Annotated in this window: 57 protein-coding genes and 1 pseudogene (2 of these 58 cut by a window edge); 33 read left to right on the top strand and 25 right to left on the bottom strand. The window is 69.3% G+C overall.

The features are described from left to right. On the top strand, positions 1-1024 hold the 3' portion of the coding sequence (locus tag EPL04_RS16000; protein ID WP_134672194.1) for a GMC family oxidoreductase. Its footprint begins 608 nt before the window's first position; only the last 1024 of its 1632 coding nucleotides appear in the window; its start codon lies beyond the left edge, outside the window; it ends in the stop codon at positions 1022-1024. Here the strand turns inward: EPL04_RS16000 and EPL04_RS15995 are convergent. After that, positions 1021-1893 carry a DUF4349 domain-containing protein gene (locus tag EPL04_RS15995; RefSeq protein WP_134672193.1) on the bottom strand — a complete coding sequence of 291 codons (873 nt, stop codon included), beginning with the start codon at positions 1891-1893 and terminating at the stop codon, positions 1021-1023. The two genes, EPL04_RS16000 and EPL04_RS15995, sit on opposite strands and share 4 nt — an antisense overlap. Positions 1894-1986: 93 nt before the next feature. Next, positions 1987-2952 (bottom strand): TIGR03557 family F420-dependent LLM class oxidoreductase, encoded by a 966-nt coding sequence (locus tag EPL04_RS15990; protein ID WP_134672192.1) that lies wholly within the window; start codon positions 2950-2952, stop codon positions 1987-1989. Positions 2953-3089: 137 nt separating this feature from the next. On the opposite strand from EPL04_RS15990, the gene EPL04_RS15985 reads away from it, so the two are divergent. Beyond that, the gene (locus tag EPL04_RS15985) at positions 3090-4397 is read left to right on the top strand and encodes an acetamidase/formamidase family protein (RefSeq protein ID WP_134672191.1); all 1308 of its coding nucleotides are present in this window, start codon (positions 3090-3092) and stop codon (positions 4395-4397) included. 6 nt (positions 4398-4403) lie between these two features. Here the strand turns inward: EPL04_RS15985 and EPL04_RS15980 are convergent, their stop codons facing one another. Continuing rightward, positions 4404-4685 (bottom strand): MoaD/ThiS family protein, encoded by a 282-nt coding sequence (locus tag EPL04_RS15980; RefSeq protein ID WP_134672190.1) that lies wholly within the window; start codon positions 4683-4685, stop codon positions 4404-4406. A gap of 200 nt (positions 4686-4885) precedes the next feature. Between EPL04_RS15980 and EPL04_RS15975 the strand changes: the two genes are divergently transcribed. From EPL04_RS15975 to EPL04_RS18875, 4 genes are all read left to right on the top strand, one after another. Next, the gene (locus tag EPL04_RS15975) at positions 4886-5869 is read left to right on the top strand and encodes an NAD(P)/FAD-dependent oxidoreductase (protein ID WP_134672189.1); all 984 of its coding nucleotides are present in this window, start codon (positions 4886-4888) and stop codon (positions 5867-5869) included. 2 nt (positions 5870-5871) lie between these two features. Next, a complete protein-coding gene (locus EPL04_RS15970; protein ID WP_134672188.1) occupies positions 5872-6993 on the top strand; it encodes a FecCD family ABC transporter permease in 1122 nt (373 codons plus the stop codon). 87 nt (positions 6994-7080) lie between these two features. Continuing rightward, the gene (locus EPL04_RS15965; RefSeq protein WP_134672187.1) at positions 7081-7824 is read left to right on the top strand and encodes an FAD-binding protein; all 744 of its coding nucleotides are present in this window, start codon (positions 7081-7083) and stop codon (positions 7822-7824) included. Between the two features lie 47 nt (positions 7825-7871). After that, on the top strand, positions 7872-8039 hold the full coding sequence (locus EPL04_RS18875) for a hypothetical protein (protein ID WP_167599499.1): 168 nt from the start codon (positions 7872-7874) through the stop codon (positions 8037-8039). Between the two features lie 100 nt (positions 8040-8139). On the opposite strand, the gene dpsA is transcribed toward EPL04_RS18875, so the two are convergent. Together dpsA and EPL04_RS15955 are read right to left on the bottom strand one after the other, a co-directional pair. Next, positions 8140-8685, bottom strand: a complete 546-nt coding sequence (dpsA, locus tag EPL04_RS15960; RefSeq protein ID WP_134672186.1) for a DNA starvation/stationary phase protection protein DpsA — start codon at positions 8683-8685, stop codon at positions 8140-8142. A gap of 153 nt (positions 8686-8838) precedes the next feature. Then, positions 8839-11373 carry an efflux RND transporter permease subunit gene (locus EPL04_RS15955; protein WP_134672185.1) on the bottom strand — a complete coding sequence of 845 codons (2535 nt, stop codon included), beginning with the start codon at positions 11371-11373 and terminating at the stop codon, positions 8839-8841. A 172-nt stretch (positions 11374-11545) separates the two neighbouring features. Here EPL04_RS15955 and EPL04_RS15950 point away from each other — a divergent pair, with 172 nt between their 5' ends. Further along, positions 11546-12316 carry an SIMPL domain-containing protein gene (locus EPL04_RS15950; RefSeq protein WP_134672184.1) on the top strand — a complete coding sequence of 257 codons (771 nt, stop codon included), beginning with the start codon at positions 11546-11548 and terminating at the stop codon, positions 12314-12316. 21 nt (positions 12317-12337) lie between these two features. Here EPL04_RS15950 and EPL04_RS15945 read toward each other — a convergent pair whose 3' ends face one another. Next, a complete protein-coding gene (locus EPL04_RS15945; RefSeq protein ID WP_134672183.1) occupies positions 12338-14041 on the bottom strand; it encodes an NADH-quinone oxidoreductase subunit D in 1704 nt (567 codons plus the stop codon). 238 nt (positions 14042-14279) lie between these two features. Between EPL04_RS15945 and EPL04_RS15940 the strand changes: the two genes are divergently transcribed. The 6 genes from EPL04_RS15940 to tpiA all read left to right on the top strand — a co-directional run bounded on the left by EPL04_RS15940 (position 14280) and on the right by tpiA (position 18772). Next, a complete protein-coding gene (locus tag EPL04_RS15940) occupies positions 14280-15008 on the top strand; it encodes a hypothetical protein (protein WP_134672182.1) in 729 nt (242 codons plus the stop codon). Positions 15009-15099: 91 nt separating this feature from the next. Further along, positions 15100-16173: a histidinol-phosphate transaminase gene (gene hisC, locus EPL04_RS15935; RefSeq protein WP_134672181.1), complete on the top strand. Its 1074-nt coding sequence runs from the start codon at positions 15100-15102 to the stop codon at positions 16171-16173. After that, positions 16170-16676, top strand: coding sequence for an adenylate kinase family protein (locus tag EPL04_RS15930; protein WP_134672180.1), 507 nt, complete (start codon positions 16170-16172; stop codon positions 16674-16676). The genes hisC and EPL04_RS15930 overlap by 4 nt, the downstream gene beginning before the upstream one ends. Continuing rightward, positions 16673-17281 (top strand): CDP-alcohol phosphatidyltransferase family protein, encoded by a 609-nt coding sequence (locus tag EPL04_RS15925; RefSeq protein WP_134672179.1) that lies wholly within the window; start codon positions 16673-16675, stop codon positions 17279-17281. Before EPL04_RS15930 ends, EPL04_RS15925 begins: the two co-directional genes overlap by 4 nt. Before the next feature lie 72 nt (positions 17282-17353). Beyond that, entirely contained in the window at positions 17354-17878 is a 525-nt protein-coding gene (locus EPL04_RS15920; RefSeq protein WP_134672178.1) for a multiprotein bridging factor aMBF1, read from the top strand. 249 nt (positions 17879-18127) lie between these two features. Continuing rightward, a complete protein-coding gene (gene tpiA / locus EPL04_RS15915) occupies positions 18128-18772 on the top strand; it encodes a triose-phosphate isomerase (protein ID WP_134672177.1) in 645 nt (214 codons plus the stop codon). Between the two features lie 164 nt (positions 18773-18936). Here the strand turns inward: tpiA and EPL04_RS15910 are convergent, their stop codons facing one another. Beyond that, positions 18937-20064: a phosphotransacetylase family protein gene (locus EPL04_RS15910; RefSeq protein WP_134672176.1), complete on the bottom strand. Its 1128-nt coding sequence runs from the start codon at positions 20062-20064 to the stop codon at positions 18937-18939. Then, positions 20061-22202 carry an acetate--CoA ligase alpha subunit gene (acs, locus tag EPL04_RS15905; protein ID WP_134672222.1) on the bottom strand — a complete coding sequence of 714 codons (2142 nt, stop codon included), beginning with the start codon at positions 22200-22202 and terminating at the stop codon, positions 20061-20063. Before acs ends, EPL04_RS15910 begins: the two co-directional genes overlap by 4 nt. Positions 22203-22562: 360 nt before the next feature. Here acs and EPL04_RS15900 point away from each other — a divergent pair, with 360 nt between their 5' ends. After that, positions 22563-24074: a phosphoenolpyruvate carboxykinase (ATP) gene (locus EPL04_RS15900; protein WP_134672175.1), complete on the top strand. Its 1512-nt coding sequence runs from the start codon at positions 22563-22565 to the stop codon at positions 24072-24074. A 7-nt stretch (positions 24075-24081) separates the two neighbouring features. On the opposite strand, the gene EPL04_RS15895 is transcribed toward EPL04_RS15900, so the two are convergent. Then, a complete protein-coding gene (locus EPL04_RS15895) occupies positions 24082-24303 on the bottom strand; it encodes a YgaP family membrane protein (RefSeq protein ID WP_134672174.1) in 222 nt (73 codons plus the stop codon). Positions 24304-24392: 89 nt separating this feature from the next. On the opposite strand from EPL04_RS15895, the gene EPL04_RS18870 reads away from it, so the two are divergent. After that, positions 24393-24569, top strand: a complete 177-nt coding sequence (locus EPL04_RS18870) for a hypothetical protein (RefSeq protein WP_167599498.1) — start codon at positions 24393-24395, stop codon at positions 24567-24569. Positions 24570-24603: 34 nt separating this feature from the next. On the opposite strand, the gene EPL04_RS15890 is transcribed toward EPL04_RS18870, so the two are convergent. From EPL04_RS15890 to EPL04_RS15875, 4 genes are all read right to left on the bottom strand, one after another. Then, the gene (locus EPL04_RS15890; RefSeq protein ID WP_134672173.1) at positions 24604-25011 is read right to left on the bottom strand and encodes a GIY-YIG nuclease family protein; all 408 of its coding nucleotides are present in this window, start codon (positions 25009-25011) and stop codon (positions 24604-24606) included. Between the two features lie 2 nt (positions 25012-25013). Beyond that, complete coding sequence (locus EPL04_RS15885; RefSeq protein ID WP_134672172.1) at positions 25014-25439, bottom strand: DUF4149 domain-containing protein; 426 nt, start codon at positions 25437-25439, stop codon at positions 25014-25016. Between the two features lie 49 nt (positions 25440-25488). Further along, entirely contained in the window at positions 25489-25965 is a 477-nt protein-coding gene (locus tag EPL04_RS15880; RefSeq protein WP_134672171.1) for a YbaK/EbsC family protein, read from the bottom strand. Positions 25966-26047: 82 nt separating this feature from the next. Then, entirely contained in the window at positions 26048-26863 is an 816-nt protein-coding gene (locus tag EPL04_RS15875) for an NAD-dependent epimerase/dehydratase family protein (RefSeq protein WP_134672170.1), read from the bottom strand. A gap of 97 nt (positions 26864-26960) precedes the next feature. On the opposite strand from EPL04_RS15875, the gene EPL04_RS15870 reads away from it, so the two are divergent. Then, positions 26961-28736 carry an acyl-CoA carboxylase subunit beta gene (locus EPL04_RS15870; protein WP_134672169.1) on the top strand — a complete coding sequence of 592 codons (1776 nt, stop codon included), beginning with the start codon at positions 26961-26963 and terminating at the stop codon, positions 28734-28736. A 6-nt stretch (positions 28737-28742) separates the two neighbouring features. Here EPL04_RS15870 and EPL04_RS15865 read toward each other — a convergent pair whose 3' ends face one another. After that, the gene (locus EPL04_RS15865; protein ID WP_134672168.1) at positions 28743-29174 is read right to left on the bottom strand and encodes a DoxX family membrane protein; all 432 of its coding nucleotides are present in this window, start codon (positions 29172-29174) and stop codon (positions 28743-28745) included. Between the two features lie 274 nt (positions 29175-29448). Between EPL04_RS15865 and EPL04_RS15860 the strand changes: the two genes are divergently transcribed. Both EPL04_RS15860 and EPL04_RS15855 read left to right on the top strand, forming a co-directional pair. Then, a complete protein-coding gene (locus EPL04_RS15860; RefSeq protein WP_134672167.1) occupies positions 29449-29820 on the top strand; it encodes a DUF5658 family protein in 372 nt (123 codons plus the stop codon). 60 nt (positions 29821-29880) lie between these two features. Continuing rightward, entirely contained in the window at positions 29881-30942 is a 1062-nt protein-coding gene (locus EPL04_RS15855; protein ID WP_134672166.1) for a S1 family peptidase, read from the top strand. A gap of 6 nt (positions 30943-30948) precedes the next feature. On the opposite strand, the gene EPL04_RS15850 is transcribed toward EPL04_RS15855, so the two are convergent. After that, a complete protein-coding gene (locus EPL04_RS15850) occupies positions 30949-31416 on the bottom strand; it encodes a MaoC family dehydratase (RefSeq protein ID WP_134672165.1) in 468 nt (155 codons plus the stop codon). 159 nt (positions 31417-31575) lie between these two features. Between EPL04_RS15850 and EPL04_RS15845 the strand changes: the two genes are divergently transcribed. After that, positions 31576-32790 carry an outer membrane protein assembly factor BamB family protein gene (locus tag EPL04_RS15845; protein WP_134672164.1) on the top strand — a complete coding sequence of 405 codons (1215 nt, stop codon included), beginning with the start codon at positions 31576-31578 and terminating at the stop codon, positions 32788-32790. 26 nt (positions 32791-32816) lie between these two features. Then, a complete protein-coding gene (locus tag EPL04_RS15840; protein ID WP_134672163.1) occupies positions 32817-33674 on the top strand; it encodes an HpcH/HpaI aldolase/citrate lyase family protein in 858 nt (285 codons plus the stop codon). Between the two features lie 20 nt (positions 33675-33694). On the opposite strand, the gene gdhB is transcribed toward EPL04_RS15840, so the two are convergent. Continuing rightward, positions 33695-34996, bottom strand: coding sequence for a glutamate dehydrogenase GdhB (gene gdhB, locus EPL04_RS15835; protein ID WP_134672162.1), 1302 nt, complete (start codon positions 34994-34996; stop codon positions 33695-33697). Between the two features lie 307 nt (positions 34997-35303). On the opposite strand from gdhB, the gene EPL04_RS15830 reads away from it, so the two are divergent. Together EPL04_RS15830 and EPL04_RS15825 are read left to right on the top strand one after the other, a co-directional pair. After that, positions 35304-36560, top strand: a complete 1257-nt coding sequence (locus tag EPL04_RS15830; RefSeq protein WP_134672161.1) for a Glu/Leu/Phe/Val family dehydrogenase — start codon at positions 35304-35306, stop codon at positions 36558-36560. A gap of 87 nt (positions 36561-36647) precedes the next feature. Further along, positions 36648-37235, top strand: coding sequence for an archaellin/type IV pilin N-terminal domain-containing protein (locus EPL04_RS15825; RefSeq protein ID WP_134672160.1), 588 nt, complete (start codon positions 36648-36650; stop codon positions 37233-37235). Between the two features lie 96 nt (positions 37236-37331). On the opposite strand, the gene EPL04_RS15820 is transcribed toward EPL04_RS15825, so the two are convergent. Further along, entirely contained in the window at positions 37332-38474 is a 1143-nt protein-coding gene (locus EPL04_RS15820; RefSeq protein WP_134672159.1) for an acyl-CoA dehydrogenase family protein, read from the bottom strand. Positions 38475-38612: 138 nt separating this feature from the next. Here EPL04_RS15820 and EPL04_RS15815 point away from each other — a divergent pair, with 138 nt between their 5' ends. Next, positions 38613-39554 (top strand): mechanosensitive ion channel family protein, encoded by a 942-nt coding sequence (locus tag EPL04_RS15815; RefSeq protein ID WP_134672158.1) that lies wholly within the window; start codon positions 38613-38615, stop codon positions 39552-39554. Between the two features lie 19 nt (positions 39555-39573). Here the strand turns inward: EPL04_RS15815 and EPL04_RS15810 are convergent, their stop codons facing one another. After that, positions 39574-39975, bottom strand: a complete 402-nt coding sequence (locus EPL04_RS15810; RefSeq protein WP_134672157.1) for a universal stress protein — start codon at positions 39973-39975, stop codon at positions 39574-39576. A 27-nt stretch (positions 39976-40002) separates the two neighbouring features. Beyond that, a complete protein-coding gene (locus EPL04_RS15805; RefSeq protein WP_134672156.1) occupies positions 40003-41385 on the bottom strand; it encodes a bifunctional metallophosphatase/5'-nucleotidase in 1383 nt (460 codons plus the stop codon). A 91-nt stretch (positions 41386-41476) separates the two neighbouring features. On the opposite strand from EPL04_RS15805, the gene EPL04_RS15800 reads away from it, so the two are divergent. The 3 genes from EPL04_RS15800 to EPL04_RS15790 are packed head-to-tail and all read left to right on the top strand — an operon-like array spanning position 41477 to position 42673. Continuing rightward, positions 41477-41716 (top strand): DUF5816 domain-containing protein, encoded by a 240-nt coding sequence (locus tag EPL04_RS15800; protein WP_134672155.1) that lies wholly within the window; start codon positions 41477-41479, stop codon positions 41714-41716. Between the two features lie 42 nt (positions 41717-41758). Further along, positions 41759-42292 (top strand): hypothetical protein, encoded by a 534-nt coding sequence (locus tag EPL04_RS15795; RefSeq protein WP_134672154.1) that lies wholly within the window; start codon positions 41759-41761, stop codon positions 42290-42292. Positions 42293-42349: 57 nt separating this feature from the next. Continuing rightward, a complete protein-coding gene (locus EPL04_RS15790) occupies positions 42350-42673 on the top strand; it encodes a DUF7116 family protein (RefSeq protein ID WP_134672153.1) in 324 nt (107 codons plus the stop codon). A gap of 18 nt (positions 42674-42691) precedes the next feature. Here the strand turns inward: EPL04_RS15790 and EPL04_RS15785 are convergent, their stop codons facing one another. Further along, a complete protein-coding gene (locus EPL04_RS15785; RefSeq protein ID WP_209019645.1) occupies positions 42692-43882 on the bottom strand; it encodes a pyridoxal-phosphate-dependent aminotransferase family protein in 1191 nt (396 codons plus the stop codon). A 589-nt stretch (positions 43883-44471) separates the two neighbouring features. On the opposite strand from EPL04_RS15785, the gene EPL04_RS15780 reads away from it, so the two are divergent. The 5 genes from EPL04_RS15780 (at position 44472) to EPL04_RS15760 (ending at position 47450) form a co-directional block, all read left to right on the top strand. Then, positions 44472-45434 (top strand): metal-dependent hydrolase, encoded by a 963-nt coding sequence (locus EPL04_RS15780; RefSeq protein ID WP_134672152.1) that lies wholly within the window; start codon positions 44472-44474, stop codon positions 45432-45434. A 49-nt stretch (positions 45435-45483) separates the two neighbouring features. Beyond that, positions 45484-46089 (top strand): hypothetical protein, encoded by a 606-nt coding sequence (locus EPL04_RS15775; RefSeq protein ID WP_134672151.1) that lies wholly within the window; start codon positions 45484-45486, stop codon positions 46087-46089. After that, positions 46086-46748, top strand: coding sequence for a hypothetical protein (locus EPL04_RS15770; RefSeq protein ID WP_134672150.1), 663 nt, complete (start codon positions 46086-46088; stop codon positions 46746-46748). The genes EPL04_RS15775 and EPL04_RS15770 overlap by 4 nt, the downstream gene beginning before the upstream one ends. 53 nt (positions 46749-46801) lie before the next feature. Then, the gene (locus EPL04_RS15765) at positions 46802-47002 is read left to right on the top strand and encodes a dodecin (protein WP_134672149.1); all 201 of its coding nucleotides are present in this window, start codon (positions 46802-46804) and stop codon (positions 47000-47002) included. 79 nt (positions 47003-47081) lie between these two features. Beyond that, on the top strand, positions 47082-47450 hold the full coding sequence (locus EPL04_RS15760) for a HesB/IscA family protein (RefSeq protein ID WP_134672148.1): 369 nt from the start codon (positions 47082-47084) through the stop codon (positions 47448-47450). 8 nt (positions 47451-47458) lie between these two features. On the opposite strand, the gene EPL04_RS15755 is transcribed toward EPL04_RS15760, so the two are convergent. From EPL04_RS15755 to EPL04_RS15740, 4 genes are all read right to left on the bottom strand, one after another. Further along, positions 47459-47653, bottom strand: a complete 195-nt coding sequence (locus tag EPL04_RS15755) for a hypothetical protein (protein ID WP_134672147.1) — start codon at positions 47651-47653, stop codon at positions 47459-47461. 93 nt (positions 47654-47746) lie between these two features. Beyond that, positions 47747-49027, bottom strand: a complete 1281-nt coding sequence (gene hisD, locus EPL04_RS15750; RefSeq protein ID WP_134672146.1) for a histidinol dehydrogenase — start codon at positions 49025-49027, stop codon at positions 47747-47749. A gap of 70 nt (positions 49028-49097) precedes the next feature. Further along, positions 49098-49877, bottom strand: a complete 780-nt coding sequence (locus tag EPL04_RS15745) for an SDR family NAD(P)-dependent oxidoreductase (protein ID WP_134672145.1) — start codon at positions 49875-49877, stop codon at positions 49098-49100. Between the two features lie 148 nt (positions 49878-50025). Beyond that, on the bottom strand, positions 50026-51243 hold the full coding sequence (locus tag EPL04_RS15740; RefSeq protein WP_134672144.1) for an acyl-CoA dehydrogenase family protein: 1218 nt from the start codon (positions 51241-51243) through the stop codon (positions 50026-50028). A 144-nt stretch (positions 51244-51387) separates the two neighbouring features. On the opposite strand from EPL04_RS15740, the gene EPL04_RS15735 reads away from it, so the two are divergent. Beyond that, entirely contained in the window at positions 51388-52458 is a 1071-nt protein-coding gene (locus EPL04_RS15735; protein WP_134672143.1) for a phosphotransferase family protein, read from the top strand. A 122-nt stretch (positions 52459-52580) separates the two neighbouring features. Beyond that, positions 52581-53774, top strand: a pseudogene (locus EPL04_RS15730) (3-hydroxyacyl-CoA dehydrogenase); the annotation flags it as partial. Positions 53775-53791: 17 nt separating this feature from the next. On the opposite strand, the gene EPL04_RS15725 reads toward EPL04_RS15730, so the two are convergent. Next, on the bottom strand, positions 53792-54133 hold the 3' portion of the coding sequence (locus EPL04_RS15725; protein WP_134672141.1) for an Lrp/AsnC family transcriptional regulator. 186 nt of this gene lie beyond the right edge of the window; 342 of the gene's 528 nt are visible here — the last part of the coding sequence; the start codon falls outside the window, past its right edge; its stop codon occupies positions 53792-53794.

The raw sequence follows: 54133 nt of genomic DNA, 5'->3' as shown, positions 1-54133 counted from the left end.
CGGCACCTGCAAGCCGGTGTGTCCCTCCGGCGCGAAGTACTCGGCCGACCACCACGTCGAGAGAGCCGAGTCCGAGGGGGCGCGGGTGATCGACCGCGCGCCGGTCCAGCGCCTCGAACACGACGCGGCTGGCGACCGGGTGACCGCGGCCGTCTACGCCGCGCCCGACGGTCGGACCCACCGACAGGAGGCCAGAGAGTTCGTGCTGGCGGCGGGCGGCGTCGAGACGCCGCGACTGCTCCTGCTGTCGGAGTCGTCGGCGTACCCCGACGGCCTCGCAAACTCCTCGGGCGCGGTCGGGCGGTACTTCATGGACCACCTGTTTGCGGGGATGGGCGGGACGATCGATCGGGAGACCCGCCAGAACCACGTCGGATTCATCACCAGCGAGTGCCACCAGTTCTACGACGACCCGACCCGGGGGACCGACGGACCGGCCGGCGGGGTCCCCGAGTGGTCGGGCGACGGCCCCGAGCCCGGGCCGCTCAAACTGGAGTTCCTGAACTACGCCGGGCCCTCGCCGGTCGAGACGGCGCTCGCCGGCGACGAGTGGGGCGACGACCTGCTCGACTCCCTCCGAGAGTCCTACGGCGACTCGATCGCGATGGGCGGGCTGGTCGGCCAGCGCCCTCGGAAGGAAAACCGGATCGCGCTGGACCGCTCGACCACCGACGACCACGGCAACCCCGTCCCCGAGATCCACTGGCAACTCGACGACCGCACCGAGGCGACCCTCCGGCGCGCGAACGAGATTCAGGCCGCGATCCTCGACGAGCTCGGCGTCGAGGTCTCGTGGACGGTCGGCCCAGAGGCCACCGGGCCGGCGTTCCACCACATGGGGACGACCCGGATGGGTCTCGACCCCGAGTCGAGCGTCGTGAACCCCCGGCTCCGGACCCACGACCTCCGGAACCTCGCGATCGCGTCGAGCGGCGTCTTCGTCACCAGCGGCGCGCTCAATCCGACGCTCACCATCGCGGCGCTCGCGCTGAAGGCCGCCGACCACGTCGACGAGCGCCTCTAGGCGAGTCGCCGCCAGCCCGCGACGAGCGCGACTGCCGGGAGTCCGAACGCGAGCGCGTACGGCGCGGCGTACGCCGTCCCGACAGCGAGCGCGCGCACGGCGACCCCGACCCCGTTCACCGATTCGAGGAACGCCGCGATCGGGCCGGTGTCGTACCACGCCGTCGGCTCGGTCGTCGGCGCCTCGGGGCGCTCCTCGGCCAGTTCGACGGTGATCGTCGAGTACCGGACCTGCCGTTCGAGCGCCTCGCGAGACGCCTCTGCGCGTTCGATCTCGGTCTGGACGTCCGAGAGCTCTCGCTGGACCGCGAGCACCGTCTCGGTGTCGTTAGCCGACTCGTAGAGCGTCCGGAGTCGGTCGCGCTCGGCCCGGAGGTTCTCCAATCGAGCGTCGAGATCGACTAGCCTGTCGGTCACGTCCGTCGTGTGCGTGCTCGCCGATCGGACCTCTCCCTCGGCCTTCACGCGGTCGAGGAGCGCCGAGTAGTTCTCTGCCGGCACCCGGAGAGTCAGTTCGCCGACGGTCCACCTCCGGTCGTCGCCGCGGACCCGCTCGGTGGCGTCGCCGACGAAGCCGCCGCGGCGCTCGGTCGCCGCGGTGAGGTTCGAACGGGCGGCGTCGAAGTCTCCGACGGTCAGCGACACCTCGCCGGTCCGGATCAGCGCCCGATCTCGGGACTGAGACGCGCTCCGATCGGCCGAGTCGCCCGACTCCGCGCCACCGCCGTCACCGCCCGCCGCCTGCGTCGCCTGATAGCTCGCGTTGGCCGCGCTCTCGGCCGCATCGCCGCCGCTCCCCGAACAGCCCGCGAGGACCACCAGCGAGGCGACGAGGAGCACGAGGGCCACCCGTTTTTTCGTGACTGACATGTCGCGAGACTGGACGCCCGACCGAAATAAGCGTCCGGGAGACTGAAACGGACGTTTCACCCACTGCTACGGGTCGGTCACGGGGACGGATCGCTATGCGAACTCCGGCACGACGTGGTCCTCGTAGACGTCGAAGAAGGCCTCCTGATCCGGCCCGATCTGGTGGACGTAGACGTGGTCGTACCCGGCGTCGACGAACTCTCGGACGCTGTCGACGTGGGTCTGCGGATCGGGGTCGGTGACGATGCTGTCGGCCGCCCGGACGTCGTCTTTCGAGACCAGTTCGGTCGCCTGCTCGAACAGTTCGGGGGTCTCCAGTTCGGTCGCCAACTGACCCGGCAGGAGGCTGTTGGGCCAGTACCGGTGGGCGGTCTCGACCGCCTCGTCCTCGTCGTCGGCGTAACACACCGTCAGTTGGCCGAACGCCGGCCCCTCGCCGCCCTCGTCCCGGAACGTCTCGACCACGTCCTGCGGGCCGACCGACCAGAAGCCGTCGCCGATCTCGGCGGCCTTCCGTGCGGTCCTCTCGCCGTACGCCGAGACGCAGATCGGCGGCGACTCCTCGGGCGTGGTGAACAGGCGGGCGTTCTCGACGGTGTAGTGGTCGCCGTAGTGGGTAACCGTCTCGCCCGACCAGAGTTTCCGGATCACCGCGACCGCCTCTTCGAGCATCTCCAGTCGGACGCGGTGGGTCGGCCAGTGGTCGCCGAGGACGTGCTCGTTGAGGTTCTCGCCGGTCCCGACTCCGAAGTAGAACTGCTGGCCGCCGTCCTCGAACATGTCGGCGACGGTCGCGGTCGCCTGCGCGACGATCGCGGGGTGGACCCGCACCGACGGACAGGTGACGCCGACCCCGACGTCGAGGCGCTCGGTCTCGCGGGCGACCCCGCCGAGAGTCGTCCAGACGAACGGCGCGTCGCCCTGCTCGCCGATCCAGGGGTGGAAGTGATCCGAGATCGAGACGAAGTCGAAGCCGACCGACTCGGCGCGGACGGCGTGATCGACGAGGTCGTTCGGCGGGTGTTCTTCGCTCGAAAGGGTGTATCCGAACTCGACCATAGAACGGCCACGCCCCACTGGTCAAAGAGCGCTGTGGCCCCCTCTCGCTCGATGCCATAACCGTTGGGGAAACCCCGAGAATAGTGAAATCGTGTCCACTGTTTAAGAGACTCTCGACCGAAGGAACACACGTACTCATGGCACAACACGAAATCCAGCAGGAACTGTCGGTCGATCAGTACACGCTCGGACTCGTCGGCCCGGACCAAGCGTGGGCCGGGGCGGTCGCCGACGGCGGCACCATCAGGACCCACACGCCGCCGGCGTGCTGGGGCCCGATGATCACGCCCGAGTTCAGGGGCGGCCACGAGGTCACCCGACCGGTCCGAGTCGAGAACGCCGAAGTCGGCGACGCGATCGCGCTGAAGATCCGCGACGTCGAGGTGACGAGCGTCGCGACGAGCACCGGGAGCATGGCCGAACGCGAGGACGCGTTCGGCGACGACCCCTTCGTCGATCACCGGTGTCCGGAGTGTGGCACCGAGTGGCCCGAGAGCGTGGTCGAGGGCACCGGCGAGGACGCGATCAGGTGCGCTGAGTGCGGCGCGAACGCCTCCTCGTTCGGGTTCGAGTACGGGTACACGGTCGCGTTCGACGACGACCGGACCGTCGGCCTGACCGTCGGCGAGGAGGGCGCCGACGACCTCGCGAACGACGCCGAAGGGGCGATGGCGCTACCGGATAACTCCCGCCAGCACCCGATCTTGCTCTACAAGCCCTCCGAGATCCCGGGGACGCTCGGGCACCTGCGGCCGTTCATCGGGAACGTCGGGACCACCCCGCCGATCGAGATGCCCGACTCCCACAACGCGGGGGACTTCGGGCAGTTCCTCATCGGCGCCGAGCACGACTGGGGGCTCGAAGACGAGGACGAACTCGCCGAGCGCACCGACGGCCACATGGACATCAACGCGGTCCGGGAGGGCGCGGTCCTGATCTGTCCGGTCAAAGTCGACGGCGGGGGCGTCTACGTCGGCGACCTCCACGCCAATCAGGGCGACGGGGAACTGTCGCTACACACCACCGACGTGAGCGGCCGGACGGAGATCGAGGTCGAGGTCATCAAGGACCTCGACATCGACGGCCCGGTGTTGTTGCCGAACGAGGAGGACCTGCCCCACATCAGCAAGCCCTACACCGACGAGGAGATCGAGACCGGCCGGCGACTCGCCGACCAGTACGGCGTCGACGAGGTCCGCGAGACCGGCCCGATCCAGGTGATCGGTAGCGGCGCGACGATCAACGAGGCGACCGAGAACGCCTTCGACCGGGCGGGGACGCTCCTCGACATGACCGAAGGCGAGGTCCGCGCGCGGTGTACGTTCACCGGCGGCGTCGAGGTGGGTCGGCTCCCGGGCGTCGTCCAGCTCGACATGCTGGCGCCGATGGACCGGCTCGAAGCCCGCGGGCTCGCCGAACACGTCCGGTCGCAGTACGACCTCTGAGCCGGCTCACGCCGCGGGGTCGCGGACGGTTCCGCCCTGCACGGCAGGGAACACCGTCAGGTCGGCGTCCGGCGGGCAGTCCTCGTCCGGTTCGACGCGCTCGCCGTCGACCGAGAGGCGCACGCTCGGTCTGAGGTCGCCGTCGTCGGCGTAGAGGTGGTCGGCCGCCCCGTGGTGGGCGTCGACGAACGCGGCGGCCGCCTCCGCGACGGTTCCGCCGGCGAACTCGACGCTGACCGTCTTCGCTCCGGTCACACCGCGTAGCGGACCGTACACGGTAACTCGCATGGGTCGACCCACGGGCCGCTTCCAGTAAAACCACCGACCCCAGCGCCCGTCGGTGGCGGCGGGGTCCGCGTTCGGTTGCCGAAGATCCGAAAGCACTTTACTGTTTTAGGTGAGCCTAAAGAACATGACGAGAGCAATCGACGGGTTCGAGAACGCGGGGCGTCGGACGGACGCCCACGGACCGATGGGGTGGGACGGCGATGACTGACGCCGACCGACCCGAGAGCGCGCCCGGAGCCGACCGGGACGTCGCGGTCGTCGGCGGCGGGCCCGCGGGCTGTTCGGCGGGCGTGTTCCTCGCCCGCGCGGGCCTCGACGTCGCGATCTTCGATCGCGGACGCTCCTCGCTCAAGCGCTGTGCCCACCTCGAAAACTACCCCGGGTTCCCGGCCGGGATCGACATCGAGACGCTGTACGACCTGCTTCACGACCACGCCGAGACCGCCGGCTGTGACGTCGTCGCCGATCTGGTCGAGTCGGTCGACCGCGCCGACCGCGGCGAGGGGTTCGTCGTGACCCCCCAAGAGGGCGACCCGATCGACGCCCGGCGAGTCGTCGCCGCGACCCGCTACGGCGGCGAGTACCTCCGCGGGCTCGACGACGAGGCGGCGATGTTCGAGACCCACGAGCACGCCGGTGAGCGCCACGAGAGCTTCGACGGTGCGTACGCCGACCGCGACGGCACGACGCCGGTCGACGGGCTCTACGTCGCCTCGCCCTCCGAGGCGGCCGACACCCAGACGGTGATGGCGGCGGGACGGGGCGCCCGGGTGGCCCGCCGGGTCGTCGCCGACGCGCGCATCGACGACGGGTGGTGGGAGGACGTCGCCGACGGCGTCGACTGGGTCCGCCGCGAGGCCGAACTCGACGACGAGTGGACCGACCGCGAGACGTGGGTCGAGTGGTTCGACGACTACCGCGCCGAGGACGCGCCGGTCGATCCCGGCTCCGACCGCTACGAGCGGGTCCGGGCGGCGGCCATCGACGACGCCCGATCGTCGTACGTCGGCCCGGCGGAGATCGAGTCGCGGGCCGCGGCCGGCCACGAGGCGCTCGCGCGCCACCTCGACGCGGATGCGATCGTCGACGCGGTCGACGAGACGGCGCTCCTCGCGGCGATGGACGACGAAGTGGTCCGCGAGTACGTCGACGCCGACGCCGATCGACCGGAGGTCGGCGAGTGACGATGGCGGGCGAAACGCCGGACGCGACCCCCGTTCGCGAGCGGTGGTCGTCGTGGTTCGACGGCCCGCTGTTCGCCCTCTGTGTGGCGAGCGTCGCGGTCGTCGTCGCGGGCGGACTCGTGCAGGTCAGCTACGGCGCCTTCTCGATGACCGTCGCCGAGGCCTGGCGGGCGGTGTTCAACCCCGCGGTGGTGTTCGACCGATTGGCGTGGGAGGCGTTCCTGTTTGGCGCCGAAGTGCCCGAGATGAGCAAACAGAGCCTCATCGTCTGGAACATCCGACTCCCGCGGGTGTTCGTCGCCGTCCTCGTCGGGATGAACCTCGCGGTCTCGGGCGCGATCTTTCAGGCGGTCACCCGCAACGAGCTCGCGAGTCCGTTCATCCTCGGAGTCTCCTCGGGGGCGGGACTGATGATCCTGCTGACGCTCGTCGTCTTCTCGGGGCTGGCGACGTTCCTGCCGATCATCGCGGCCCTCGGGGGCTCGATCGCCTTCCTGATCGTCTACGCCATCGCCTGGAAGAACGGGACCTCCCCGGTCCGGCTCGTTCTGGCCGGCGTGATCGTCGGGACGGTCTTTCAGAGCCTCCAGACCGCGATGTTCTTCTTCGCCGACGACATCGGCGTCGTCCAGTCGGCGATCGCGTGGACCACGGGGTCGCTGACCGGCACCGACTGGGAGCAGGTACGGATGGCGCTACCGTGGAGCGCGCTCGCCATGGCGCTCGCGTTGGTCAGCTCCCGGCAGTTGAACGTGCTGTTGCTCGGAGAGAGCACCGCCAAGTCGCTGGGGATGAACGTCGAGAAGGTCCGGTTCGGCCTCTCGGGGGTCGCGGTGCTCGCGGCGGCCGCCAGCATCGCGGTCGCGGGCATCGTCGGCTTCGTCGGTCTGATCGTTCCCCACATGGTCCGGAACATCGTCGGCACCGACTACAAGAAGCTGGTGGTGGGCTGTGTGTTCGCCGGACCGGCGCTGATGGTGGGCGCCGACGTCGGTGCGCGCCTCGGGATGAGCGTTCTCACCGGCGCGGACGTCCAGATTCCGGTCGGCATCGTGACGGGGCTGGTCGGCGGCCCGTACTTCCTCTACCTGATGCGGCGTCAGGACGAGATGGGCGAGATCTGAGGACTCGCCACGCGTCCGAACCCCGTCGGGAACGACCCGACGGAGCTATCGGTCCCGAGCGCGTCGACACGCTCGAACCACCCACCCATGACAACTGCACCCGATCAGGACGCGTACGACGTGATCGTCGTCGGCGGCGGAGTCGCCGGCCTCTCGGCCGGGACGTTCACCGCCCGGAACGGACTCGACACCCTCGTCGTCGACGCGGGCGGGTCCATCCTCCGGCGAAACGCGCACCTCGAAAACTTCCCGGGGTTTCCCGCCGGCGTCGACCCCCGTCGACTGCTCGATCTGCTGGGCGAGCAGGCCGAGCGGGCCGGCTGTGAGCGCCTGCAAGCGGACGTCGCCCGGGTCGAGTCGACCGCCGACGGGTTCGTCGTCGAAACGACCGACAGACACGGCTTTCGGGGCGAGTACGTCGTCGCCGCGACCAAAAACGAGACCGACTACCTCGCCGACGTCGACGGCGTCGGGATCGTCGACCGCGGGAAGACGTTCGTCGACACCGACGAGCGGGGCCGGACCGGCGTCGACGGCCTGTACGCGGCCGGGCGCCTCGCAGAGAAGCCCCATCAGGCGGTGGTCAGCGCCGGCCACGGTGCCGAGGTCGCGGTGACGTTGCTCGAAGACGACGACCGACCGTTCTACCACGACTGGGTCGCCCCGGAAGGGTACTTCACCGACCGGGGCCGGGACCTCCCGCCGGGTTGCGAGGAGATCGACGACGACGAACGTCGCGACCGAGACGCCGAGTCGCGCCGGGTACTGCGCGAGCGCTTCGACGGGCCACAGCCCGACGACCAAGAGACCCACCCGAGCCTCACGGAGTGAGCGGCGAACCGGACCCTTTTTGTTTTAGGCATGCCTAAAGGCGCGTAATGGCCGCTGGTACCCAGTCGCGTCGAGACGCCGACTCGGGCCCGACCCCCGACGAGGGCCCCGAAATATCCGTCTGCGAGAGCTGTCCCGGAACGACGGTGTTCCTCGAATCGGGCAACACCGATGGGTGGATCTCGACCGACACGACCGCCGCCGTCACCCGGTGAACCGGACGAACCCGCGAAAAAGCGACCGACGTCGAACGAAAAGCTCGGTCGAGCCTCGCTGGCTATTTTGGAACTCGTTCGAGACGACAGCGCCCGTCGTCTAGCGGGTCGCCGACTCGACCACGAGGGAGTCGTCTTCGAGGTAGTGTTCGATGTGGTGGGCGTGCTCCTCGATGACTTCGAGCTGTTCGCGGAGCATCTCGCCGGTCGCGTAGTCGCCGAGCCCCTCGGCGAGTTCGACGTGCTGGCGGTAGCTCTCGATGATGTCGCCCATCATTTCGAGGTCGTTCGCGAGCGACGTCCGGATGTCGTAGACGTCCTCGTCCTCGGGCTCGACGGTCGCGTGGGCCGCGAGAGTCGTCATGTTGGCGTGGGGAACCCCGCCCAGCGCCTGGAGGCGCTCGGCCACCTCGTCGGCCGCGTCCTCGACGTCCTCGTAGACCTCTTGGAGGAAGACGTGGACGTCGAGGAACTCGGCGCCCTCGACGTTCCAGTGGTGCTTGTGGAGCTGGTGGTACAGGACGTACGCGTCCGCGAGGTCGGCGTTCAGCGCTTCGACGATCTGTTCGGCCTTCTCCTCGTCGAGACGGAGCGAGTTCTCCTCGACGGTACCTGCCTCTTGTCGGACGGTTTTCTGGGTGTTCATTACAGTTCGTACTACACCGTCAAGCCCCTTATACTTTCCTAATTCGGAAAACAATCTTTCGGGTTGTCTAAAACTCGTTTTCGTTCGGAGAACCGCGCGACGGTCTCGGACGGCTCACGACCGGGCGAAGGCCCCGGCGTCCGGTCCGGTCGATCAGTCGCTCGGCGTGCCACCGGGCGAATCGGCCTCGACGAGCGAACTCGCCCCGACGCGACGGGCCCAGATCAGCAGCATGCTCGGGAACACGAACACGCTCACGACGAACGACAGCGAGAGCCCGAGCACGACGAGCATCCCGAAGGCCCGGATCTGGGGACTGACGTGAAGCAGTAGCGTCCCGAACGCGCCCCCGGAGGTGAGCGTGCTCCCGAGCAGGGCGCCGCCCGTGCCGGTGACCGCGTTCCTGAGCGCGGCGACCGGCGCGTGGCCCCGATCGAGCTCCTGCGCGAAGCGGTCGCTGACGTGGATGTTGTAGTCGACCCCGAGCCCGACGATCAGGCTCATCAGCAGGGCGGTCACGAACGTCACCGGCGTGCCAGACAGATACATCCCGCCGAGCACCAGCCCGATGACGAGTCCGATCGGGACGACCGTGAGCGCCCCGAGGGTCGCGCTCCCCTCGGTGAGCCGGTAGCTGATCGCGAGCATGATCCCGATGACCCCGAGCGCGAGCAACATCGTCCGGACGATGCCGTCGGCCATCTGGCCGAGTTCGGCGTTCGCGAACGTCGCCTGTCCGACCGGGGTCGCGGTCAGCGCCTCGCCGGCCTCGACGGTGGCCGCGATCCCGTGCATCGCCTCTGCGCGATCGTCGACCTCGAGGCCCTGCTCGACCGGCACGAGCACTCGGAGCGAACGGAACTCCCCGCCGCGCCGTTCGAGCACCTGACTCGCGCGCTCGGGGGCGGCGTCGTACAGCGCGGCGTACACTGCCTCCACGTCTCGTTCGGGCACGCCGTCGCCGTCGGTGTCGGCCGCCCGGAGCGTCTCGGCGAACTCGCGGTCGGTCGCCGCGACCGACCGCATGACCGACAGCGGCGAGACCACCGCGGCGCCCCCGCCGCGTTCGAACACCGCGTCCCGACCGTTCGCGTCTTCGACCCCGGCGGCGACCCGGTCGAGCGCCGCGGGGTCGGTCACCTCGCCCTCGACCAGTATCATGGTCATCCGGCGATTTCGGTCGGCCGACTGGTAGGCGTCCTCGACGTACTGCTGATGGCGGTAGTACGGGTCGTCGGTGGCCTCCCACGCGAGAGGCCCCGGGAGCTCGGTCTTCCACTCGGCGACGTCGCTCGACGTCTGGTAGGCCTGCCGGTCGATGTCGGTCCACGCGACCGCGCCGCCGGCGCCCGCGACGACCGCGAGCACGATCACGACCGGCGCCGCCTTCCGGGCGGCCGCGACGCCGGCGCCCAACACCGGTCGCAGGTACCGGCCCTTACCGAGCGCGGGCTTGCGCCGGTTGAAGCCGACCCGTTCGAGGAGTCCGTCGACGCTCACCTTCAGCGCGGGCACGAGCGTCGTGAACACCACGAGCGCGGAGACGACCCCGAGCGTGATCCCGACCCCGAGCTGTCTGATGACCCCCATCGGGCTGGTGATGTTCGCGAGGAAGCCGACCCCCGCGGTCACCGTCACCAGCACGAACGCGACCCCCACCGACGACAGCGCCCGTCCCATCGGGCGTCGAACGCCCTCGTCGGCGCCGCGCTGTTCGCGGTAGCGCATGAAGACGTGCAGCCCGTAATCGATGCTCAGCCCCGTGATCAACACCGGGCCGATGATCGCGGTCATCCCGGCGGGGATCGACAGCCAGCCGAGGATTCCGAACATCCACAGGACCGACACCACCACGCCGACGAAGCCCACGACCACGTCCACGAGGTCACGGTAGGCGAACCCGAGGACCGCGAGGATGAAAAGCAACGCCGCCGGGAGGATCAGCTCCGCGGTGTCGGCGTTCTGTTGGCGGTAGTAGGAGGCCGCGGCGTGATCGCCCGTGGTGAAGTAACCGGCTTCCGAGCGCTCCTGGGCGGCCTCGTACAGCGCCCGCTGAGCGTCGGCGGGCGGAGCCGGCGCCCGGTTTGTGGCGCCGTCGGCCGTCTCGAACTCGAAGACCATCCGGCGGCTCTCCGCGCTCGCGGTTCCGGGCTCGTAGCTGTCGGGCACGAGTTGGAGCGCCGCCGAGCCCTCGGCGAGCGAGTCGGCGACGAGCTGTCGGACCTCGCGGTCGCTCAGCCCGTCGAGCGCCCGGATCTGTGCGTCGAGCCCGGCACTCGGGTCGCCGGCCGCCCGCTTGCCGACGACGTTCGAGACGCCGAGGACGCCGTCGCCGGCGAGCGCGCCCGCGACCGACTCGTTGTCCCGCACCGCCCGCTGGTAGCGCAACGATGCGACCAGCGAGTCCTTCGAGAGGACGTTGCCGCCGTCGGTCCGGACGTAGACCGAGGACCTCGTGGTGTTTGCGGTCCGGTTCTCCTCGCCGCCGTAGTGGCGGCTCATGTAGTCGGCTTTCTGTGCGACCTGCGTGTCGCCGAACGCGTCGCTGTCGGTCTGGGCCGACCCCTGCATCTGGAGCTGGGTGATCCCGCCCGCGACGCCGGCGGTCAACAGCAACATCACGACGAGGACCGCGCGGTTGCGGTCGGTCACGACGTCGACGAGTCGATTCAGCGTGTCTCGTATCATCGGACACGCGGACCGACGACACGGTACTCAAAAAAGCCGGAACCACAGTTTCAGACTCAGCAACTGCGGGCCGCCCGGTTCGATCGGGGTCGAGGCGCGATCCAACCGTGAGTCAAACGCGCGTTTCACCTTACCGAGCGTATTAGGCCACAGCCGGCGTCTATCGACGTGTATGTCGACGAAACGAACCGTCATCTCGGTTTTCGCGGCCGTCCTCCTGACCGCGGGCTGTCTCGGCGCCGCCGCCCCGCTCGGCGGTGCGGACTCACCTGCCCCGAACTCGACCGCCCCGCCGACCAATCAGACCGGCGCCGACGCCACGGTCAGGGTCGGCGCGTCCGGCGAAGCGACCGCCGATCCCGACCGCGCGGTCGCGGCCGTCGGCGTCGAAGCGACCGCGGCCGACGCCGAGACCGCCCGCCAGCGGGTCGCCGAGAACGTCTCGACGCTCCGGGACGCGCTCGCGGCCGCCGGGATCGAAGACGATCAGGTGACGACCCGCCACTACGCGATCCGACAGGTCCACGAGTCGAAGCGCTCGGAGTCGACGCCCACGCGCTACGAGGCCGTCCACTCGTTCGAAGTGCGCATCTCGGACGTCGACGCGGTCGGGTCGGTCATCGAGACGGCGGTCGACAACGGCGCGACGAACGTCGGTCGCGTCGAGTTCACCCTCTCCGAGGAGACCCGCACCGAGCTCCGCGAGGAGGCGCTGGCCGCCGCGATGGACAGCGCTCGGGGCGACGCCGAGACCCTCGCGTCGAACGCGAATCTCAGCCTCGCCGGCGTCACGTCGGTCTCGACGTCCGACGTGCGCGTCCAGCCCTACCGCGCGGAGGCCGAGATGGCCGCCGACGGCGCGGCGACGAGCATCGAGTCGGGCCCCGTCTCGGTCCACGCGCAGGTGCAGGTCGCCTACGCGGCGACCGAAGCGTCCGAGTGACGACCGCGGGGCGGGGTCGGACTACCGGTCGACCGACCCGAGCACGATGTCGAGACTCCCCAGCGACGCCACCAGATCGGGGACGTACTCGCCCTCCGACATCGCCTCCAGCGCGTGGAGGTTGTTGAAACACGGGCTTCGGATCTTGAACCGGGCGGGCTGGGAGGTGCCGTCCGACCGGATGTAGATGCCCATCTCGCCCTTCGCGGCCTCGACCGCCCGGTAGATCTCGGTGTCGGGGTCTGGCTTGATCGTCCGGGGGACGTTCGACTGGATCGTCCGCTCGTCCTCGGGCCAGTCTTCGAGCAGGTCGAGACACTGCCGGATGATCTTCGCGGACTCCTCGACCTCCTGTAGTCGGACCAGCACGCGGGCGTAGTTGTCGCCGTGGGGCTCGGTCACGACGTTCCAGTCGAGCTCGTCGTAGTAGCCGTAGGGGTCGTCTCGCCGGAGGTCGTAGTCGACGCCCGATCCGCGGGCGACCGGCCCGGTACAGCCGTAGGCCTTGGCGGTCTCGGCGTCGATGACGCCGGTGTCGACCGTCCGCTTCTGGAAGATCTCGTTTCGGGTCATCATGTCGTGGTACTCCTCGACGTGCTCGGGCAGTTCGTCGAGGAAGTCCCGGACCTTGGCGAACCACTCCTCGCGCGGCTCGGGGATGTCCCAGACGACCCCGCCGAGCCGGAAGTAGTTGAACATCATCCGCTGGCCCGTGAGGTCTTCGAGGATGTTCTGGACGATCTCCCGGTCCCGGATCGCGTACATGAAGATGGCGGTGAAGTCGCCGTACACGTCGAGCGCGAACGTCCCGGCCGCGATCATGTGGCCCATGATGCGACCGAACTCCACCGCCATGGTCCGGAGGACTTGGGCGTACTCCGGGACGTCGATGTCCGCGAGGTCCTCCGCGACGCGCGCGTAGGCCCACTCGTTCGGGATGTTCGCGGTGTAGTCCCACCGGTCGGGGTAGGGCATGATCTGGTACCGGTAGTTTTTGGTCTGACACATCTGCTCTTCACACCGGTGGAGGTAACCGATGTCTGGGTCGACGTCGGCGACCTGCTCGCCGTCCAGCACCGTCTTGAGGTGGAGCACGCCGTGGGTCGCCGGGTGGTGGGGCCCGATGTTGAGAAACATCGTGTCGGAGTCCGACGACCCGTCCGATTCCTCGCCCGAGGCGGTCTCGCGCTTGGTTTCGGCGAGGGGGTTGACGTGCTCTTTCAGCGTCACCACCTGCGGCCGGTCCTGATCGTAGTCTTTGCTTAAGGGGTGGCCCTGCCACGTCTCGGGCAGGAGGATGCGCCGGAGATCGGGGTGGCCCTCGTACTCGATACCGACGAGGTCGTAGGCCTCTCGCTCGTGCCACTCGGCGGTCTTGTACACGCCCGAAGCCGATCGGTGGACCGGGCGCTCGCGACCCACCGGGACGACGACGTTGACCTCCTGAGTGGGATCGTCGTACTTCCGGAGGTGATAGATGCTCTCGTAGCGGTCTTCGTACTCTTGAGCCGTGAGACACGAGAGGTGGTCGAACCCCGCCTCTCGCTTGAGCGCCCCCAGAACGCTCTCGACGTCGTCGGGTCGGATCACGAACGACTCGGCGTTGAGGTGGGTCTCACGCCTCACTACCCGGTCGCCGAGCATCGCCTCGATGGCGTCGTAGTCGACGCGTTCGAGTCTCGGTACCTCCGCCGCGCCGGAGTCGGTCTCTGATGGGTCACTCATTGTGAATCACTGCGGCGGGACGGCCCGCGACCCGGGCGTGGTCGGTCGCGGCGTCGTTCCCACTCCCCGATAGGGCTACCCGGCTGACGCCATTAGGACTACCGTCTGTCTCCGGTCGGTTCGTCCGCGAAAAATTGTCCGGTTCCGAGTCGCGGGCTCAGTACTGCGGTTGCTCGCGGCGCTCGTCGCGTCGCCCGCCGCTCTGAGGTCCCTCTCGGTGGCGCTTTGACTCCCCGCCGTGGCGCTCGCCGGCTTGGTGGCCCTCGCTACGCATCGCGGTCTGCTGGACCGGGCTCAAACTCCCCTCGGAGCGCCCGCCGTACTGATTCTGCTCGCCGCGGCTCTGTTGGCCGTGCTGAGGCTGTTGACCGTGCTGGCCCTGCTGACTCTGTCGCTCGTGCTGGGGCTGTTGACCGCGCTGGCCGTGGACGGACTGGCCGCGTTCGCCGTGCTGGCCCGGTTGGCCGCCCTGTCGCCCGGTCTGTTGGTGCTCGCCCTGCCGGCCGGACTGCTGGCCACGCCGTCGGCCGTACCGCCGGCTCCGACCGCCGCCCTGCTGGTGCTGACCTGCCTCGCGGTGCTGGCCGCCCTGCTCGCCCACCTGCTGGCGGCCGTGTTCGTCGATATCTCGCCCGCCGCGCTGGTGCTGGCCGCCCTGCTGGCCGTGCTGGGACTGTCGCGACTGCTGGCCGCGCTGGGATTGGTGGTGCTCACCGTGCTGGGACTGCTGGCGGCGACCGCCCTGCTGTTCGTGACCGCGCTGGCGTCGTCCCCGTCCGGTCGACTCGCTTCGTCGGCTCTCCGTGCTTCGTTTTCGGCCGCCGCCGGAGTACCGGCCACCCTCGTTCTGTCGGTTCCCCCGGTCGCGACGGTTCTGTTCGCCGGTCGTTCCCCGCTGATTCTGATTCTGTCGTGCCATCGTTCGGACCTCCGTCGGGAGGGTCGCCACGATTTTGCTTATGTGTAGTGGGCGGAGGCTGACAACACGCGCCACGGGCGTCGGGTCCCGACCGTCGCAGGTGGGCACTCTTAAGACGCGGCGCACACACCTCTCGGACATGGAACCACGGGATCTCTCTTCGCACACCGTGTATCAGGCCGGACGGGGCGTCGAGGAGGTGGCCCGCGAACTCGGGCTCGACCCCGACGACCTGGTGAAACTCGCGTCGAACGAGAACCCCTTCGGCCCGAGCCCGGCCGCCGTGGAGGCGATCAAGGCGGCGGCCGAGTCGGCCAACTCCTACCCGAAGGCCTCCCACGCCGACCTGACCGAGAAGCTCGCCGACGAGTGGGGCGTCGCTCCGAGCCAGATCTGGCTCGGCAACGGCGGCGACGGGGTGCTCGATTACCTCGCGCGCGCGGCGCTCGACCCTGGCGACAGAGTGCTGGTCCCCGAGCCCGGGTTCGCCTACTACGCGATGAGCGCGCGCTTTCACCACGGCGAAGTCGCCGAGTACCGCCTCTCGAAGGCCGACGACTTCGCGCTCGACGCCGAGACGGTCCTCGGCGACTACGACGGCGAGCGCGTCGTCTACCTCACCAGCCCGCACAACCCCACAGGCGGGCGATTCTCGCTCGACGCCGTCGCGACCATCGCCGACGAGACCGACGAGGAGACGCTCGTGCTCGTCGACGAAGCTTACGGCGAGTTCGCCGACGGGCCGAGCGCGGTCGAACTCGTCGACGAACGCGACGACGTGGCGGTCCTCCGGACGTTCTCGAAGGTGTACGGGCTCGCCGGCGTCCGACTCGGGTACGGCGTCGTCCCCGAGGAGTGGGCCGACGCCTACGCCCGAGTGAACACGCCGTTCGCCGCCAGCGAGATCGCGTGTCGGGCGGGCCTCGCGGCGCTCGACGACGGCGCCCACGCCGAGAAGACCGTCGAGACCGCGGCGTGGGCCCGAGAGTACATGTCCGAGACGCTCGACGCGCCGACGTGGGAGAGCCACGGCAACTTCGTGCTCGCGGAGGTCGGGGACGCCGAGGCGGTCGCCGACCAACTCCAGCGTCGAGGCGTCATCGTCCGCGATTGCAGTAGCTTCGGGCTCCCCGAGTGCGTCCGGATCACCTGCGGCACGAAAGCCGAGACGCGGCGGGCGGTCGCCGAGTGCAACGAGGTGCTCGCGGAGTGAGCGTCGCGGTCACAGGCACCCCCGGCACCGGGAAGACCTCCGCGGTCGAGGCCCTCGACACCGACCTCGACGTGGTCCACCTCAACGAACTGATCCGCGAGGCCGACCTCTGGACCGAGCGCGACGCCGATCGCGACAGCCTCGTCGCCGACCTCGACGCGGTTCGCGAGCGCCTCGCCGGTCGCGAGGAGCTCCTCGTGGAGTCGCACCTCGCGCACAATCTGGACGTCGACCGGGTCGTCGTCCTCCGGTGTCACCCCGAGGAGCTACGACGGCGCCTCACCGAGCGGGGCGAAGCCGACGAGAAAGCCGCCGAAAACGCAGAGAGCGAGGCGCTCGACGTGATCCTCTCGGAGGCCGTGGCCGAGCACGGCATCGAGAACGTCTACGAGATCGAGACCACCGACCGGACGCCCGAGGAGGTCGCCGGGGAGATCGCGGCGGTGCTGGCGGGCGAACGCGAACCGAGCGCCGGCGAGGTCGACTACCTCGAATACCTATGACTCTCGACCAGCTCCGACCGGTCGCCGACCGACTGCTCGGGCCGTTCGTCTCGCTGTCGACCCGGCTCGGGCTGACCCCCGACGCGATCAGCGTGGTGGCGTTCGCGCTGGCGGCCGCGGCGGGCGCGACCTTCTACCGCGGCGGCGCCGAGCCGGCGTGGTACCTCCTCGGCGCGGTGCTCGTGTTCCTCAACGGCTGGCTCGACCTGCTCGACGGCGCGCTGGCCCGCGAACTCGGCACCGACTCGGTGGCGGGCGACATGCTCGATCACGTCCTCGACCGCTACGCGGATATCGTCATCATCGCCGGGCTGGCCGCCGGCGTCGACCGATACGCGCTCGGCCTCGCCGCGGTGACGGGCGTCCTGATGACCTCCTATCTCGGCACGCAGGCGCAGGCGGTCGGGCTCGATCGGGTGTACGGCGGACTGCTCGGTCGGGCCGATCGCCTCGCGCTCGTCGGCGCTACCGGCGCGCTCGCGGCGTTCGTGACCGCGACGCCCGGCGGCGTGTCGCTGGTCGGCTGGCTACTGGTCGTGTTCGCGGTCGTGGGTCACTTCACGGCGCTCCAGCGGTTCTACTACTCGTGGCGGGCGCTCGCCTGACCGGCCGAACACGCCGCCGGCGTCGCCGCCCGCAGCGTGGAATTTAAGAGCGCACGCGAACTACCTCCGGGCATGGTTCAGTGTGAGATGTGTGGTGCCGAGACGGGCTCGCCGAAGACCATCAAGGTCGAGGGGGCCGAGTTGGACGTTTGTGACAACTGCTCGGACTTCGGGACCGAGGTGAAGACCCAGCAGGACACCGGCTCCACGTCGACGAAGTACTCAACGTCCTCGTCGTCCTCGGGCGGCTCGTCGTCGTCGAGTACTTCGTCGAGTTCGTCGCGGTCGCGGCGCTCGGACATGTTCGACGACATGGACGAGATCGCCCAGGACTACGACGAGCGCGTCCGGAACGCCCGCGAGACCGCGGGCCTGAGTCAGGAGGATCTCGCCAACGACCTCAACGAGAAGGCCAGCCTCATCCGGAAGATCGAGCGCGGCGACATGCTCCCCAGCGACGAGGTCCAGGAGAAGCTCGAATCCGAACTCGACATCAGCCTCACCGCCGGCGCCTCCCCCGACGAGGACGAAGACTGGGACGGCGGCAGTTCGACCGGCGAGTACACCCTCGGCGACGTCGTGAAGCGGAAGGACTAGGCCACGAGCTTTTCTTCGGGCGCGCCGAGAGACGCGGCGCGCCCGAAGAAAAGCTCGATCAAAACCACTGCGGGCCTCCCGCTGGTCAGCCCTCGGACCGCTCGCTCACTGCGTTCGCTCGCGGAACTACTGATACTCTCTTTGTGGACTGTTGGGGTTCGCTCGTTCGGCTTTGGTTCTGCGGTCGCACCCGATCGGCTCTCTTCGTTCTCGCAACCTATTAGTCGCGGCCCGGCGGACCTTTCGGGTATGCAAATCGTCGTCAATCTCAAGGCGTACCCCTGCGACCCGGTCGAGATCGCGACCGCCGCCCGCGACGCGAGCGAGGCGGCCGGCGTCCCGATCGCCGTCGCGCCACAGGCCGCCCACATCGAACGCGTCGCCGAGACGGGCGTCGAGACGTGGGCCCAGCACGTCAGCGGCGTCGGGCACGGCAGTCACACCGGCTCGACGCTGGCGGCGGCCGCCGCCGAGGCGGGAGCGACCGCCACGCTTCTCAACCACTCCGAGCGCCGGCTGACGCTCGCGGACATCGACGACGCGCTGTCGGCGGCCGACCGCGCGGGCCTCGAGACCTGCGTCTGTGCGAACAACCCGGCCCAGATCGGCGCGGTCGCCGCGCTCGGCCCCGACGCGGTCGCGGTCGAGCCTCCCGAGCTCATCGGCTCAGGCACGCCGGTCAGTCAGGCCGACCCCGACGTGGTGACCGACGCGGTGGCGGCCGCCGAGGCGGTCGACGACTCGGTGTCGGTCTACTGCGGCGCGGGCATCTCGACCGGCGAGGACCTGGTGGCCGCGGGCGACCTCGGCGCGGAGGGCGTCTTGCTCGCCAGCGGCGTCGCGAAGGCAGACGACCCCGAGGCGGCGCTCGAAGAGCTGGTCGCGCCGCTGTAACGCTGTCGGAGGCTGTCGAGAGGGCGACCCGCCGATTGGTCGGCGTCACGAAATTTGGCAGTCGGCGCGTCGACTTCGAGCCGGCGCTCTCGGCCGTTCGATCGGCCTTCGAGCACAAGTCGGCGTTCGCGAGTCGTTAAAAGACGCTCACGGACGGGGGCGACCTACTCGTCGGTCGCGTCGGTCTCCTCGTCCGAGCCGGGGTCGCCTGCGCGCTCGGCCCCGTCGGCCTCGGCGTCGCCGAGTATCCCGGCCACGTCGGCGTGGTCGTACAGCAGATCGCGCATGATCTCGACCGTCTCGGCGTCCCGAGTGCGCCCGCTCCGGACCACGTCCTCGGCGCGTTCGACGGTCGTCAGGGTGTCCGACTGGACCAGCAGGATGGGGACGCCCTTCTCCTCGGCCTTCCCGACCACGGCGCCCGGCGGCCGGAACCCGCCGGTCAGGATCAGACACTTCACGCCCGGCGCTTCGAGCGCGACCCGCTGGAGGTCGGGGCGGTCGCCGCCGGTGATGAGCGCGGCGTCTTTCGTCCGCCGGAGATGTCGGAGCGCCGAGTCGCCCGACATCGCGCCGACGAGGAACCGCTCGACGAAGGCGTCGGCCGGCGCGTCGGTCAGCCGCTCGGCCGACAGCTCCTCGGCGAGGGCCGCGACGGTGACCCCCGCCAGCTCCTGTTCGCGCGGGACCACCCCGAGCACGGGCACGTCCCGGCCTTCGAGGAACGGCACGACCTCGGTGTCGAGGTCGTCGAAGCTCGCGTCCGGGACCGCGTTGAACAGGACGCCGAGCAGTCGGTCGCCGACGTCGTCGGCCGCCGCGAGCACGTCGTCGACGTCGCCGGCCTGTCCGTACTCCGAGAGCAACAGCACCTCGGCGTCGAGCAGGTCGGCGACCTCGGGGTCGGTCAGGCCGACGATGCCGCCCGTGGTGAGCTTTCCGCCGCCCTCGACGATCATGAGGTCTTTGTCCGCGGCGAGCGCCTCGAAGCTCTCCCGGACGCCCTCCCGGAGCTCGTCGGGGTCCTCGCGGCCGCGGATCGCCTGCTCGACGAACGTCGGCGAGTAGACGACCGGTTCGAGCTCGTGCATCTCGGCGTCCAGATCGAGCAGTTCTCGGGCCAGCATCGGGTCTTCGTCTAAGGTCTTGCCGACGTTGCTCTGGAGCCGGGTGCCCTTGGGTTTCATGTAGCCGACCGACTGGCCGCGCTCGGCCGCGAGCTTCGCGAGCGCGAGCGCGACCGCGGTCTTGCCTGTGCTGTCTTCTGTCGCGGTGACGAGTATGGTTTTCATAGCTCCTCCCTATCTACGGTGAGTCGCACGTCCACGGCGTCGACCCCGTCGGGGCCGGCGACGAGGGGGTTGACGTCCAGTTCGAGGATCGCGGGGAAGTCGGTCACGAGCTGCGAGAGCCGCTGGAGGCTCTCGACGATGGCTTCCCGGTCGGCGGGGTCGCGTCCGCGCGCGCCCCGGAGCAGGGGCGCCGACCGGATCCCGTCGACCATCTCGGTCGCCTCGCGCTCGCTGACGGGCGCGACCCGCGTCTCGGTGTCTTCGAGGATCTCGACGAAGATGCCGCCGAGCCCGAACAGCAACAGCGGGCCGAACTGCGGGTCGCGGTTCATCCCGATGATGGTCTCGGTGCCGGCGTCGAGGTCGACCATCTCCTGAACCTGAACGCCCAAGATCTCGGCGTCGGGCTGGTAGTTTCGCGCCCGGGTCACGAGGTCCTCGAAGGCGTCGTAGACGTCCTCGTTCGGGACGCCGACCCGGACGCCCCCGATGTCGGACTTGTGGAGGATGTCCGGGCTGACGATCTTCATCACGACCTCGCCGTCGATCCCCTGAGCCGCCTCGACGGCGTCCTCGGGGGTCTCGGCGATGGTGCCGTCGGGCGTCGGGATGCCGTAGGCGTCGAGCAGGTCCATGGCCTCGACGCCGAGGCGGTTGTCGCCGCGCTCGTCGGCGCGCTCCAAGATCTCGCGGGCGCGCTCGCGGTCCACGTCGAACCGCTCGGGGGCCTCGTACTCGCGGTCCCGGACGTTCCGGTACCGGACCATCGCGTCGAGGCTCCCGACCGCCCGGGCCGGGTCGAAGTAGTTAGGGATGCCGCCCTCCCGCAGGATCTCGCGGGCGGAGTCGGTGCGCTCGCCGCCCATCAGGACCGACGCGATCGGCTTGCCGTGCTCGGCCTGCAGGTCGGTGATCACCTCCGCGAGGTCGTCGAAGTCGATGACCGCGGTCGGGGCCGAGAGCACGACCGCCGACCCCACGTTGTCGTCGGCCAGCGCGAGGTCGAGCGCCTCGGCGAACCGGTCGACGTCGGCGTCGCCGATGGCGTCGATCGGGTTGTAGATGTTGGCCTCGTCGGGCATCGCGCCCGAGAGCGCATCGAGGGTCTCCTCGGAGAACGAGGCGAGCGAGAGCGCCGAGTCGCCCACCGCGTCGGTGGTCATCACGCCCGGACCGCCCGCGTTTGTCACGATCGCCACGTCGTCGGAGTCGGGCAACGGCTGGCCCGACAGGATCTGGGCGAAGTCGAACAGCTCCTGGACGTTCTCGACCCGGAGGACGCCGGCCTGTTCGAGCCCGGCCTCGTAGGCCTGCTCGCTCCCCGCGAGCGTCCCGGTGTGCGAGGAGACCGCCTGTGCGCCGGCCTCGGTCCGGCCGGACTTGACCATCACGATCGGCGTGTCCTCGGTCGCCTCGCGGGCGGCGTCGATGAACTCCGCGCCGTTCTCGACGCCCTCCAGATAGCCGAGGATGACGTCGGTGTCCGGGTCCTCGGCCCACGCCTCGACGAAGTCGGTCTCGTCGAGCACCGCCTTGTTGCCGAGCGAGACCACGTCCTTGAAGCCGATGCCCTGATCGTTGGCCCAGTCGAGGACCGCGGTGATGAACGCGCCCGATTGGCTCATGAACGAAATCGAGCCCGACAGCGCGTTCTCGGGGCCGAACGTGGCGTTCAGCCCGACCGGCGTGCTCATCACGCCGAGGCTGTTGGGCCCGACCAGATTCAGGTCGTACTCCTCGGCGACCGCGGTGAGTTCTCGCTCGCGGCTGGCGCCCTCGCTTCCGGTCTCGCCGAAGCCGGCGGTGATGACGACCACGTTTCGAACCCCGGCCTCGCCACACTGCTCGACCGCCTCGACCGCGATCGACGGCGGCACGACGACGACAGCGAGGTTCAGTTCGCCCGGTACCGACTCGATATCGGGGTAACAGTCCAGTCCCAACACGTCGTCGTAGTTCGGATTCACCGGGACCGTCTCGCCCGCGAAGTCGGCGACGAGGTTGTCGACGATGGCGCGGCCGATGGACCCCTCGCTCTCGGTCGCGCCGACGACGGCGACCCGATCGGGGTCGAACAGTCCCGACAGCCCGCCGGTCGCCCGGCCGGCGTCCGAGGCCTGCGTCTCTTCGCTATCCAGACCACCCGTGTTCTCGTCCACGTTCGACGGTTCGCCGGAGTCGCGCTTAAAAGTGGCGTCACGTTACAGCACCGCGGGAATCGACGCCGGCGGGGCGAGGCCCACCGGCGCGACCGAGCCCTCGTCGTCGCGTCGGTGATCGCGGACGTAATCGAGTCGTAACCGAACACAGGTCGACCCGGACTCGTGCTGGGCCGAGTCGTCGGGGCCGCGGGCCGACCGGCCGGCGAGCAGTCGGCGTCGCGGCCGCCGGTAACGCGAATTATTCACTCGAGACGAAATCAAGAATTCGGACGGTTCGACGGCGTGAAGCTGGTAAATGGTGCATAATTATACGTCCGCATCTGCTGGGTTCACTCGATGTCAGAATCCGGGAAGACAGCCAAACCACTGTCGACGGCGCTCCCCGACCCCGAGGACGCGGACAACGTCGAGTACGACCCGTCGCTCGACCGACTCAGAGCGCTCTCGTCGCACCTCGAAACCGAGACGGCCTTTGGCTCGCCGTCGTACGTCAGCGACGAGCGCTCGCGCAACGCCGACCGGACGAAAAACGCGGTCGACGACGACTTCGGCGCCGGCGACTACGCACACGTCGAGGCCGCCGTCGAGTACGCCCGCTCGAACGAGATGGTGTGTCTCGACCGCCGGATGGGCCGCCACCCAGACCACTCGTACGTCTGCCGGCTCTACGTCCCGGCCGAGTACGGCCGGATCGCGCTGGCGTGGGCGAAGCTGTTCGAACCCGTCGAGGGCAACCCCGAGCCGGACTTCCGGACGGTGCAGGTGCCCGACGCCGACGAGACCGCGATCCGAATCCTGCCCGAGGAGGGGCTGACCGCGGTCCGCGGGAGCGACTACACCGGCGAGGCCAAAAAGTCGTTCCTCCGGCTGTTCATGTTCTACGCGAAGAAGAAGGGCGGGCTCGGGCTCCACGCCGGGAGCAAGCGCGTCACCCTCGAACGCGACGGCGACCTCGAGGAGGTCGGCCAGCTGTTCCTCGGGTTGTCGGCCACCGGGAAGTCGACGCTGACCGCACACGGCCTCTGGCTCGATACCCCCGAGTCCGCGACCATGCTTCAGGACGACGTCTGTGCGCTGTTGCCCGACGGTACCGTCGCGGGCAGCGAGGGCAACGGGCTGTACGTCAAGACCATCGGCCTCGACGCCGACGAACAGCCCGCGATGTACGAGGCGGTGACCCACGAGTCGGCGGTGCTGGAGAACGTCGACGTGGCAGACGACGGGACCGTCGACTTCGACAGCGATCGACACACCGCGAACGGCCGGGCGGTCATCGAGCGCGACCACCTCGCGTCGGCGGGCGAGGACGTCGATCTCGACTCGGTCGATCAGATCTTCTTCATCACGCGCAACCCGACGATGCCGCCGGTCGCGAAGCTCTCGCCCGAACGGGCCGCCGCGGCGTTCATGCTCGGGGAGTCGATCCAGACCAGCGCGGGCGACCCCTCGAAGGCCGGCGAGTCGATCCGCGTGGTCGGCACCAACCCCTTCATCGTCGGGTCGAAGGGCGAGGAGGGCAACCGCTTTCGGGAGTTGGTGGCGGATCTCGACGTCGACTGCTTCGTGCTCAACACCGGCCACCTCGGCGCGAAGTCGAAAGACATCGGCGTCGCCGAGTCGGTGACGCTCCTCCGGGAGATCGCGCGGGGCACCGTCGAGTGGGAGTTCGACGACACCCTCGGGCTGACGATCCCCAGCGAGGTGCCCGGAATGGACGTCTCGGCGTTCTACGTCCCCGACCACGTCGAGGAGTTCGACCGCGAGCAAGAGCGGATGCGGACCGAGCGCCGGACCCACCTCGACACCTTCGCGGACCTCGCCGACGAGATCCGGGACGCGGTGTACTAGCCCGCGATCACTCCGCGTTTCGCGAGCAGGTGTCGATCCCGAGCAGTGCGTTCACGCCGCAGAACTGCGTGGCGGCGTTGAACAGCAGTCCGCCGCCCGCGAACGCCGCGACGACCGCGAGGGGACCGCGACCGGTGACCGACGCGACGACCGCGAGTCCGGCCAGCGCCGCGCCGGCGACGCCGCGGGCGAGGCGGTCTGTGCCGCCGACGTTTTTTCGTAGTGGCATAGACGCTACTGAGGACCGAACGCAGTTAACGGTACTCCCGGCGGAAGTGGCCCCGAAGTAATATGTGTGCAAAGAGTCAAGAATCGGCCATGTCCGAGAACGACGCCGAGTGGGTCGGCTTACTGACCACCGGGCTGGCCGTGTTCGTCGTCGCCCACCTGTTGCTCGCGGATACGATCTGGTACCTGCAGTACGGATCGTACGCGGTCGCGTTCGCACTGCTGTTGGCCGCCATGGTTCGATCCGACGCGGCCGAGACGGCGTGAGCGCAGTGACTCCGCGCTCGGACTTCGGCCGACGTTACGCCACGCGGTCGTGGGCCCGTCGGACCGCCCGCTCTAAGGCCTCCCGATCCGGGGAAAATCGGAAGTGCGAGTCACAGTCACAGTCCGACGCCCCGAGGCCCGCGATCGGCTCGGCGTCGAGCGCGCCGCTGACCGCACACTCGACGTCGGCGTCCGCGGTCCTGACGGCCTCGACGATCCGGCTCGCGGGGTGGCCCAGCAGGTAATCGACGTGCCAGTGGCGGGCGTCGCGCTCCCCGCGGGCGAGTTCGCGGTGGCGCTCGACCCGCGCGAACCCGCCCGGACCGAACGCGCTCCCGGTGTAGGCGTACCAGCCCGCCGGGAGGTCCCGGGCGCCCGCGGCGCCGAACTCGACGGTGGCCGACTCGCGGAGTTCCACCACGAGCGTGTAAGTGCCTTTCATACTCAGAGGTGCGAGAGGACGAGCGCCCCGCCGACCGCGAGCATCGTCAGGCCGTTCAGCGCGACCGACTGCTTGTGGTACTGGGCGAACGCGTCCTCGCCGGCCCGGTCCATCTTCGGCACGAGCACCCACCGGGCGTATGCGGCGTTTGCCGCGCCGATCCCGGCGAGCGCGAGCACGCCCAGCCGGTTCGAGTCGAAGCCCGCCGACAGCCCGGCGGCGACCGCCCCGAGGCCCGCGATGGCGCCGAGCGCGACGCCGAAGACGTAGTACTTGGGGAAGATGGCGTTGACCACCCGCCCGGCGTCGTCGCCGAGCACGTCGAAGACGGTGGGCGCGCCCACGAACGAGAAAAACAGCATGCTCCCGAGCCAGACGCCGAGCGCGGCGTCGACGACGACCGCGAGCGCGGTTTGTGCGAGGCTCATGCCCGGCGGTTGGGAGCCCGCCCAAATCAACCGTTTGGAACCGGCCGAGCTACTCGGCCACGTCCGCGACCGTGCCGCCCGAGAGGTCGACGAGCGTCTCGGGGTCGATCGGGAACACCGCCTCGGGCGTGCCGGCGGCGGCCCACACCGTCTCGAAGGTGGTCAGCGTCTCGTCGACGTACACCGGCACGTCGGCGTCGTGGCAGAACGGCGGCACCCCGCCGATCGACCACCCGAGGACCGACTTGATCTCGGCGGCGTCGGCCATCCCGACCGCCTCGGGGGCGACGCCCCTGTGCTCGGCGACCTTCGCCTCGCTGACCCGGTTGGCGCCGCTGGTGACGACGACGACGAGCGAGTCGTCGGCCCGCATCGCGATACTGCTGGCGATCTGGGCCACGTCGCAACCGATCGCCTCGGCGGCGTCGGCGGCGGTCTTGGTCCCCTCGGGGAACTCTTCCACGTCGGGGTCGAAGCCGTACTCCCTGCTCGCGCGCTCGGTGAACTCGCTCGCTCGCTGGTGCATGGCACAGAGTAGCGAGCCCCGGGTTCAAATAGGTCGGGCGAAACGGCAAACCGCGCGGCTCGGTCGACCGACTCCACCCGGCTCACTCCGGGGGCGCGTCCCAGTCGTCGCCCCGATCGACCGGGTCGTACCCGAGGACCTCGCGAGCGTGATCGAGGTCGACCCACCGGCGGTCCGGGTCGTTGTCGCTGACGCCGTAGAAGACGTCGAACTCCACGCGCTCGTCGGCGAGACAGCACTCGACCATGTGGGCGAAGTCCCGGCGGGACTGCCAGGTCCCCTTCAGCCGGGCGACCATCCGGTCGTACTCCGCGCTGTCGCGCTCCCACCGGCCGTCCTCGACGCCGCGCTCGGCGTCGCCGTAGGGGTGGTCGTACTCGGGGTCCCGGATGCTACAGATCCGGAGAGCGTACACCCGGAGGTCGCGGTTCTCGGCGTAGAACCGCGCGAAGTCCTCGCCGGCGGCCTTCGAGGCGCCGTACGGCGAGTCGGGCCGGACCGGGTCGGCGTGGTCGACGCTCAGTTCGAAGTCCCGCGAGTAGATCTCGGGTGCGTTGTCGACCTCGTACATCCCGACGGCGTGGATCGAGGAGGCGAACACGAAGCGGTCGACGCCGGCGTCGGCGGCGGCTTCGAGCGCGTTCTGGGTGCCGACGACGTTGTTCTCTAACACGTCGGGCCACGTCCCGTCGGTGCTGGGGTAGGCCGCGAGGTGGACCACGGCGTCCTGACCGTCGAAGGCCGGACGGATCGTGTCGTAGTCGCTCACGTCCGCGACGACCGTCTCGCGGTCGGGGTGGTCCTCGCGGTCGAGCAGCGTGAACTCGTGGTCGTCGCCGAGGGAGTCGGTGACGGCGGTGCCGACGGTGCCGTGCGCGCCGGTGAGCAAGACGTCCATACAATCTGCGGGAGCGACACGCCCTTAGTTCGGTCGGGGAAAACCTGCCCCAATCGAAAGGGAAAACTGTTTGAAATCGCTGGCCGCACTCCGAGGCATGCAAGTCCGTATCAGCGACGGGGCGACCGACGACGAGGCCGCCGCCATCGCGGCGGCGCTCGCCCGCCACGTCCGCGACGAGGTGGAAGTGTACGTCGGGGACGCAGACGCCCCCGCGGTCGTCCGCGACCGGCCGACCGCCGGATCGACCGAGCGCCCGACGGCCGGCGTCGAAGCCGACCACGCCGACGGCCTCGGCCCCACCGACCGCGAGGAGCGCCTGTGGGACGAGATCGAGGACATCGAACTGGGCGGCCCCGAGAAGTACAAAGCGCGCCTCGACGAGCAGGGCAAGCTGTTCGTCCGGGATCGGCTCGACCTCTGGTTCGGCGAGGACGGACTGCTGTTCGAGGACGGGAAGTTCGCGAACTTCGACGCGTGGCACCCCGACAGCCCCGAAGTCGAGGCCGACAACGACGACCGACTCCCGGGCGACGGCCTGCTGACCGGCGCCGCCGAGTTCGAGGGCCGACAGCTCCACTTCATGGCCAACGACTTCACGGTCAAGGCGGGGTCGATGGCCCAGAAGGGCGTCGAGAAGTTCCTCCGGATGCAACAGCGCGCGCTGAAGTCGGGCAAGCCCGTCCTCTATCTGATGGACTCCTCGGGCGGCCGCATCGACCAGCAGACCGGCTTTTTCGCCAACCGCGAGGGCATCGGGAAGTACTACTACAACCACTCGATGCTCTCGGGGCGGGTGCCCCAGATCTGCGTGCTCTACGGGCCCTGCATCGCGGGCGCGGCCTACACGCCGGTGTTCGCGGACTTCACGATCATGGTCCGGGACATGTCGGCGATGGCGATCGCCTCCCCCCGGATGGTCCAGATGGTCACCGGCGAGGACATCGAACTCGAGGAGCTGGGCGGCCCGGACGTCCACGCCCGCCAGTCGGGAAGCGCCGACCTCGTGGCCGACGACGAGGAGCACGCCCGCCAGCTCGTCGCCGACCTCGTCTCCTATCTCCCCGACAGCGCCGACGAGAAGCCGCCCCAAACCGAGGGGACGCCCCCGTCGAAGGCCCCCGAGGGAATCGACTCGATCGTGCCCCAAGAGCCCAACAAGGGCTACGACATGACCGACGTGATCGACCGGGTGATCGACGCGGGGTCGTACTTCGAACTCAAGCCCGAGTACGGCAAGGAGATCATCACCGCGTTCGCCCGGATCGACGGCCGGCCGGTCGGCATCGTCGCGAACCAGCCCGCCCAGCGGGCCGGCGCAATCTTCCCGGACGCCGCCGAGAAGGCCGCGGAGTTCATCTGGACCTGCGACGCCTACGATATTCCGCTCCTGTACCTCTGTGACACCCCCGGCTTCATGGCGGGCTCGCAGGTCGAGAAAGACGCCATCCTCGAGAAGGGCAAGAAGTTCATCTACGCCACCTCCTCGGCGACCGTCCCCAAGCAGACCGTCGTCGTCCGGAAGGCCTACGGCGCGGGCATCTACGCGATGGGCGGCCCCGCCTACGACCCCGAGAGCGTCCTCGGGCTCCCGTCGGGCGAGATCGCGATCATGGGGCCCGAAGCCGCCATCAACGCGGTCTACGCCCGGAAGCTCGCCGAGATCGACGACGAGGACGAGCGCGCCCGCAAAGAGCAAGAGCTCCGCGAGGAGTACCGCGAGGACATCGACGTCCACCGGATGGCGAGTGAGGTCGTCATCGACGAGATCGTCCCGCCGAGCACCCTGCGGACCGAACTCGTCAACCGGTTCGACTTCTACGAGGGCATCGAGAAGGACCTGCCCGACAAGAAGCACGGCACGATCCTGTAATCGGGGTCACTCGCCCCTCAGGGCGTCGGCCAACACCGCCAGCGCCAGCCCCAGCAGTCCCACGTCGCGGGCGATCACGTCGCCGAAGCGCCCGGTCGTCGCCCACACGACCGCGAGGTAGCCGATCGTGGCGGTCAGCGACGCGGCGGCCACCGACGCCGCGACGCCGGTGTACCGGTCGGCGACCAGTAGCAGGGCGAACCCGATTTCGAGCCACCCGTTGACGAGCATGAACGCGACGGGCGAGACGACCAACAGCGGTGCGAGCCAGTCGACGACGTACACCGCCCACGCCCCGGGGTTCAGTAGCTTGTGGACACCCGCCGCGAACAACATCCCGCCGAGCCCCCACCGCGCGAGCGTCGGGGACGGCGGGAGCGCCCGGGCCGCTCGGTCGGCCACCGATTCGAGCACCGACGAACCGTCGCTGGTCGACATGCGGCCGGCTACGGACCCGGCCGCCGAAAGTCCCGCGGTCGAGCGACGCCACCCCCCGGCGCGGGCTCGGGGCCCTCGAACGAGGCGCGTAACGCCGAGTTGTCCGCCGAAACCGACGCTACAGGGGGCGTCGCCCGGATCGGGGCGGCGAGCGCGACGGTCGGTTCGGCCGAGTTAATCCGGCGTGTCACCGACTAAGGAGCCTCATAACAATCCGGGAGCCCGTCCTCTTTGCGTCCGTGAGGCGGAGCGCTCGCGCCCGCACCTGATATCTATGGGCTCTGACGGACGCTACTGGCCGACGGCGACTCGGACGTACCACCGCGCGACCGACCCCTTCTCGAGGGCGAGCCGCGCCGAGCGAGCGCTCTGGGCGCTCGTGGCGGTCGGGCTCGTCGGCGATCTCGCCACGACCTACTACGGCCTCCAGCTCGGGCTGGTCGAGTCGAACCCGGTCGCCCGGGCCGCGATCGAGCGGTTCGGGTTCGCGGCGATGGGCGGGCTCAAACTGTTCGCGCTGGGCGTCGGGGTGGGCTGTCGCCGCCTGCTTCCCGACAGCCACGGCGCGCTGGTGCCGGCCGGGCTCGCGGTCCCGTGGCTGGCGGCCGCGGGTATCAACCTCTCGCTGTACGCGGCCGTGCTCTGAACCGCCGGAGGTCTCGTCGCTCGTCGAAACCGATTTAAGCTCCTTCTGTGACGTGGAACCGTGTCCACCCCTTCGCGCAGGCGGTATCTCGGCGCCGTCGCGACGGCCGGAGCGACGGCACTGTCGGGCTGTGGCGGCCTGCTCCGACGCGACGATGAGGGCGAGGAGGCCGAGCTCCGCGAACGCATCGACCGACTCGAAGCCGAAAACGACCAGCTCCGGGCCGAGCTCGACGACCGCGAGGACGAACTCGACCGGTCGGAGGCCGAGCGACGGCGGCTCGAAACCCGGCTCGACGAGGAGCGAAACGAGACCCGAACGCTCCGCGAGCGCCTCGAAGATCGGAACGCCGAGCTCGAGTCGCTCCGGACGAGGATCGACGCTCAGGAAGCCCGCATCACTCGGCTTCAGGCGACGATCTCGCTCCTCCGCGAGTCCGCGCCCGACACCCGGTTCGACGAGACCGTCCGGGAGTCGGCGCTCGGCGTGGGCGAGTCCGTCAGGGAGTCGGTGGTCTACCTCCAAGTGGCCGACGCGGGCCGACGGAGCCACGGCACCGGCTTTCTGATCGCGCCGGATCTGGTCGTGACGAACAGTCACGTCGTCGGCGATAGCGAGGACATCACCTGCTGGACGCTCGGCGGCGATACCCTCTCGGTGTCCGTTCTCGGCCGGGTCGAGAGCAACGACCCCGACGTCGCGGCCCTCCGCCTCGACGACGGCGGGGCCGACGCAGGCGAGCCCCTGTCGACCGGCGACTCCGGCTCGCTGTCGACCGACCAGCCGCTCGTGCAGGTCGGCCACCCGGGGTCGTTCGGCAACTGGGTCATCTCGCTGGGGCCGTTCGTCGAGCGGGCCCGGTTCCGGAGCGCCGACGGCGGGACCCACTCGGAGCTCAAGACGCTGGTGCCGACCATCCCCGGAAACAGCGGGTCGCCGGTGCTCACTCTCGACGGCGACGTGGTCGGGCTCACGTACGCGGGCCTGCCCAAGACGTACAAGGCGCCCGACGAAGCGCCGACGCCAGCGCCGGCGAAGGTGTACGAGGCGGTCGCACCCCAGACGTACACGCTCCACGAGACGATCGAACGCGTCCGGCGCCAGCTCGCCGAGTGGGAGTAGACCGCGCTACTGGTTTGTCTGCTTCAGCGACAGGACCGTCCGGTCGAACTCACAGACCAGCGTCTCCTCGTCGTCGTCTCGGTCCACCGTGAACGCCTCGACGTGCATCGTCACGACGCCCCGTTCGCCGTCGGAGGTCTCGCGCTTGTCGGTCACGGTCGACTGCGCCCGGATGGTATCGCCGTGGAAGACCGGGTTGGGGTGTTCGACCCCGTCGTACGAGAGGTTCGCGACGATCGTCCCGTCGGTGGTCTCGGGGATCGAGAGCCCGACCGCGAGACTCATGGTGTAGAGCCCGTTGACGAGCCGGTCGCCGAACTCCGTGTCGGCGGCGAAGTCGGCGTCGAGGTGGAGGGGCTGTTGGTTCATCGTCATATCGCAGAACCGCTGGTTGTCGCTCTCGCTCACCGTCCGGCGTTTCTCGTGTTCGATGGTCTCGCCGACCGCGAACTCCTCGTAGTACAGTCCCGTCATGACCGGGGGGTCGGCGCGCTCGGTCAAAAACCCCGCCGGTTCGACGCCGGTGGCGCGCTCGCTTCCCGAGTATGGAGCGCCTACGACGGCGGTAATCGGCCCATAACAAAGGGTACGTCGGCGGTAACTCGGGATGCAGTCCGGTAACCGAGACAATCCATGTCCGAAGACCGACGCCAGTTCGTGTGGGCGCGACCCGGAGGGGAACGTGAGCGCGCCGACTCTCCCGCCGGCCGTAACGCGGTGCCGAGGACACCGCAGGGCGACCAGCCCCCGGTCGGCGACAGCTCGGACGCACGCGGGGACCGACCCCCGCGTGTGCGTCCGGCGACGGGCGGCGCGACCGGGCGCGAAGCGGCGCGCCCGCCGAACGCGGCGTCGAGGGGCCCGACGGGCCGCCGATCGGACGATCCGCGAGTGCGGTTTCGATTCCGGGCCCGCGGCCCGGTCGGGGTCGCATCCGCCGCGGGGGACCGAAGCGTGTACCTCGGTTGCGCGGACGGCTACGCGCGTGCGCTTGCCCCGGACGGCTCGGTCCGTTGGACCGTCCGGCTCGGCGGACGCGTCTCCGCGCCGTCGGTCGCCGACGGACTCGTCTACGCGGCGGCCGCCGACGGGACGGTGGTCGCGCTCGATCCGGCGACCGGGGAGCGCCGGTGGACGTTCGCGACCGGCCGGGAACTGCGGGCCGGGCCGGTCGTCGCCGACGGGACGGTGTACGTCGCGGGCGACGGCGGTCGGGTAACGGCCCTCCACGCCGAAGACGGGACGCGGGCCGGGAGCTTCCGGAACGCGGCCCGAGCCATCTGTGCGCTCGCGGTCGACGGCGACCGCCTCTTTCTCGCGGGTCTCGACGGCGGCGCGTACGCTCACGACCGAACCGACGGCCGGGAACGCTGGCGGGTCGCGCCCGACGCGGCGGTCCACGGCGCCCCGACCGTCGAGGGCGAGACGGCCTACGTCGGCACCGTCGACGGCGGTCGAATCCGCGCCGTCTCCGCCGTCACGGGCCGAGAGCGGTGGCGATTCGACGCCGGCGCGGGCGTCTGGGCGTCACCCGCGGTCGTCGGCGACACCGTCGTCGCGGGGAGCGCCGACGGCGCCGTCTACGCGCTCGACGCTCCAGACGGCGCCGAGCGATGGCGCATCGACACCGGCGCCCGGATCTGGGCGTCGGCGGTCGTCGCGGACGGCACCGCGATCGTCGGCAACGAAGCGGGAGTCGTCTACGCGATCGACGTCGAGACCGGCGCCGTCGAGTGGCGCCATCGGCCCGGGGAGGCCGTGGTCGCGCCGGCCGCCGTCGCGGACGCGACGGTGTACGTCGCCGACCGCGGCGGGGCCGTCAGTGCGCTTTCGAAGGACGTACGTTGAAGGCCGGCCCGATCCGTTTTTTCGATATGGCTCGCAGAACGCTCCTGTTCACGCCGGGCGACCGCCCGGAGATGCTCCGCAAAGCGCCGAGCGCCGGCGCCGACGTGATCGTGTTCGACCTCGAAGACGCCGTCGCGCCGGGGCGGAAAGACGAGGCCCGCGAGGCGATACACGCGGTGCTGGCCGACCCCGAGTTCGCCCCCGACTGTGAGGTCTGCGTTCGGCTCAATCCGACCGGCATCGCGGCCGACGACGACCTCAGCGGCGTGCTCGGCGAGGGCGCGGGCGAGACGCTCGACTCGGTGATGTTGCCCAAGACCGAGTCGCCCGACGACGCCGAGACGCTCGTCCGACTCCTCGACGAGCGCGACGCCGACGTTCCGATTCTGGCGCTGGTCGAGACCGCCGCCGGCGTGCTGGCGGCCCGGGAGATCGCGGCGGTGTCTGCGGTAGACGCCCTCGCGTTCGGCGCCGAGGACCTGTCGGCCGACGTGGGCGCGACCCGAACGACCGAGGGAACGGAAGTGCTCTACGCCCGCGAGCACGTCGTCCTCGCGGCGAGCGCGGCCGGCGTCGACGCCATCGACACGATTCATACGGACATCGAGGACACCGATGGACTCGCCGAGGCGACCGAGTTCGCGATTCAGTTGGGGTACGACGGCAAGATGACGATCCACCCCGCGCAGGTGCCGGTCGTCAACGAGGCGTTCACGCCCGATCCCGATCGAATCGAGTGGGCCGAGCGCGTCCTGTCGGCCAAGCGCGAGGCCGACGCCGACGACAGGGGCGTCTTCCGGGTCGACGGCGAGATGGTCGACGCGCCGCTGGTCGCACAAGCCAAGCGAGTGCTCGCGTACGCCCGCGCCGCCGACGAGGCCTGAAACGCAGTCGATCGCCGGTCTCAGGGCCAGAGCCCGCGGACGCTCTTCGCCTCGGCGATCCGGTCGAGTGCGACGATGTAGGCGGCGTCGCGCCAGCTCACGTCGCGGGCTTCGACCTCGGCTCGAACGTCGTTCCACGCCGAGAGCATGTGGTCTTCGAGCTCCTCGTTGACGCGTTCGAGCGACCACTGGCGGCGGTTGATGTCCTGGAGCCACTCGAAGTACGACACCGTGACTCCGCCGGCGTTCGCGAGGATGTCAGGCACCACGTCGATGCCCCGCTCTTCGAGGATCGAGTCGGCGGCGAAGGTGGTCGGACCGTTGGCGCCCTCGACCACCACGTCGGCGTCGACGTCGCCGGCGTTGTCGGCGGTGATGACGTTCCCGATCGCGGCCGGGATCAGCACGTCCACGTCGAGTTCGAGGATCTTCTCGTTCGAGAGCTTCTCGGGGGCGTCGTGAGTCATGACCGCTTCGGGCTGTTCCTCGTGGGAGGGGACCGCGTGGGTGTCGAGGCCGTCGGGGTCGTAGATCGCCCCGTTGACGTCGCTGACCGCCACGACGTTCGCGCCCCAGTCGTCGAGCGCTCGGGCCGCGTTGGCTCCCACGCTCCCGAACCCCTGGACCGCCACCGTCGTCTCTTCGAGGTCCTGATCGTAGTAGTCGACGACCTCGCGGGCGATGATAGCGACGCTCCGGCCGGGAGCCTCCTCGCGGCCGTAGCTCCCGCCGATCACGGGCGGCTTGCCCGTGACCACGCCGGGGATCGTCTCGCCTTCCTGCATCGAGTAGGCGTCCATGAACCACGCCATCGTCTGGGCGTCGGTGCCCATGTCCGGCGCCGGGATGTCGCGTTTCGGGCCGATCGCGTCGCGGATCTCCTCGGCGAACCGGCGGGTGAGTCGCTCTTTTTCCTCGGTGCTCAGTTCCTTGGGGTTCACGACGATCCCGCCCTTGCCGCCGCCGAACGGCAGGTCCATCACCGCGCACTTCCAGGTCATCCACATCGACAGCCCCACGCACTCTTTCTCGCTCACATGGGGGTGGAAGCGAAGCCCGCCCTTGTACGGGCCCCGGACGTCGTCGTGCTGGGCGCGGTAGCCCGTGTACACGTCGACGCTCCCGTCGTCGCGCTTGAGCGGCACCGCGACCCGGTGGACCTTCGTCGGGTGTTTGAGTCGCTCGATCACGCCGGGATCGACGTCGAGGTGGGCCGCGGCGTGTTCGAGTTGGCGGCGCGCGGTCTCGAGCGCGGACTCGGGCGCTTCGGTCTCCTCGTCGGTCCCGTGCTGTTCCGTGGATTCGGTTTTGCCTGAAGACATGGTGTGTAGTCGCGTCGTCCGCCGACTCGCTGGGCTCGCCGCCCGGTCGGGGCGACGAGCGTGCCGGTCCGGCGCGAGTCGCGCTGGCGGCGCGTCGTGGGGCAAAGGTTTCCGTAGCCGTATAAAATATTAATGCTATAGTTACGACTTAGGGCCTTATACACACACGTATGACGGATGCAGAATCGTAATCGTATTAACCGAAACGCCCGCTCGCGACCGTCTATGGCGCCGAGGCGGCCACTGGTTTCGGAAACGGTATCAGTCCCCGTCGTGACGGAGTAGGTGACGCCAGACAGTACCACCCATGTCCGAGCAAGCAAACCCCTTCGAGAGCCTACAAGAACAGATCGACGACGCCGCCGCGTACGTCGACGCCGACGACGACGTGCTGGCGCGTCTGAAACACCCTGAACGCGTCCTCGAAACCAACCTCTCGGTCGAGATGGACGACGGTTCGGTCGAGGTGTTCAAGGCGTTCCGATCCCAGTTCAACGGCGACCGCGGCCCGTACAAGGGCGGCATCCGATACCACCCGGGCGTCTCGCGTGACGAAGTGAAGGCGCTCTCCGGGTGGATGGTCTACAAGTGCGCCATCGTCGACATCCCCTACGGCGGCGGCAAGGGCGGCATCGTCATCGACCCCAGCGAGTACAGCGAGGCCGAACTCGAACGGATCACCCGGTCGTTCGCGACGGAACTGCGGCCCCTGATCGGTGAGGACCGCGACATCCCCGCGCCCGACGTCAACACCGGCCAGCGCGAGATGAACTGGATCAAAGACACCTACGAGACGCTGGAAAACACCACCGAGCCCGGCGTCATCACCGGCAAGGCCCTCGACAGCGGCGGGAGCGAAGGCCGGGTCGAGGCCACCGGTCGGTCGACGATGCTGACCGCCCGCGAGGCGTTCGACTACCTCGACAAGGAGATCGAGGGCGCGAGCGTCGCGGTGCAGGGCTACGGGAACGCCGGCTGGATCGCCGCGAAGCTCATCGACGACCTCGGTGCGAACGTCGTCGCGGTCAGCGACTCCAGCGGCGCCGTCTACGACGAGGCGGGCTTCGATCCCCGCGACGTCAAAGACCACAAGAACGAGACCGGTAGCGTCACCGGCTACCCCGGTGCCGACGAGGAGTTCACGAACGAGGAACTGCTCACGCTCGACGTCGACCTGCTGGTCCCCGCCGCGCTGGAGAATGCCATCAACGGCGACCTCGCGGCCGACGTCGCGGCCGACGTGGTGGTCGAGGCCGCCAACGGGCCGCTCACGCCCGAGGCTGACGACGTGCTCGCCGACACCGAGACCTACGTCTTCCCCGACATCCTCGCGAACGCCGGCGGGGTCACGGTGTCGTACTTCGAGTGGGTCCAGAACCGCCAGCGGTTCTACTGGACCGAAGCGCGCGTCAACGAGGAACTCGAACGGGTCATCACCGACGCCTTCGACGAACTGGTCGCCACCTACGACGAGACCGACGCTCCGACGATGCGAACCGCCGCGTACGCCGTCGCCATCGATCGCGTGCTCGGCGCGTACGAAGAGGGCGGCAACTGGCCCTGAAGCGGCGGACCCCGCTTTCGTTCTCAGCCCTGATAACGGGATCCGGGTTTTATAGGCCATGACTGAGTGGTGAAAGCTAAGAGCATCATGTTCGACGACGTACGTTGGCCGAGCGATCGGGGTCAGGTGGGTATCGGCACGCTCATCGTGTTCATCGCGATGGTGCTGGTCGCCGCCATCGCGGCGGGCGTCCTGATCAACACTGCCGGCTTTCTCCAGACGAAGGCCGAACAGACTGGCGTGGAATCGAGCGGACAGGTGACCGATCGGGTCAAAGTCGTCAGCACGATTGGGAAGGTCGGCAACGACGACACCGTGACGCTGGTGAACCTGACGGTGATGAAAAGCTCCGGCGCGGGCGACATCAACCTCTCGACGGCCACCGTCGAGTGGCTGGGGCCGGATCAGGGCACGATACTGACGAACGGTTCGAAAGCCAACGAGACCCGGTTCAACTCCTCCGTGATCAAAGACAGACAGGACACGTACCCGGTGTTGGTCAACAAGGAGGACCGGTTCCGGATCACGATCAATCCGACGAAGCTCTCGGACGACGGGTCGGGACTCGCGGCGGGCGAGGAGTTCACCGTCAAAGTGGTCACGACCGCCGGCGCGGTGACGTACGAACACAGCGTCCCCCAGACGATGACCAATCGGGAAGCGGTCACGCTCTGACCCCGGCGAACTGACGGTTCTATTCTGTCTTGCCTTCGATCGGTGCCGTTTCCGTCAACGCCGAAACGTGACGGATGGCGGAGCGGGGCTCGGGGCTCACAGCCCGAGTTCGCGACCGATGACTAAGTGCTGGATCTCGCTGGTCCCCTCGCCGATCTCCATGAGCTTCGCGTCCCGGAGGAACCGCTGGGGTGCAAAGTCCTCGGTGTAGCCGTAGCCTCCGAGCACCTGGACGGCGTCTTCAGCCACCTCGCGGGCGGCCTCGCTGGCGTCGAGTTTCGCGAGGGCGCTCTCGTGGCTCACGCGCTCGCCCTGATCGTACGTCCAGGCGGCCTTGCGGGTCAGCAGGCGGGCCCGCTCTACCTTCCGGTCCATCGAGACCACCTTGTTTCGGATCGCGTCGAACTCCGAGATCGGGTGGCCGAACTGCTCGCGCTCGGTACTGTAGGCCTTGGCGGCCTCGAACGCCCCCTGAGCGAGCCCGGTCGAGAGCGCGGCGATCGAGATGCGACCGCCGTCGAGGGTCTTTTTGGTCTGGTCCCAGCCCTCGCCCACCTCGCCGAGAAGCCGGTCCTCGGAGAGGCGCACGTCGTCGAGCCGGATCTCGCAGGTCGGCGAGGCGTTTAACCCCATCTTGTCCCAGACGGTGGTGACCTCGAAGCCGTCGTCTTCCTCGGGGTCGACGATGAACGTCGAGATGCCGTCGTAGCCGGCCTCCGAATCGGTGACCGCCTTCACGAGCACCGAGCCGGCGACGTTGGCGTTGGTGATGAACTGCTTGGTGCCGTTGAGCACCCACTCGTCGCCGTCCCGCTCGGCGGTGGTGTCCATGTCGCTGGCGTCCGACCCCGAGCCGGGTTCGGTCAGCGCCCACGCGCCCAGATGCTCGCCCTCCGCGAGCGGCCGGAGCCACCGCTCTTTCTGGGCGTCGGTGCCGAACAGCTCGATCGGCTTGGTCGCAAGCGAGACGTGGGCGGCGTACGAGAGCCCGACGGAGCCCGAGACCCGGCCGAGCTCCTCGGCGACCAGCGAGTACATGAGCTGGTCGCCCCCGAGCCCGCCGTACTCCTCGGAGACCGGCACGCCCATCACGTCGAGGTCCGCGAGCTGATCGAAGATCTCGGCGGGAAAGCGGTGTTCGTCTTCGATCTCCTGAGCGATGGGTTCGATCTCCGCCTCGCAGAACTCCCGGACGGTGTCCCGGATCATCCGATGCTCGTCGGGAAGGCTGAAGTCCATGGGCAAAAATTGCGCGAGCGACGTATTAAAAACAGCGAAGGGTCGGGCGCCGGCGGGCCGCGACTCTGATCTCTCGGAGCGTGGGGCTCGAACGCCCGGAGTCCGAAACGTTTTGCGAGTCGCCGGAGACGACACGCCATGGCGAGCGCGCTGGAGACGGTTCGAGCCGCGATCGAGTGGCTGGCGGCCTCGGCGGTCGCCGACCTGCTGGCGGCGACGCTGATCGTGATCCTCGGGTGGTACCTCGGCCGGCTCGCGGTCCGGGTCGTCGGCCGGTCGGTCGCCCGGCGGTTCCAGCGACCGAGCCTGACCAAGACGGTGTTAGGCGCGATTCGGGGGGTCGTGATGATCGGGGCGGTGATCGCGGCCGCGCGCGTCCTGAACTTCCGGGGGACCGAGATCTTGCTGTCGGTGACCGTGTTCTCGGCGGTGCTTGGCCTCGTGCTCGCGCCGATCGTCGGGAGCGTCATCAACGGCCTGTTCATCCTCGCCGACCAGCCCTACGAGATCGGCGACATGATCGAGCTGGTCGACCGGGGCAAACAGGGGTACGTCGAGGACATCACGATCCGGTACACCAAGATCTTCACGCTGGAGAACACGTTCCTCGTGATTCCGAACGCGAACATGCGCGAGCGCGACGTCATCAACTACTCCGCGGAGGACACCCGGTCGCGGCTCTCGCTCACCCTGCTGGTGACCTACGAGAGCGACATCGAGGCGGCCCGCGCCATCATGGAGCGGGCGGCCCGCGAGACGGCCGAGGTCGTCGAGGGCGGACCGGACATCCGCGTGGGGAGCGCGCGCTACCCGTCGGCGCCGGTCACCTACATCAAAGAGTTCGCCGACCACGGGGTGTTGCTCGACCTGCGCTACTGGGTCAAAGAGCCCTACTACATGGGTCGGGTCGAGTCGAAGCTCAACGAACGCATCTGGGACGAACTCGAGGGCGCGGACGTCGAGATCGCCTACCCCCACAGCCACCTCGTGTTCGACGAGACCAGCGGCACCGCTCGGGTCGAGATCGACCGCGACGGGCCACACCGATCGGCTCGGGGGGAGTCCGACGCCTCGGACTGAGGCCGCCGGGAACCCGGCGTCAGGACTCGACGGTGAGGACCTCGGCGTCGAGTTGCTCGCGCAGAAACCGCTCGATGTCGGGGTTGGCGGTCAGCGCCCGGAACATCCGTCGCCACCGCCCGACCTGCTTGTGGCCGATAACGACCACGTCCGCCCGCTCGGCCGCGACCTCTTCGAGGATCGTCTCCTCGACGAGGAACCCCTCTCGGACCACGTAGCGCGTCCGCGAGAGGCCCTCGAACGCCGATTCGACCGCGCGCTTTAACTGGGCGCGGGTCACGTCCCGACCCCGGTGGTAGAGGTTAACATGGAGGACGGTGAGCGTGGCGTCGCGCTGGTCGGCCACGCGGATCGCCTCCGCGAGGGTCCGTCTGGAGTGGCGAGTCAGCGGGTACCGGACGGGGACGACGACGCGAGTCATGTCGGCTCTCACGCCGCCAAAGCCCTTCTATCGCTCGGCTCCGGGCGTCCGGCCGGCCGCCCCGGCGGTCTCGACGATCCGGCCGTCGACGGTCGGGTCCACGCCCGTCTCCCGGGCGTACTCGACGAGCACCTCGTACTGGATCCCGTGGCGCTCGACCCGGAGGTCCTCGCCCAGCGAGGGGAACTCGTCGTCGGTGTGGAGCACGTAGTCCGAGAGCGCGACCGAGTAGGTCCGGTCGGGATCGAGGGGGTCGCCGTCGACCCGGACGGACTCGACGGTGCAGGCGGTCGGGTCCCACGCGATCTGGGCGCCGCTGATCTGGGCGTGCCACCAGTCCGGTTCGGCGAAGTCGAGGTCCGGGCCCGCGGCCCACTCGAACGCCGACCGGAGCGCCGATCCCGGCACCTCGGCGACGACGACCCGCTCCTCGAAGGGGATGACGCTCACCAGATCGGCCGCGGTCACCTCGCCCGCGATCGCGTCGCCGGTCCGGACCCCGCCGGCGTTCTGGAGGCCGACCGCGGCGCCGGTCGCCCACCGGTAGGCGTCGGCGACGAAGTTGCCCAGTCGGTTCTCCCCCCCGAACAGCGTGGTCTCGGCGCGGTCGATGGGGTCGGCCACCTCGCCGACGGTCTCGTCGAGGCCGGCCTCGGCGAGGCGGGCGCGCATCGCCGACGCGACCGCCTCGTCGACCGGGGCGTCCGCGACCGGGTGGCGAGTCACCTCGCCGGTCGCCAGGTCGACTTCGAGGACGACCGACCCGCCGTCGCCGGGTCGGGTGAGCAGCGTGTCGTCGATCCGGTCGCGGCGCTCTGTCGGGACGTGACCGCCGAGGATGGCGTCGGCGTCGACCGCCCGCGCAAGGTCTTCGTCGCCCCGGCCGAGGTGCGAGAGCACCACCGCGTAGTCGGCGTCGAGGCCCGCGAGCGCCTCGCGAGCGCCCGCGATCGGGTCCCGGAACTCCAGATCGGTCGCGAAGGGGTTGAGCGAGGCGGTCCGCGGGGTGGTGACGCCGACGAACCCCACCGTCGCGGCGCCGGCGTCCAGCGTCGTCGCGGGCGCGACGCCGACGTCGGCGCCGAACTGTCCGCCGTCGCCCGTCCGCACGTTCGCGCTCACCCACGTCTGGGGCGAGTCGGCGATCAGTTCGGCAAGCGCCGCCCGGCCGTGGTCGAACTCGTGGTTGCCGAACGTCTCGACGTCCGGGTCGACCGCCTCGTAGAAGTCAAGCGCCTGCGCGCCCTCCTCGACGAGCGCGAGCACGCCCGGGGAGGTGTTGTCGCCCGATCCGACGATCAGGGTGTCCTCGTCGGCGCGCTCTCGGAGCAGTCCGGCGAGCCGACCGGCCCGTTCGGGGGAGTCGTAGACGTTCTCGACGTCGGAGTAGTGGAGGAGGCGGGGCGCCATTACCGATCCGTTGTCAGGGTCGCGGTATGACTCCTTCGAGACGGTCCCGGAGTCAGTACGCCTAAGCCCCTCGACCGACTACGCGGGTGTGATGAACGCGACCACGACCGGCGACGGCGAGACGGTGTACGTCGCCCGCGAGGAAGACGAGCGCGGCTCGAAGGGGCCGTTTTTCGTCGTCTACCGCGGCGAGGACCGCGAGCGCCGGTACGGCTACTTCTGTGGCAACTGCGAGCGGATCGACAACGCGATGGACGCGATGGGTCGCATCGAGTGTAACGTCTGTGGCAACATCCGCAAGCCGACCGAGTGGGACGCCGCCCACGAGTAGTCCGGCCACTCGACTTTTACTCGGCGTCGCCGAACGACCACTATGTCAGAGGTACGCGAGGGCGTCGTCGAGGAACTCGACGAGCACAGCGAGACGATGACGCTTCGGGAGTTCGTCCAGACGGTCGAGCGACGTCACCCGAGCGATCGACGCGGGATCGACCCGGATCTGCTGGCGGCGTACGCCGAGGCGGTCTACTTCGACGTCGATCTCGGGGCGCTCGACGACCGGGTGACCGACAGCGAGTCGTGGTCCGAGGGCGAACGCTTCTACGAGGTCGGCGACGGACGGATCAGCGCGTACCCGCCCGACTGGCACGACGCGATGGACGGGATCGACGACATCCGCGACGTGGTCGAACTCATCCAGACCGAGGTCGCCGACGCCGAAGGCGACATGTGGGGTGCGGTCACCGAAGAGCGCGGCGTCCCCGAGTCGAAGGTGCTGGCGGTCGGCGAGACCGTCGCGAACATCGACAGAGAGGCCGCCCGCGAGCGAATCAAGGAACTGCGCCAGAACGGCGAGATCGAGGAGTTCGCGTCCCAACACCGGAATCCGACGATCCGTCTCTCGTAGCCCGGGCCGGTCGGTCGCAAGAAAGTTTATTACCCCGTCGGTCGTAGCCGAACGTGGATGCCCACTGTTAGCACACCACCCGTCGAGGAGGCGCGGTCCATCTTCAGCGAACTGGGCTACACCGTCTCCGGCGGCGAGGGGAGCGAGTTTCGGGCCGAGCGGAAGTGGCGTTCCGTCCGCGTGACCGCGCTGGCGGAGTCCGACGAGACGCCGGACGACGGCGACATGCGATGCTTCGTAACCTGGGACGACCACGCGCCCGAGCTCCGGCGGAAACTCCGACGGCTCGATCCGACCTACGAGTGGGCAGTGATCGGCGTCCGCGAGTCCGGCGACTACGAGGTGGCGCGCGCGCCCCCCAGCGCCGCACCCGCGGTCTGAAACGACGCCGTTTTCGGTTTATCGGTCGCCCAGCGCCGCGGCGGTCGCGGCCAGCCCCGACTCGACGTCGACGTCCGCGCCCTGAGCGTCGAGCGCGTCGCCGAGCGCGGCCATGAGGTACGACACGGTCTCGGCGCGGGCCGAGTAGCCCATACAGCCGATCCGGAAGATATCGCCGTCGAGGTCGCCCAGGCCGGTCGCGATTTCGAGGTCGTACTGGTCTAACAGATACCCCGTCACGTCGGTGTCGGTCACGCCGTCGGGGACCCGGACGGCGTTGAGGCTCGGGAGCCAGTAGTCGTCTGGGGCGTTCATCTCGAGCCCCATCGCCTCGACGCCGGACTTGAGCGCGCCCGCGACGTCGCGGTGGCGCGCCCACCGCTGTTCGATGCCCTCCTCGGCGACGAGCCGGAGCGCCTCGCGGAGCGCGTAGACGTTGGTGATCGGCGCGGTGTGGTGGTAGGCCCGGTCTTCGCCCCAGTAGCCCTCCAGAAGCGAGAGGTCGAGGTACCACGAGCGGGCCTCCTCCTCGCGGGAGAGCACCTTGTCCATCGCGCGGTCGTTGAGCGTCAGCGGGCTCGCGCCCGGCGGACACGACAGGCACTTCTGGGGGCCCGAGTAGGCCACGTCGATCCCCCAGTCGTCGACTTTCAGCTCGACGCCGCCCAGCGACGTGACCGAGTCGGCGATCACCAGCGCGTCGTGGTCGTGGGCCACGTCGGTCAGTTCGGGGACGTTCGGCTGGAGCACGCCCGTGCTGGTCTCGGCGTGGACGAACCCGAACACGTCCGGCTGGTGCTCGTCGAACGCCGCGGCCACGTCGGCGGGGTCGAGGGGCTCGCCCCACGGCGCGTCGACGTGGACGACGTCGCCGCCGGCGCGCTCTGCCATCGACGCCATCCGACCGCCGAAGTAGCCGTTGGTCGGCACCAGCATCGTGTCGCCGGGCTCGACCACGTTGGCGACGGCGGCCTCCATCGCGGCCGACCCGGTCCCCGAGACCGGGATCGTCCACTCGTTGTCGGTCCGGAACGTGTAGCGCAAAAGCTCCTGAACCTCGTCCATGATCTCGACGAACGACGGGTCGAGGTGGCCGACCAGCTGCGTGCTCATCGCCCGGAGTACGCGGGGATGCACTTCGCTGGGACCGGGGCCCATCAGCGTCCTGTCCGGGGGTGTCAGCTCGCCAACGGCAGGTTTCTCTACCATGGGCCGTGATACCGCCCCCGGCGACTAAAAGACTTCCACCCGACCGCGGGGATTATTCGGCTGTTGTCGCGGGGCGTCGGTCGGGTAACGCGGGATTGATGGACAGCCACTCGACCTGTCGCCGAGAAACAATCTGTTTCCCGAGCGAACGGGCGCGAACGGTCACGCCCGTTTATTCGGGATACCGGTGTAGCCGAGAGCGCCCGGGGATGAACGGGGGCGTCCGCCGGGCGAGAGTTCCCAACGACACGACCGGACTGCGGGAGACGCGCGGTGCCGACCGACGACCCGGCGGACGCGGTCCGGCCCGTCCGGGACCGATCACATGGGGGAGGGGTCGGTCCCGACGCGGCGGGGCCGTCGTCACGGGGGACGGCGGGTCGCCGGTCGGCGCCGTTGCGCTCCGTACCGAGCCGTCGAGATCGAGGGGCCGAAGCGACCGGCGGCGGGCGAACCGTCGTCCGCCGGCCGGCGCATTTTCCGATTTCGGTGCGCGGGAGTCGAGCGTCGAGGCACGCTGTTTTCAGACCGGTCGGGACCGAACGGGCGACAAGAGACTTATATCGCCCGAGCGCCAACCGACTACTCCATGATGGTCGGCCACGCGATGGTGGCGTTCGCGCTCGCCACCGCCGTCGCGGCGCGGCGGTGGCCCGCCGAGCGAGCGCTGGCGTTCGGCGTCGTGGCCGGCGGGTTCGCCGCGGTCCCCGACGTCGACATGGCGTACGCGATGTTCGGGCTCGCGCAGGCGGGCCTGGGCGGCGTCTGGGAGATGACGTCCGCGTTCTGGGGGAGTTCGACGCTAGTCCACCGCGCGGTCACCCACTCGCTGGTCGTCGGCGCGGTCGGTGCGGTCGGGTTCGGACTCGCCGCCTGCGAGAGGTGGCCGGCCCGGCTCCTCGCGGTCGGGTTCGCGAGCGCCCTCGTCGCGGTCGCGTTCGCGACCGGGGGCGGACTCGCGGGCGCGATCATGACGCTGTTCGTACTCTCGGGGCTCGCGCTCGCGGTCGTCGCGGCCGGAACCACCGATCTCGGGCCGCGTGCGGTGGTCGTCGCCGCGCTCGTCGGGCTGTTGAGCCACCCCTTCGGCGACGTGTTCACCGGAACCCCGCCCGCGTTCCTCTACCCGTTCGAGCCGAGCCTGCTCGACGCCCGGGTGGTGTTGCACGCCGACCCGACGCTGAATCTGGTGGGCGTGTTCGGGATCGAACTCGCCACCATCTGGGCGGCGGGCTACGTCTACCTCCGGGCGACCGACCGCCGGCTGTTCGCCCACGTCGACGCCCGCGCGGCGGTCGGGATCGCGTACGCCATCGCGGCGGTGGTGTTGCCCGCGCCCTCGGTCGACGGCTCCTATCAGTTCGTGTTCTCGATTCTGGCGCTCGGTTTCGTGGGCGTCGCGCCCCAACTGCTCCCGTCGCGGTCGATCCTGACAGCCGAGTGGCACGAGACGGTGACGTGGGCGCTGACGGGGCTGGGCGCGGTCAGCGTCGCGACGCTGGCGTACACGCTGACCTACCTCGCGTCGACGGGGTCGGCGTATTTCTTGTAGAACCCCGAGACCCTCACATTTCTTGTAGCGGGAGTGAGAACCCCGGCGTATGGCACGCCGCGCGCCGACGCTAGAGAGCGTGGTCGAAGACGAGCGAGTGAACGCGGGGCTCGCGTGGCTACTCGTCGCGTTCATCCTCCTCGTGGTCGTCGAGAGCGCTCTCGACGGCGACTTCCTCTGGGCGGGGTTCGCGGCGTTCGTCGCGGGGGTGGCGATCGCCCCGGCTGCGATCTACCGCGATCCCAACGCGATGCTCCCGTGGGAGGTGCTCGTGCTCGCCGCGCTCCCTCTGCTCGGCCGGGCGCTCGCGACGATGGTGCTCACCTCGCGGGTCGCAACCTACTTTTCGGTCGCGGCGCTCGCGCTCATCGTGGCGGTCGAACTCCACGCGTTCACGCCGGTGAAGATGACCCACTGGTTTGCAGTGCTGTTCGTGGTCGTCGCCACGATCGCGACCGCGGGCGTGTGGGCGGTCGTCCAGTGGCTCTCTGACATCTATCTCGGCACCGCGTTCATCCAGAGCGAGCACCGACTCATGTGGGACTTCGTGGCGGCGACCGCGACCGGCGCGGCCGCGGGGGTCGTCTTCGAGTGGTACTTCCGACGGTTCGTCCGGATGGACCCGCGGCTCCCCGACGAGGTGAGCCGGCGATGAAGCTCCGAGACCGGCTCAGAATCTCCAAGCGCCGCCAAGAACAGCTGACCCGCGCGATGGAGCTGATACTGCTTGGCATCTTTTTCATCGGGCTCGACCGGGGCCACGTCGGCATCATGGTCAACTCCACCATCGCGCTCGCGGTCACCTTTCTCCCGGCGGTGCTCGAACGCGACTACGACATCCCGATGGACGCCGGGCTCACCCTCTGGATCACGAGCGCGGTGTTCCTCCACGTCGTCGGCACCCTCGGGCCGTACCAGAGTCGGATGACGGTCATGGGGCTGGGCTGGGACAGCGTGACTCACGCCCTCTCGTCGTCGCTCGTGGCCGCGATCGGCTACACGACCGCCCGCGCCATCGACCGCCACACCGACGACGTCTACCTCCCGCCGAAGTTCATGTTCGTGTTCATCCTCATGTTCGTGATGGCGTTCGGCGTGGTCTGGGAGGTCATCGAGTTCGGCATCGCCGGCGTGGCCTCGATGACCGGGAGCACCTCGGTGCTCACCCAGTACGGACTCGAAGACACGATGCGTGACCTGCTGTTCGATGCGGTCGGCGGCCTCCTCGTGGCGGTGTGGGGCACCGCGTACCTCACCGACGTCGTCGGTGCCGTCGAGGAGCGCCTCGACAACCGCGGGCGACAGGCCGACTGAGCCCGCGACCGCCGGGTGGCTTTATCACAGTCTGGGACGAACGTCTACTCGCTATGGTGTTCAAGAAAATCACGCTCATCGGTACGAGTCCCGAGAGCTTCGACGAGGCCGCAGACGACGCCATCGACCGCGCGGAAGACACCCTCCAGAACATCAAGTGGGTCGAGGTCGACGAACTCGGCGTCGAACTCGGGAGCGTCGACGACCGAGAGTATCAGGCCGAGGTAACGGTCGCGTTCGAACTCGAAGCGTAGCACTCCCGGAAATATTCCCGGCCGAACCCGTTCGATTCTCGGCGTCACAATTATCATCCCGGGCCCGAAAGGGAGTGGTATGAGTACCGACACCGCGCCGAACGGCGAGACCACGCCCCGAATCGAGGTGACCGAGACCGCCGCCGAGGAGGCGCTCGCGCTCCTCGACAGCGAGGGCCTCGACGCCGACGAGGCCGGGCTCCGGCTGTTCGTCCAGCAGGGGGGCTGTGCGGGCCTCTCGTACGGGATGCGGTTCGACGAGTCCGCCGAGGCCGACGACACCGTCTACGAGCACCACGACCTCCGGGTGTTCGTCGACCCCGCGAGTCTGAACTACATCGAGGGCAGCGTCGTCGACTACGAGGACGGCCTTCAGGGTGCGGGCTTCCACGTCGAGAACCCCAACGTCGTCAGCGAGTGTGGCTGCGGCGAGAGCTTCCGGACGTAAGCCGGCGCCTACGCCGTCCCGTCGAACGCGTCCGGACCGATCCCGCCGTACCGCGCGATGGCGTCGAACCGCTCGTCGCCGAGTCGCGCGCCGTCGGTGATCCCGTAGACCTCGTCGTCGCCGAACTGGGACGCGACGAACCACCGGGCGACGAGCGCCCAGTAGTTGCAGTGCCGTACGGCGATCTCGACGCCGTACGCCATCTGTTTTCGTGTCGTCCGTTCACACTACGTCCAGCGGTCGCATAAAGCTCCGAGAACTCCCGACAACGACCCGAACGTGGGCTCGATCGTCTCTCAGTCGCCGCCGTCGAACCGCTTGCGGACGCTCTCGGCGTGGGCTTCGAGCCCTTCGGCTTCGGCGAGCGTCGTGATCGTCTCCGAGAGGTCGCCCAGTCCCGTCTCGTCGAGGCGCTGGACCGTGGTCGAGCGCACGAACGTGTCGACCGACAGCCCGCCGGTGAGCTTCGCCAGCCCGTTCGTCGGCAGGACGTGGTTGGTCCCACTGGCGTAATCGCCCGCCGCGACCGGGGTGTACGGCCCCAAGAAGACGCTCCCGGCCGAGTCGATCCGGTCGAGGATCGCCTCGTCGTCGTCGGCCTGAATCGAGAGGTGCTCGGCGGCGTACTCCTCGGCGAACAGCACGGCCTCGCTCATCGAGCGTGCGACGAACAGCCCGCTGGTCTCGTTGTCGAGAGCCGCCCGGATCGTCTCGGTGCGCTCGCGTTCGGGAGCCTGCCGGTCGATCTCGTCGGCGACCGCCTCGGCGAGCGCCTCGTCGTCGGTCGCGAGCGCGACCGCGGCGTCCGGGTCGTGTTCGGCCTGCGCGAGCAGGTCGGCCGCGACCAGTTCGGGGTCGGCGGTGTCGTCGGCGACCACCAGCACCTCGCTCGGCCCCGCGAGGAAGTCGATTTCGACGTCGCCCCGGACCTCGGCCTTCGCCGCGGTGACCCACTTGTTGCCCGGCCCGACGATCTTCTGAACCCGATCGACCTGTTCGGTGCCGTAGGCCATCGCGGCGACCGCTTGGGCGCCCCCGACGCTGACCACGGTGTCGGCGTCGGCGACGTGGATCGCCGCGAGCGTCGCCGGGTTCAGTTCGTCGGCCGGCGGGGTCGCGACCAGCACCTGCTCGACGCCCGCGACCGTCGCGGGGATCACGCCCATCAGCGCGCTGGAGGGGTAGGCCGCGGCCCCGCCGGGGACGTACACGCCGACGCGCTCGATGGGGCGAAACCGCCGGCCGAGTTCGCGGCCCTCGCCGAACGACTCGCGCCAGTCGTCGGGCGCTTGGGCCTCGTGGAACTCCCGGACGTTCCGGGCGGCGGCCTCGATCGCCGACCGGAGGTCGTCGTCGAGATCCTCGTAGGCGCGTTCGGCCGCGTCGGTCACGTCGAGGTTGCCGACTTCGACCCCGTCGAACTCCCGGCAGAACTCCCGGACCGCCACGTCGCCCTCCTCGCGGACGCGCGCGACGATGTCGACGACGTCGTCCCGAACCGCCTCGATGCCGGCGTCCCGGTCGAACAGCGCCCGCCGGTCGTCCGGCCCGAGGTCCGCGATCTGTCGTGCGTTCATACCACGCGGTTCGGAGGCCGGGCGAAAAACGGTTTCCTTCCGGCCGGGGACCCGATCGGCGATCGACCGCTCAGACGTCGGGCGTCTCCATGATGTCGGGGACGCCGGCCGCGGTGATCGTCTCGCCGACCACGTAGGAGGCCGCGGGGCTGGCGAGGAACTGCGCGACGTCGGCGATCTCCTCGGACGTGCCGATCCGGCGTTCGACCTGCTCGCGGTCGATCTCGTCGGCGCTGACGCCCATCTGGGACTCGACGCCCGGCGTGGCGACGAACCCGGGCGCGATGCAGTTGACCCGCACGTCGTCGCCGGCCCACTCGAACGCGAGCGTCGAGGTCAGGTTGATCACGCCCGCCTTGGCCGCGCCGTAGTGGCTCATGTGGGGCGCGCCCTTCTGGCCGGCGACGCTGGCGAGGTTGATCACCGCGCCGCCGCCGTCCTCGCGCATGCGCTCGCCGGCGACCTGCGTGCAGTGGTAGGTCCCGTGGAGGTTGATGTCCACGATGGTCTCCCAGCCGTTCTCGCTGATGTCCCCAAAGGAGGCCATGAAGCTCGCGCCCGCGTTGTTGACCAGCACGTCGACGCCGCCGAACTCCTCGACGGTCGCCTCGACCAGCGCCTCGACCGCGTCCCGGTCGGTCACGTCGCACTCGACCGCGAGCGCCCGGCCCTCTCGGTCGCTGTCGGCGATGGCGTCGGCGACCGGGTCGACGTTGTCCTGCTCGCGCGAGCAGACCACCACGTCGGCCCCGTCGGCGGCGAACCGCTCGGCGATCGCCTTCCCGATGCCCGAACTCGCGCCCGTGACGATGGCGGTCCGACCGTCGACGCCGAACTGGTCGGTCGTCACGCGCGTCCCTCCGTCCCGATCGCCGCGTTCGAAGCTACCATTGTTAACACAATCTCCGTATTGTCGCCGATCGTTAATAAAGGTGGGCCGCGGTGCGGTCGCGGCCGGTGCGAGACCAGATCGGGGCAGACCGAACGGGCTCGGCGACTCAGCCGTCCCGATACCGAGTGAGGTGTTCGACCTCGCCGGCGTCGACGTCCTCGAAGGCGTCGCGCGCGATGACGCGCTTGTGGACCTCGTCGGCGCCGTCGATGATCCGGAACTGCCGGACGTTCTCGTAGAAGTCCGCCAGCGGGAGGTCCTTGCCGATGCCGTTGCCGCCACAGATCTGGACCGCGGTGTCGACGGCGTCCTGGACGACGTTGGCGGCGTAGGTCTTGCTCATCGCCACCTCGGTCCGGGCCTCCTCGCCGGCCGCGATCCGGTCGGCGGCGTGGCGAACGGTCGTCCGGACCGCGTGGAGGCGGGTCTCGGCCTCGGCGATTTCGAACCGGAGCGCCTGCTTCTCCGAGAGCGTCCCGTCGAACGCGCGCCGTTCTTCGGCGTAGGCCTTCGCGACGTCGAGGGCGCGCTCGGCCATCCCCGAAAAGCGCATGCAGTGGGTGAGTCGGGCGGGGCCGAGCCGCTGTTGGGAGATGGCGAACCCCGCGTTTTCGGCCCCGAGCAGGTTCTCCTCGGGGACCCGGACCCCGTCGTACCGGATCTCGGCGTGGCCGATCCCGGTGAGTCCGCCGCCGACGTGGGGCACGTCCCGGACGACCTCCACGCCGGGCGCGTCGGCGGGCACGAGGAAGATCGAACACCCCTCGTAGGGGTGGGCGTCGGGGTCGGTCCGCGCCATCACTAACAACACGTCGGCCTCGCTTCCCTGCGTGGTCCACCACTTGTGGCCGTCGATGACCCACTCGTCGCCGTCTTTCTCGGCGGTCGTGCGTATCATCTTGGGGTCGGAGCCGGCGCCGTCCATCGGCTCGGTCATCGAGAATCCCGACCGGATCTCCCCGCGAGCGAGCGGCCCGAGCCACCGCTCTTTCTGGTCGTCGGTCCCCACCAGTTCGAGCGTGTGCATGTTGCCCTCGTCGGGCGCGTCGACCCGGATCGCGGCGGCCCCGAGCAGGCTCCGACCCGCCTCCTCGAACAGCGCGAGCGCTTCCCGGAACCCGAGGCCGAGCCCGCCGTACTCCTCGGGAATCTGGGGCGCGTACACGTCGTACTCGCGGGCCGCTTCCCGGAGGCTCTCGATCGTCTCGACCGTGACGGGCGGGCCGCCGAGGTGCTCGCGCTCTACCGGTATCACTTCTCGGTCGACGAACTCCCGAACTCGGTCGGCCACCGCCTCCCCGCTCGCTGGGTCGTCGTACTCCATACGCCAACGTCTCCGCAACGATGTAAAAATATTACTCCGTTTCGATTACCCGCGTAAGTACTATACCGGCGTTGGGCGTACAGTAGATCGACGCGGACCGTGGCCCAGGCGGGTCGCTCCGACGGCCGCATCCGACCACGAACCATGACCGACGACGAATCCGACTACTTCGACCGACTCGTCGACGAACAGGCGCTTCGAGAGTATCTCGCCGATCGACTGGGCGAGCCAGACGACTACGCGGTCGCCCACCACGAGGAGGGGTACTCCAACGAGACGCTGTTCGTGACGTGGGGCGACCGAGAGCTGGTCGTCCGACGGCCGCCGCCGGGCGAGACCGCCGACACCGCCCACGACGTGCTCCGGGAGTACCGCGTGCTCGACGCGCTCGGGGAGACGGCCGTGCCGGTCCCGACCGCGGTGCTGGCCTGCGAGGACCGGTCGATCATCGGGAGCGACTTCTACGTGATGGAGCGCATCGAGGGCGACGTACTCCGGCGGCGCGAGCCCGATCGGTTCGGCTCCGTCGACCACCGCCGGCGCGTCGGCGAGGAGCTCGTCGACGGCCTCGCGGAGATTCACGCCGTCGACTACGAGGCGGTCGGACTCGACGAGTTCGGCCGGCCGGCGGGCTACACCGAACGGCAGGTCGAGCGCTGGACCAAACAGCTACAGTGGGCGTTCGAGCGGACCGCCGACGAGCGGGCAGTCCCCCAACTCCGGAGGGTCGGCGAGTGGCTCGCCCAGCACTGCCCGGCCGACCACCCCGAGACGCTCGTTCACGGCGACTACAAGCTCGACAACGTGATGTTCGGGCCGGGGACCCCGCCGGAGCTCGTCGGGGTGTTCGACTGGGAGATGGCGACGCTCGGGGACCCGCGGGCGGACCTCGGCTGGCTGCTGTCCTATTGGCGCGATCCCGGCGACCCCGAGCCCGCCACGCCCGACCTCACCGCGGCGTTCATGGAATCTGAGGGCTACCCGACGCGCCGAGAGCTGGTCGATCGCTACGAGGCGGCGACCGGGATCGAGTACGCCCACGACCGGTTCTACCGGACGCTGGCGGTGTACAAGCTCGCGGCGCTCGGCGAGATGTTCTACCGGCGGTACCTCGAAGGCAACAGCGACGACGACCTCTACCCCCTGATGGAAGACCGCGTGCCCGCGCTCGCCGACCGCGCCCAGCGGATCATCGACGGCGGCGAGCCGTTGTAGCGCCGCCCGGAGCGCGGCCACCTCCACCGCGAATTACCAAATTTTTGAATAGCAGAACGATCGGTTAATATCGGTAGCGTAGCTCGGTGGAGTTAAGTCGGCGTGTCACGAACCGATTGGGTATGACGGTCGATAGCATCCAGCGAGTCGCGGTGGTCGGCGCGGGCAACATGGGCCACGGCATCGCGGAGGTCGCCGCGATGGCGGGCTACGAGGTCGCGATGCGCGACGTCGAGGCCGAAATCGTCGCCGACGGCTACGAGGACATCGGGTGGAGCCTCGAAAAACTCGCCGAGAAGGGCCGGCTCGACGAGCCGGTCGAGACGATCCTCGACCGGATCGAGACCACGACCGCCCTCCGGGCCGCGGTCGAGGACGCCGAGCTGGTGATCGAGGCCGCGCCCGAACAGATGGCGATCAAGAAAGACGTGTTCGCCGACGTCGACGAGTTCGCGCCCGAGGACGCGATCCTCGCGTCGAACACGTCGAGTCTCAGCATCACCGAGATGGCGTCGGCGACCGACCGGCCGGCGTCCGTGGTCGGTCTGCACTTTTTCAACCCGCCGGTGAAGATGGAGCTCGTGGAGGTCGTCTACGGCGCCGAGACCGCCGACGAGACAGCCGAGACCGCCGCCGCGTTCGCCGAGTCGCTCGGCAAGATCCCGATCTACGTCCGGAAGGACGTCCGGGGATTCGTGGTCAACACGGTGCTGGGGCCGTTCTCGGCCGAGCCCGCCTGGATGGTCTCGGAGGACGAGGCCACCGTCCGGGCGGCCGACGCCGCGATGGTCCACCGCCGGGGCTACCCGATGGGGCCGTTCGAACTCGCCGACCTCACCGGCATCGACGTCGGCTACCACGTCCGCGAGGAGGGCGGCCGGCCGATTCCGCCGATCATGGCCGAGAAGGTCGAGCGCGGCGATCTCGGGCGGAAGACCGGCCGAGGGTACTACGACTACGAGGACGGCGACGGCGCGGACTACGAGCCCGGCGACGGCGAGGACTTCGATACCCTCCGAGTGGAGGCCCGGATGGTCAACGAGGCCGCGAGGCTCGTCGGCGAGGACGTGGCGACCCCCGAGGAGATCGACACCGGGGTCACGCTCGGACTCGGCTTCCCGGAGGGGATCTGTCGGCGGGCGGACGAACTCGGCCTCGAGACGGTCCTCGACGAACTTCGGACGCTCCGCGAGGAGACGGGCGACGACCGGTTCGCGCCCGACGACTACCTTCTCGAACTCGTCGAGAACGGCCGGACCGGCGAGGCGGCGGGCGCGGGGTTCCACCGCTACGACGACGGCGAGTCGGCGTCGGACGCCTGAACGCCGAGGGACTACTCGTCGCGTTCGGCGTGTAACCCCTCGAATATCTCGGGGTCGGTGCCGAACTTGAGCACGTTGTGGATGACCGAGTTGCGGACGTTGGCGATCACGTCGCCGTGGGCTTTGTAGAATTCGTGGATCCAGCGCGACTCGGACTCCCGATCGGGGAACATCATCACGGTCTTCCACTGGTACTCGCCGTCAGAGAGGAAGTAAAACAGGGTGTGGGGGTCGTCGCGGATGTACTCCATCGCCTCGCGCCACCCCTCCGCGAAGTGCTCGGGGTTGAACTTGAACTCGAGCAGGCCGAAGATGTAGTACTCCTCGTTCGGGATGATGGCCTCCCGAAACAC

The sequence above is a fragment of the Halorussus marinus genome, assembly GCF_004521895.1.
GTDB lineage: Archaea > Halobacteriota > Halobacteria > Halobacteriales > Haladaptataceae > Halorussus > Halorussus marinus.
Note: the sequence above shows the minus strand (reverse complement) of the source record. Positions and strands in the feature narration are given on the sequence as shown.

What these genes read in the sequence shown, in the direction of transcription:
- EPL04_RS15995 (WP_134672193.1), bottom strand. Translation starts at nt 1,893, where the DNA reads ATGTCAGTCACGAAAAAACGGGTGGCCCTCGTGCTCCTCGTCGCCTCG.
- EPL04_RS15990 (WP_134672192.1), bottom strand. Translation starts at nt 2,952, where the DNA reads ATGGTCGAGTTCGGATACACCCTTTCGAGCGAAGAACACCCGCCGAAC.
- EPL04_RS15985 (WP_134672191.1), top strand. Translation starts at nt 3,090, where the DNA reads ATGGCACAACACGAAATCCAGCAGGAACTGTCGGTCGATCAGTACACG.
- EPL04_RS15980 (WP_134672190.1), bottom strand. Translation starts at nt 4,685, where the DNA reads ATGCGAGTTACCGTGTACGGTCCGCTACGCGGTGTGACCGGAGCGAAG.
- EPL04_RS15975 (WP_134672189.1), top strand. Translation starts at nt 4,886, where the DNA reads ATGACTGACGCCGACCGACCCGAGAGCGCGCCCGGAGCCGACCGGGAC.
- EPL04_RS15970 (WP_134672188.1), top strand. Translation starts at nt 5,872, where the DNA reads ATGGCGGGCGAAACGCCGGACGCGACCCCCGTTCGCGAGCGGTGGTCG.
- EPL04_RS15965 (WP_134672187.1), top strand. Translation starts at nt 7,081, where the DNA reads ATGACAACTGCACCCGATCAGGACGCGTACGACGTGATCGTCGTCGGC.
- EPL04_RS18875 (WP_167599499.1), top strand. Translation starts at nt 7,872, where the DNA reads ATGGCCGCTGGTACCCAGTCGCGTCGAGACGCCGACTCGGGCCCGACC.
- dpsA (WP_134672186.1), bottom strand. Translation starts at nt 8,685, where the DNA reads ATGAACACCCAGAAAACCGTCCGACAAGAGGCAGGTACCGTCGAGGAG.
- EPL04_RS15955 (WP_134672185.1), bottom strand. Translation starts at nt 11,373, where the DNA reads ATGATACGAGACACGCTGAATCGACTCGTCGACGTCGTGACCGACCGC.
- EPL04_RS15950 (WP_134672184.1), top strand. Translation starts at nt 11,546, where the DNA reads ATGTCGACGAAACGAACCGTCATCTCGGTTTTCGCGGCCGTCCTCCTG.
- EPL04_RS15945 (WP_134672183.1), bottom strand. Translation starts at nt 14,041, where the DNA reads ATGAGTGACCCATCAGAGACCGACTCCGGCGCGGCGGAGGTACCGAGA.
- hisC (WP_134672181.1), top strand. Translation starts at nt 15,100, where the DNA reads ATGGAACCACGGGATCTCTCTTCGCACACCGTGTATCAGGCCGGACGG.
- EPL04_RS15925 (WP_134672179.1), top strand. Translation starts at nt 16,673, where the DNA reads ATGACTCTCGACCAGCTCCGACCGGTCGCCGACCGACTGCTCGGGCCG.
- EPL04_RS15920 (WP_134672178.1), top strand. Translation starts at nt 17,354, where the DNA reads ATGGTTCAGTGTGAGATGTGTGGTGCCGAGACGGGCTCGCCGAAGACC.
- tpiA (WP_134672177.1), top strand. Translation starts at nt 18,128, where the DNA reads ATGCAAATCGTCGTCAATCTCAAGGCGTACCCCTGCGACCCGGTCGAG.
- EPL04_RS15910 (WP_134672176.1), bottom strand. Translation starts at nt 20,064, where the DNA reads ATGAAAACCATACTCGTCACCGCGACAGAAGACAGCACAGGCAAGACC.
- EPL04_RS15900 (WP_134672175.1), top strand. Translation starts at nt 22,563, where the DNA reads ATGTCAGAATCCGGGAAGACAGCCAAACCACTGTCGACGGCGCTCCCC.
- EPL04_RS15895 (WP_134672174.1), bottom strand. Translation starts at nt 24,303, where the DNA reads ATGCCACTACGAAAAAACGTCGGCGGCACAGACCGCCTCGCCCGCGGC.
- EPL04_RS18870 (WP_167599498.1), top strand. Translation starts at nt 24,393, where the DNA reads ATGTCCGAGAACGACGCCGAGTGGGTCGGCTTACTGACCACCGGGCTG.
- EPL04_RS15890 (WP_134672173.1), bottom strand. Translation starts at nt 25,011, where the DNA reads ATGAAAGGCACTTACACGCTCGTGGTGGAACTCCGCGAGTCGGCCACC.
- EPL04_RS15885 (WP_134672172.1), bottom strand. Translation starts at nt 25,439, where the DNA reads ATGAGCCTCGCACAAACCGCGCTCGCGGTCGTCGTCGACGCCGCGCTC.
- EPL04_RS15880 (WP_134672171.1), bottom strand. Translation starts at nt 25,965, where the DNA reads ATGCACCAGCGAGCGAGCGAGTTCACCGAGCGCGCGAGCAGGGAGTAC.
- EPL04_RS15875 (WP_134672170.1), bottom strand. Translation starts at nt 26,863, where the DNA reads ATGGACGTCTTGCTCACCGGCGCGCACGGCACCGTCGGCACCGCCGTC.
- EPL04_RS15870 (WP_134672169.1), top strand. Translation starts at nt 26,961, where the DNA reads ATGCAAGTCCGTATCAGCGACGGGGCGACCGACGACGAGGCCGCCGCC.
- EPL04_RS15865 (WP_134672168.1), bottom strand. Translation starts at nt 29,174, where the DNA reads ATGTCGACCAGCGACGGTTCGTCGGTGCTCGAATCGGTGGCCGACCGA.
- EPL04_RS15860 (WP_134672167.1), top strand. Translation starts at nt 29,449, where the DNA reads ATGGGCTCTGACGGACGCTACTGGCCGACGGCGACTCGGACGTACCAC.
- EPL04_RS15850 (WP_134672165.1), bottom strand. Translation starts at nt 31,416, where the DNA reads ATGACGGGACTGTACTACGAGGAGTTCGCGGTCGGCGAGACCATCGAA.
- EPL04_RS15845 (WP_134672164.1), top strand. Translation starts at nt 31,576, where the DNA reads ATGTCCGAAGACCGACGCCAGTTCGTGTGGGCGCGACCCGGAGGGGAA.
- EPL04_RS15840 (WP_134672163.1), top strand. Translation starts at nt 32,817, where the DNA reads ATGGCTCGCAGAACGCTCCTGTTCACGCCGGGCGACCGCCCGGAGATG.
- gdhB (WP_134672162.1), bottom strand. Translation starts at nt 34,996, where the DNA reads ATGTCTTCAGGCAAAACCGAATCCACGGAACAGCACGGGACCGACGAG.
- EPL04_RS15830 (WP_134672161.1), top strand. Translation starts at nt 35,304, where the DNA reads ATGTCCGAGCAAGCAAACCCCTTCGAGAGCCTACAAGAACAGATCGAC.
- EPL04_RS15825 (WP_134672160.1), top strand. Translation starts at nt 36,648, where the DNA reads ATGTTCGACGACGTACGTTGGCCGAGCGATCGGGGTCAGGTGGGTATC.
- EPL04_RS15820 (WP_134672159.1), bottom strand. Translation starts at nt 38,474, where the DNA reads ATGGACTTCAGCCTTCCCGACGAGCATCGGATGATCCGGGACACCGTC.
- EPL04_RS15815 (WP_134672158.1), top strand. Translation starts at nt 38,613, where the DNA reads ATGGCGAGCGCGCTGGAGACGGTTCGAGCCGCGATCGAGTGGCTGGCG.
- EPL04_RS15810 (WP_134672157.1), bottom strand. Translation starts at nt 39,975, where the DNA reads ATGACTCGCGTCGTCGTCCCCGTCCGGTACCCGCTGACTCGCCACTCC.
- EPL04_RS15805 (WP_134672156.1), bottom strand. Translation starts at nt 41,385, where the DNA reads ATGGCGCCCCGCCTCCTCCACTACTCCGACGTCGAGAACGTCTACGAC.
- EPL04_RS15800 (WP_134672155.1), top strand. Translation starts at nt 41,477, where the DNA reads ATGAACGCGACCACGACCGGCGACGGCGAGACGGTGTACGTCGCCCGC.
- EPL04_RS15795 (WP_134672154.1), top strand. Translation starts at nt 41,759, where the DNA reads ATGTCAGAGGTACGCGAGGGCGTCGTCGAGGAACTCGACGAGCACAGC.
- EPL04_RS15790 (WP_134672153.1), top strand. Translation starts at nt 42,350, where the DNA reads ATGCCCACTGTTAGCACACCACCCGTCGAGGAGGCGCGGTCCATCTTC.
- EPL04_RS15785 (WP_209019645.1), bottom strand. Translation starts at nt 43,882, where the DNA reads ATGGTAGAGAAACCTGCCGTTGGCGAGCTGACACCCCCGGACAGGACG.
- EPL04_RS15780 (WP_134672152.1), top strand. Translation starts at nt 44,472, where the DNA reads ATGATGGTCGGCCACGCGATGGTGGCGTTCGCGCTCGCCACCGCCGTC.
- EPL04_RS15775 (WP_134672151.1), top strand. Translation starts at nt 45,484, where the DNA reads ATGGCACGCCGCGCGCCGACGCTAGAGAGCGTGGTCGAAGACGAGCGA.
- EPL04_RS15770 (WP_134672150.1), top strand. Translation starts at nt 46,086, where the DNA reads ATGAAGCTCCGAGACCGGCTCAGAATCTCCAAGCGCCGCCAAGAACAG.
- EPL04_RS15765 (WP_134672149.1), top strand. Translation starts at nt 46,802, where the DNA reads ATGGTGTTCAAGAAAATCACGCTCATCGGTACGAGTCCCGAGAGCTTC.
- EPL04_RS15760 (WP_134672148.1), top strand. Translation starts at nt 47,082, where the DNA reads ATGAGTACCGACACCGCGCCGAACGGCGAGACCACGCCCCGAATCGAG.
- EPL04_RS15755 (WP_134672147.1), bottom strand. Translation starts at nt 47,653, where the DNA reads ATGGCGTACGGCGTCGAGATCGCCGTACGGCACTGCAACTACTGGGCG.
- hisD (WP_134672146.1), bottom strand. Translation starts at nt 49,027, where the DNA reads ATGAACGCACGACAGATCGCGGACCTCGGGCCGGACGACCGGCGGGCG.
- EPL04_RS15740 (WP_134672144.1), bottom strand. Translation starts at nt 51,243, where the DNA reads ATGGAGTACGACGACCCAGCGAGCGGGGAGGCGGTGGCCGACCGAGTT.
- EPL04_RS15735 (WP_134672143.1), top strand. Translation starts at nt 51,388, where the DNA reads ATGACCGACGACGAATCCGACTACTTCGACCGACTCGTCGACGAACAG.